This window comes from Blastococcus sp. KM273129, assembly GCF_021698995.1.
GTDB lineage: Bacteria > Actinomycetota > Actinomycetes > Mycobacteriales > Geodermatophilaceae > Blastococcus.
In genome coordinates this window covers 1-50,807 of record NZ_SSXB01000023.1, presented here as the reverse complement: position 1 = coordinate 50,807, position 50,807 = coordinate 1, and the positions used below count along the sequence as shown (strand labels likewise).

The following is a 50,807-nucleotide window of genomic DNA, read 5'->3' as shown; positions in this document are numbered from 1 at the left end:
CTGCTGTGCGAACGGCACCACACGAAGGTGCACCACGGGTTCCGCGTCGAACGCCGACCCGACGGCCGATGGCGCACCTGGCGGCCCGACGGCACCGAGCTCCTCGTCCTGCCCCGCACCACCGCCGACCCGGCCAACTCCCGAGCCGGCTGACCGGTCACGCCCGCTCGACCTCCACACGACCGCGCTCCGCCCGGGGCCGGGGCACGCCACCAGGGGGCACCGGCTGCGAGGACGGCACCCGGCCCCGGCCGCCCCGGCCGATACGGTGTCCGGCGTGCAGCTCACCGTCGTCGACCACCCGCTGGCCCGTGCCCGTCTGTCCCGGATGCGCGACGAGCGCACGGACAACGCCATGTTCCGCGCCGCGCTCCGCGAGCTGACGCAGATGCTGGTGTACGAGGCCACCCGCGACCTCGCGATCGCCGAGGAGCCGATCACCACCCCGGTCACCACGACCACGGGGTACCGGCTGGCCGCCCCGCCGCTCATCGTCCCGGTGCTGCGCGCCGGCCTCGGCATGGCCGACACCGCGCACGGGATGCTGCCGGAGTCGCAGATGGGTTTCGTCGGGCTCGCCCGCAACGAGGAGACCTTCCAGCCCGAGGCCTACATGGCCTCGCTGCCCGAGAGCCTGGTGGACCGCGACGTCTTCGTCCTCGACCCGATGCTCGCCACCGGCGGTTCGCTGGTGCACTGCTGCGAGCTGCTGACCGCCCGCGGCACGACGTCGATCACCGTGCTCTGCGCCCTGGCCGCCCCCGACGGGCTGCGCCGGCTCGAGGAGAGCGGCCTGCCGCTGCGGGTGTTCACCGCCAGCGTCGACGAGGGGCTCAACGACAAGGCCTACATCGTCCCGGGCCTCGGCGACGCCGGCGACCGCCAGTTCGGCGCGGTCTGACCGTGCGCTTCGGGCTGCTCGGCACCGGCCACTGGGCCAGGGCGGTGCACGCCACCGCGCTGGCCGCCCACCCGACGGCCGAGCTCGCCGGGGTGTGGGGCCGGGACGCCGGGCGCGCCGACGCGCTGGCGGCGGAGTTCGAGGTGCCCGGGTACGGCGACGTCGACGCGCTGCTGGCCGACGTGGACGCCGTCGCCATCGCGCTGCCCCCGCACGTGCAGGCGCCGCTCGCCGTGCGCGCGGCCGAGGTGGGCAAGCACCTGCTCCTGGAGAAGCCGATCGCGCTGGACGTCGCCGCGGCCGACCGGGTGGTCGACGCGGTGCGGGCGGCCGGCGTCGCATCGGTCGTCTTCTTCACCTTCCGCTTCCAGACGGCGACCTCCACCTGGCTGACGCAGGCCGCGCGCACCCGTCTCGCCGGGGGAGCGGGCTCCTGGCTCTCCTCGCTCGCCGGCACCCCCTTCGCCGCCTCGCCCTGGCGCCAGGAGCACGGCGCGCTGTGGGACATCGGCCCGCACGCGCTGTCGGTGCTGGTGCCGGCACTCGGGCCGGTCGTCGCCGTGCAGGCCGGGGCCGGGCTGCTCGACACCGTCCACCTGGTGCTCACCCACGAGTCGGGGGCGGCCTCGACCGTGACGCTGTCGCACACGGTGGCGCCCATGTCGGCCGGCATCGAGTTCTACGTGCACGGCGACGCCGGCCGGCTGGTCCTGCTGCCCGACGTCGAGGCCCCGGTCGAGGCGTTCGGCGTGGCCGTCGACGAACTGACGTCGGCGGCCGTCGCCGGGGGCACCCACCCCTGCGACGTGGGCTTCGGCCGCGACGTCGTCGCCGTCCTCGCCACGGCCGCCCGGGCGCTCGACTCCGGCTGCCGGGAACCCGTCGGGGCGTGACGGCTCGCCCTCAGGGGCGGGCCACCCGGTGGCGGAGCATGACGGTCCCGTTGCCGAACCGGCGGGTCTCCAGCAGTTCCAGCCGGGTGCGGTCGTCCGCGTCCGCGAAGAGCCGCCGGCCGCTGCCGAGCAGCACGGGCGCCACGTAGAGCCGGTACTCGTCCACGAGGTCCAGCCGGCGGAAGGTCGCGGTCAGGTCCGGGCCGCCGAGCACCATGTCGCCGCCGGGGAGCTGCTGGAGCGCCCGGATCTCGTCCGGGTCGACCGCGTGGCGGACCTCGGTGGCCCACGGCACCTCGTCGCGGGTGCGGGAGAACACGATCTTCGGCATGGCCCGCCAGATGCCGGCGAACTCCTTCTCCGGGGCGGAGGCGGCCGGGTCCTCGTCGGCCGTCGGCCAGTACGCGGCCATCAGCTCCTGGGTGACCCGGCCCTCGAGGAAGGCGCTCGCCGCCGCCAGCTGGGCGTTCATCCAGCTGTGCAGCTCCTCGTCGACGAGGTGCCAGCTGATGTCGTGGTCGGGGCCCTCGAAGAACCCGTCGAGGGACACCGACAGGTGGACGACGATCTTCCGCATGCTTCCTCCGCTCGTGGCCAGGCCTGGCGAGAGGGGAGACCGCGCGCGGCGACGGAACTGAGCGGTGCCGGGCGCCTCGATGTCAGAGGCCGAGCGCCGCCGACATCTCCGCGCGCAGCTGGTCCAGCTCGTCGGCACCCCGGCCGCGGGCGGCGATCAGCCCGGCGTCGTCGTGCACCGGGACCACCGTCTCCAGGTAGGCCTTGAGCTTGGGCTCGGTGCCGCTGGGCCGGACGATCACCCGGACGCCGTCGCCCAGCAGCCGCACGGCGTCCACCGGCGGCTCCCCGAGCGCGAGGTCGGCGAACTCCACCGGCCGGCCCAGCAGGGTGGCGGGCGGCGCCGAGCGCAGCCTGGCCATCGCCCCGGAGATGACCGACAGGTCCTCCACCCGCACCGAGAGCTGGCCGGTGGCGAACAGCCCGTGCTCCCGGGCCAGCTCGTCGAGCCGGTCCAGCAGCGTGCGGCCGGCGGCCTTGAGCTCCGCCGCGAGCAGCGCGACGGCGGCTGCCGCCGAGATGCCGTCCTTGTCCCGCACCACCGAGGGCGCCACCGAGTAGCCCAGCGCCTCCTCGTAGCCGTACACCAGGGGGGCCGCCTCCGAGCCGGCCCGCATGATCCACTTGAAGCCGGTCGGCGTCTCCTCCGACGGCACCCCGTGCGCCTCGGCGACGACGTGCATCAGCGAGCCGCTGACCAGCGACGAGGCGTACGTGCCCCGCACGCCGCGGCGCAGCAGCCAGTCGGCCAGCAGCGCCCCCACCTCGTCGCCGGTGAGCTGCCGGCCACCGACGACCACCGAGCAGCGGTCGGCGTCGGGGTCCTCGGCGATCGCCACGTCGGCGCGCACCCGGTCGGCCAGGGCCAGCAGCAGGTCCACCGCCCCGGGCTCCTCCGGGTTCGGGAAGGCCACGGTCGGGAAGGCAGGGTCGGGGGCGTCCTGCTCCGGCACGCCCACCGGCGCAGGCAGCCCCGCGGCCGCGAAGACCGCGCGCGTCGTCCCGGCGCCCACGCCGTGCATCGCGGTGTAGGCGACGGTCAGCGCCGAGCGGACGTCGGCGGGCACCCGCTCCGGGTCGACCGCCCGCACGACGGCGCCGACGTAGTCGGTCTCGACGTCGTCCCCGAGCGTCAGCCAGTCGTCGGAGCGCGGCACGTCGCGCGCGCTGCCCACCGCGGCGATCGCGGCCTCGATCTCCCGGTCGGCCGGTGGCACCAGCTGCGCGCCGTCGCCGAGGTACACCTTGTAGCCGTTGTCGTCGGGCGGGTTGTGGCTGGCGGTCACCATGATCCCGGCCGCGCACCCCAGGTGGCGGACGGCGAAGGCGAGCACCGGCGTCGGCAGCGGGCGGGGCATGACCTGCACGGCGAAGCCCGCCCCGGCCAGCACCTCGGCGGAGACGCGGGCGAACTCGTCGGACCGGCGGCGCGCGTCGAAGCCGATCACCACGCCGCCGCCCGCGTGCCCGGACGCCGTCAGCCAGGAGGCCAGCCCCGCGGCCGCACGGGTGACGACGGCCGCGTTCATGCCGGCCGGTCCCGCGCGCAGCGGGCCGCGGAGCCCCGCCGTCCCGAAGGTGAGCGGGCCGGCGAACCGGCGGGCGAGCTCGGCGGTGTCCCCGGCGTCGACCAGCGCCAGGATCTCCGCGCGGTCGCCCTCGTGCGGGTCGGCCGCGGCCCAGGCGCGGGCGGCGTCGAGCAGGTCCTGCGTCATGCCGTGACGTTCTCCGCGTCGAAGTCGGCGGTCGTGTACTCGCCCCCGACCCGGCGGTGCACCGGGTCGGCGAGGTCGGGCTCCCCGTGGGCGGCGACCAGCGCGGCGGCGTGGCCCTCGGCGTCGTCGGTGGAGCGGTAGCCCAGCGCCTCGGCGGCGGTGAGGTCCCACCAGCGGCGGGTGTTGTCCGACACCCCCCACACCACGCGGAAGCCCGGCGACGGCGCCCGCAGCGCGGCGTCGACCAGCGCGACGGTGTCGGCGGGGGAGAGCCAGGTGGACAGCTGGCGGGTGGTGGTCGGCTCGGCGAAGGCGCTGCCGATGCGCAGGCAGACGACGTCCAGGCCGTAGCGGTCGGCGTACAGCGAGCCGAGCGCCTCCATCGCGACCTTCGAGACGCCGTAGTAGGTGTCGGGGCGCGGCGGCGCGTCCTCCTCGCGGAGCAGACCGTCGGCCGGGCGCTCGGTGTACCCCGAGGCGTGGTTGCTGCTGGCCAGCACCACGCGCCCGACGCCGGCCCGCCGGGCGGCCTCCAGCGCGCAGTAGGTGCCCTCGATGTTGGCGTGCGAGATCGCCGCCCAGGTCGACTCCCCGGAGATGCCGGCGAGGTGGACGACGGCGGACGTGCCGCGGGTGGCGTCGGTCATCGCGGCCAGGTCCGTGACGTCGGCGACGAGGTGCTCCTCGCCGGGTCGGGGCTCGGGCACCGCCACGACGTCGAGGCTGCGCACCGCCCAGCCGCGCTCGGGCAGCCCTCCGCGCAGGACCGTGCCGATCCGCCCGGCTGCGCCGGTGACCAGGACGGGCCCGGTCACGGGAGGCGCTCGATCAGCTGCACCAGCAGGGCCCCCAGCCGCCCGGCGGCCGCCTTGCCCGCCGCCAGCACCTCCTCGTGGTCCAGCGCCTCCCCGGTGATCCCGGCCGCGGCGTTGGTGACCATCGACAGGCCGAAGACCTCCGCGCCGGCGGCCCGCGCGGCGATCGCCTCCAGCGCGGTGGACATGCCGACCAGGTCGGCGCCGAGCGTCCGCAGCATGCGGATCTCCGCCGGCGTCTCGAAGTGCGGGCCGGGGAGCTGGGCGTACACCCCCTCGGCCAGCGACGGGTCGAGCTCCCGGGCGATCGCGCGCAACCGCGAGGAGTAGAGGTCGGTGAGGTCGACGAAGTTCGCGCCCACGAGCGGCGAGCGCGCGGTGAGGTTCAGGTGGTCGGAGATCACCACGGCCTGGCCCACCCGGTGCTCGGGGGCCAGCCCGCCGGCGGCGTTGGTCAGCACGACGGTCCGCACGCCCGCGGCGACCGCCGTGCGGATGCCGTGGACCACGGGCTCCACGCCGCGCCCCTCGTAGTAGTGGGTCCGGCCGAGGAACAGCAGCACCTTGCGCTCGCCCACCCGCACCGAGCGGATCTCGCCGCCGTGCCCGAGGACGGTGGGGGCGGCGAAGCCGGGCAGGTCGCCGATCGCCACCGATCCCGCGGTCTCGCCGAACGCGTCGGCCGCGGGCGCCCAGCCCGAGCCCATGACGACGGCGACGTCGTGCGGACCGCCGAGCGCGGTGGTCAGGGCGTCGGCGGCCTGCGCGGCCAGGGCGGTGGGGTCGGTCCCGGGGAGCTCGCTCACGCAGGGACGCTAACGCAGCCGCCGGGAACGGGCGCCCGCCCGGCGGCCGGAGCGCGTCGGGCGGGGGACGACGCCGCCCGGTGGGGGAGCGCGGTCGTCCCTAGACTGCCGGAGTGGAGATCCCCTTCCGTAGCTCCGGTCGCGCCAGCCTCGGCGTGGAGTGGGAGCTCCAGCTCGTCGACCGGGAGACCCGCGAGCTCGCCCCCGGCGCCGTGGAGATCCTCGAGGCGCTGCGCCCGGACGGGGCCGAGGAGCACCCGAAGGCCAAGCACGAGCTGCTGCAGTCGACGGTGGAGATCATCACCGGCGTCTGCACCACGGTCCGCGAGGCCAAGGCCGACCTCGCGGGCACCCTCGCCGAGGTCGTCGCCCAGGCCGACCGGCGGGGGCTCGGGCTGCTGTGCGCGGGCACGCACCCGTTCACCGACTGGCAGACGCAGGAGATCTCGCCCAAGGAGCGCTACCGGGAGCTCGTCGAGCGCATGCAGTGGCTGGCCCGCCGGCTGCAGATCTTCGGGGTGCACGTGCACGTCGGCGTCCGGGCGCCGGAGAAGGTCATCCCGATCGTCAACGCGCTGTGCCAGTACGTGCCGCACTTCCTGGCGCTGTCGTCGTCCTCCCCGTTCTGGGTGGGCTGCGACACCGGGCTGGCCTCGGCGCGCACCAAGATCTTCGAGGGGATGCCGACCGCCGGGCTGCCCTTCCAGCTCGACGACTGGGACGAGTTCGAGGAGTACATGGAGACGCTCATCTCCACCAGGAGCATCGAGAGCGTCCGCGAGGTCTGGTGGGACATCCGCCCGCACCCCGACTTCGGCACCGTCGAGCTGCGCATCTGCGACGGGCTGCCCACGCTCGACGAGGTGGGTGCCGTCGCCGCCCTGGCGCAGTGCCTGGTGGAGCAGTTCGACACCCAGCTCGACCGCGGCTACACCCTGCCCCGCCCCGAGGAGTGGGTCGTGCGGGAGAACAAGTGGCGGGCGACCCGCTACGGCCTCGACGCCGAGATCATCGTCGACGAGCACTACGTCGTCCGGCCGGTGCGCGACGCGATCACCGAGCTGGTCGAGGAGCTGATGCCCACGGCCAAGCGGCTGCACTGCGAGGCAGAGCTCTCCGACGTGCTGCGCATCCTCGAGGTCGGGGCCTCCTACCAGCGGCAGCGGGCGGTGGCCCTGGCGCACGACGGCGGCCTGGCGCCGGTCGTGGACGGCCTGCTGGCCGAGCTGCGGGACGGCCTGCCCACCTCCGGCCCCGCGGGCCGGCCCGACGGCCCGGTGCCCGGCCCGGCCGAGTGCGCGGGCGGTCACGCGGCATGACCCCGGTCGTCGAGAAGCTGGGTGCGGCGGTCGACGAGTGGGTCGCCGCCAACGGGCCCGCCCTGTCGGCCACGCGGCGGCACCTGCACGCGCACCCCGAGCTCGGCTACGCGGAGTTCGAGACGACGTCCTTCCTCGAGGAACGGCTGCGCCACCACGGGCTGACCCCGCGCCGGCTGCCCACCGGCACCGGCCTCACCGTCGACGTCGGGGCGGGTGGGGGGCCGGTGGTCGTCCTGCGGGCCGACATCGACGCGCTGCCCCTGAAGGACCTCAAGGACGTGCCGTACGCCTCCACCCGCGAGGGTCTGGCCCACGCCTGCGGCCACGACGTGCACACGACGGTGGTGCTCGGCGTCGCCGTCGCGCTCGCCACGCTCGACGGGCTGCCCGGCACCGTCCGCTGCGTGTTCCAGCCCGCCGAGGAGACGGTGCCGGGCGGGGCCACCGAGGTGGTCGCCTCCGGCGTGCTCGACGGGGCCTCGCGTGCCTTCGCCCTGCACTGCGACCCGTCGATCCCGGCCGGGAGCATCGGGCTGCGCACCGGCGCCATCACCGCGGCCTGCGACCGGATGGACGTCACGCTCACCGGGCCGGGTGGGCACACCGCCCGGCCGCAGCTCACCGTCGACCTCGTCGACGCGCTCGGCCGGCTCATCACCGACGTGCCGGGGCTGCTCTCCCGCCAGGTCGACCCGCGGACGGGGATGTCCCTCGTCTGGGGGGCGGTCAACGCCGGCGTCGCGGCCAACGCGATCCCGCAGCGCGGCACGCTGCGGGGCACCGTCCGGGTGCTGGACCGGGACGCGTGGAAGGGGGCCGAGGAGCTGATGCGCTCGCTGGTGGGGCGGGTCGCCGCCGCCACCGGCGCGGAGGTCGACGTCGACTACATCCGCGGGGTACCGCCGGTGGTCAACGACCCCCGCGCCGTGGCGTTGCTGCGATCGGCCGCGCTGGCCACCGTGGGCGCGGAGAACCTGGTGCTCTCGCCGCAGAGCATGGGCGGGGAGGACTTCGGCTGGTTCGCCGACGTCATGCCGATCGCGCTGGCCCGGCTCGGCACCCACGGCGGGGGCGCCCCCCTCGACCTGCACCGGGGCACCTTCGACGTCGACGAGCGCGCCATCGGCGTCGGCGTGCGGCTGCTCGCCCGCACCGCGCTGCTCGCCCTGGAGGCCGACGCCGAGCCGTCCCCGGGCAGCTCAGGGGCACCCCCTCGCACGCGGAGACCGGCCCCCGGAGACACTTCTGCCCGACGAGCCGTCGACGAGAGGCGGGAACCGCAGGATGAGCACGACCGACGAGACGACCGGCCAGGGGCCGGCGGCGGCTGACGCCGAGGTGCCCGCCGAGCACGCGGTCCCGGAGGACCTGGCGCTGGCGGCCGAGTTCGACGCGGTGACCCGCGACCAGTGGCGCGAGCTGGTCGCGGGTGTGCTGCGCAAGGCCGGGCGCGAGGACCTGCCCGACCCGGTCGAGGACGCGCTGCGCCGGCCGGTCGCGCCGGGCGTGACGGTGGCCCCCCTCTACACGGCCGAGGACGCCGGCGACCTCCCCGCGGGCGTCGGCGTGCCCGGCCTGCCGCCGTTCGTGCGCGGCGCCCGACCCGCCGGCGGGCCGGCCGGCTCGGCCGAGGTGACCGCCTCCGGGGGCGCCGAGGGCGGCGCGTCCGGCGGGTGGGACATCCGCCAGCGGCACGCGCACCCCGACGTCGCCACCACCAGGGAGGCGATCGCCGCCGACCTGGAGAACGGCGTCACCTCGCTGTGGCTGGTCCTCGGCGAGGGGGCGATCCCCGTCGACGCGCTGGGCGAGGTGCTCGCCGACGTCTACCTGGACCTGGCGCCGGTGACCGTGCAGGGCGGGCAGGCGGGCGCGGAGGCGTTCCTCGACCTGGTCGAGGGCCGCACCGACCTGGCGTCCGGCGGCTCGCTCGGCCTCGACCCGCTCGGCGTCGAGGCCGCCTCGGGGGAGAAGCAGGCCCTCTCCGGCCTCGCCGGGATCGCCCGCCGCGCGGCGGCGCTCAGCACCGGCCCCCACCCGACCCTGCGGACCGTCGTCGTCGACGGCACGGTCTTCCACGACGCCGGCGCCTCGGTGGTCGAGGAGCTCGGCTGCTCGCTGGCCGCTGGCGTGGCCTACCTGCGCGCGCTGACCGACGGCGGGCTGACCGTCGACGAGGCGGCCGCCCAGCTGGAGTTCCGCTACGCCGCCTCGGCCGACCAGTTCACGACCATCGCCGCGCTGCGCGCCGCCCGCCGGCTGTGGGACCGCGTCGGCGAGGTCAGCGGCGCCTCGCCCGGGGCCCGGGCGCAGCGGCAGCACGCCGTCACCTCGTCGGTGATGACGACCAGGCGCGACCCGTGGGTCAACATGCTGCGCACCACGGTGGCCTGCTTCGCCGCCGGCGTGGGCGGCGCCGACGCGGTGACCGTGCAGCCGTTCGACGCCGCCCTCGGCCTGCCCGACCCCTTCTCCCGCCGCATCGCGCGCAACACCCAGAACCTCCTCGTGGAGGAGGGGCACCTCGGCCGGGTGCTCGACCCGGCCGGCGGCTCCTGGTACGTGGAGTCGCTGACCGACGAGCTGGCGCGGGCGGCGTGGGAGTGGTTCACCGAGATCGAGCGGGCTGGCGGGCTGTCGGCGGCGCTGGCCTCGGGCCTGGTGCGCGACCGGATCGCGCAGGCGTGGGACGCGCGGGCGCAGCGGCTGGCCACCCGCGCCGACGCGATCACCGGCGTCAGCGAGTTCCCCAACCTGACCGAGAGGCTGCCCGCACGGCAACCGGCCGCCGACGTGCTGCCGGCCACCGGCGGGCTGCCGCGGGTCCGGGCGGCGCAGGAGTTCGAGGCGCTGCGCGACGCGGCCGACGCCGCCGAGCAGTCGACGGGGACCCGCCCGTCGGTGTACCTCGCGACGCTCGGCCCGATCGCCCGGCACACCGCCCGGGCGACGTTCGCGGCCAACCTGTTCCAGGCCGGTGGCCTGGCCACCCCGTCCGGGGACGGCGCCGGCGGGCTGGCCGACGCGGGCACGACCGTGGCCTGCATCTGCGGCACCGACAAGGACTACGCCGAGCACGCCGCCGGGCTGGCGGCGGAACTGAGGGCGGCCGGCGCCACGCAGGTGTGGCTGGCCGGCAAGCCCGACCTCGCCGTCGACGGGGTCGACGGGTACGTCTTCGCCGGGTGCGACGCCCTCGCGGCGCTCCGCACGGTGCACGAGCAGCTGGGAGGAACGGCATGAGCGCGATCCCCGACTTCGGCGACGTCGAGCTGGGCGCGCCCTCCGCGGGCGCCTCGGCCGGTGAGTGGGCCAAGGCGTTCGAGGAGGCGACCGGTCGCAGCGTCGAGGAGGCCGCCTGGGAGACCCCGGAGGGCATCTCCGTCCCGCCGCTGTACACGCCGGCCGACCTCGACGGGCTGGACTTCCTGGAGACCATGCCCGGGCTGCCGCCGTTCCTGCGCGGCCCCTACCCGACGATGTACACCACCCAGCCGTGGACGATCCGCCAGTACGCGGGCTTCTCCACCGCCGCGGAGTCCAACGCCTTCTACCGGCGCAACCTCGCCGCGGGGCAGAAGGGGCTGTCGATCGCCTTCGACCTGCCCACCCACCGCGGCTACGACTCCGACCACCCGCGGGTACCGGGCGACGTGGGCATGGCCGGGGTCGCGATCGACTCGATCCTGGACATGCGGCAGCTGTTCGACGGCATCCCGCTGGACCGGATGAGCGTCTCGATGACGATGAACGGCGCCGTGCTGCCGGTGCTCGCGCTCTACATCGTGGCGGCCGAGGAGCTGGGGGTGGAGCCGGGGCAGCTGACCGGCACCATCCAGAACGACATCCTCAAAGAGTTCATGGTGCGGAACACCTACATCTACCCGCCCAAGCCCTCGATGCAGATCATCAGCGACATCTTCGCGTTCACCTCGCAGCGGATGCCGAAGTTCAACTCGATCTCGATCTCGGGCTACCACATCCAGGAGGCCGGGGCGACGGCCGACCTGGAGCTGGCCTACACCCTCGCCGACGGCGTCGAGTACCTGAAGGCGGGGCAGGCCGCCGGCATGGACGTCGACGCATTCGCGCCCCGGCTGTCGTTCTTCTGGGCCATCGGCATGAACTTCTTCATGGAGGTCGCGAAGCTGCGGGCGGGGCGGCTGCTGTGGGCCAAGCTGGTGCGCGAGGCCGGGGCGCAGAACCCCAAGTCGCTGTCGCTGCGCACCCACTCCCAGACGTCGGGCTGGTCGCTCACCGCGCAGGACGTCTACAACAACGTCGTCCGCACCTGCCTGGAGGCGATGGCCGCCACCCAGGGGCACACCCAGTCGCTGCACACCAACGCCCTCGACGAGGCGCTCGCGCTGCCGACGGACTTCTCCGCCCGCATCGCGCGCAACACCCAGCTGCTGCTGCAGCAGGAGTCGGGCACCACCCGCGTCGTCGACCCCTGGGGCGGCTCGGCCTACGTCGAGAGGCTCACCTACGACCTGGCCCGCCGCGCGTGGGCGCACATCCAGGAGGTCGCCGAGCACGGCGGCATGGCGCAGGCCATCGACGACGGCATCCCGAAGCTGCGCATCGAGGAGGCGGCGGCCCGCACCCAGGCCCGCATCGACTCCGGGCGCCAGCCGGTCATCGGCGTCAACAAGTACCGGGTCGACGCCGACGAGGCCATCGAGGTGCTCAAGGTCGACAACGCCGACGTCCTGGCCCAGCAGAAGGCCAAGCTCGAGCAGCTGCGCGCCGACCGCGACGACCGGGCCGTGACCGAGGCGCTGGGCCGGCTCACCGACGCCGCCCGGGCCGCCGCCGAGGGGCGCCGCGGCAACGACCTCGACGCCAACCTGCTCAAGCTCGCCGTCGACGCCGCGCGGGCCAAGGCCACCGTCGGGGAGATCTCCGACGCGCTCGAGGCGGTCTACGGCCGGCACGCCGGGCAGGTGCGCACCATCTCCGGCGTCTACCGCGACGAAGTCAATTCTGGAGGGCATGGAATGCCCGGTCCGATGGAGGAGACGCGCCGGCTGGCCGAGGAGTTCGCCGAGGCCGAGGGCCGCCGGCCGCGCATCCTCGTGGCCAAGATGGGTCAGGACGGGCACGACCGCGGCCAGAAGGTCATCGCCACCGCGTTCGCCGACCTCGGCTTCGACGTCGACGTGGGCCCGCTCTTCCAGACCCCCGACGAGGTCGCGCGGCAGGCGGTCGAGGCCGACGTGCACGTCGTCGGCGTCTCCTCGCTCGCCGCCGGCCACCTCACGCTGGTGCCGGCGCTGCGGGACGCGCTGGCCGCGCTCGGGGCCGACGACGTGCTGATCGTGGTCGGCGGCGTCATCCCGCCCGACGACGTGCCGACGCTGAAGGAGATGGGGGCCGCTGCCGTCTTCCCGCCCGGCACGGTCATCGCCGAGGCGGCGCAGGAGCTGCTGCGGACCCTGTCGCAGCGCCTCGGCCACTGATGGGTCGGCCGATCGACGTCCCGGCGCTGGTCGAGGGGGTGCTGGCCGGGGACCGCCGGGTGGTGGCGCGCGCCATCACGCTGGTGGAGTCACGCCGGGCCGACCACCGCGAGAAGGCGCAGGAGCTGCTGGTCGAGCTGCTGCCGCACGCCGGGGGAGCGCGCCGCGTGGGGATCAGCGGCGTGCCCGGCGTGGGCAAGTCGACGTTCATCGACCAGCTCGGGGTCGACCTCACGGCGGCCGGCTCGAAGGTCGCGGTGCTCGCCGTGGACCCGTCGTCGGCCCGCTCGGGGGGCTCGATCCTCGGGGACAAGACCCGGATGGCGCGGCTGGCGGTCGACCCGCAGGCGTTCATCCGGCCCTCGCCGACCTCGGGCACGCTCGGCGGGGTGGCGCAGGCGACCCGCGAGTCGATGGTCGTCGTCGAGGCGGCGGGCTACGACGTCGTGCTGGTGGAGACCGTCGGCGTCGGCCAGTCGGAGATCACCGTCGCGGAGATGGTCGACTCGTTCCTCTTCCTCACCATCGCGCGCACCGGGGACCAGCTGCAGGGGATCAAGCGCGGCATCCTCGAGATCGCCGACGTGATCGCGGTCAACAAGGCCGACGGGCCGGCCGCCGCCGACGCCCGCAAGGCCGCCCGGGAGCTGTCCCAGGCGATCCGGCTGCTGCGCGGGCGCGGGAACGGGTGGGACGTGCCGGTGCTCACCTGCGCCGGGCTGACCGGCGAGGGCCTGGACGAGGTGTGGGCCAAGCTCGTCGAGCACCAGGAGCGGGCGAAGGTCTCGGGGGAGTTCGACGAGCGGCGGCGCGCCCAGCAGGTGCGCTGGACCTGGCAGCTGGTGCGCGACGGCCTGGAGCACCAGCTCCGGGCGCACCCGGGCGTGCGCGCGGCCGTCCCCGACCTGGAGAAGGCGGTGCTCGCCGGCGAGCTCACCCCGGCGCTGGCCGCCCGGCAGATCCTGGACACCTTCCGCGCCTGACCCGCACCTTCCCCCGCGGTGACGGCGCGACGACCGCTCGAAGCGGCGCAGGACCGGTCACGGCGCCATGATCACCGGGGCAGGAGAACTCAGAAGGCGCTGCGGCAGTCCCGGGAGCGCAGCTCGCGCACGTAGTCGTCGGGTGCACCGGCAGCTTCCGCGGCGTCGGCCATGGCCCCCAGGTGCCGGGCGGAGGGCAGCCCGCCCTCGAAGGCGTCCAGCACGTAGACGTAGGCCACGACGTCACCGCCCAGGGTGTGCACCCGCAGGTGCACCCGGCGGTAGAGCCCGGAGTCGGCGCCCTCCCACGCGTCCAGGGCCCGCTCGTCGGCCTCGGTGAGGTCGTAGAGCGCGACGAACACGCCGGGCGAGTCGTCGTCCGCGGGGACCAGGGTCGCCAGGGCGCCCTCCCAGCCCAGTTCCTCGCCGCCGAACGTCAGCCGCCAGCCGCGGATCCAGCCGGTACCGGTGTGCGGGGACGACGGACACCGGCGCAGCATCTGTGCCGGGTCCATGTTCGACCCGTACGCGGCGTAGAGGCCCATCCCGGCGAGCCTAACCGGGCGGCCGGGACCGGGCGGTGGCGCCGATCCGCACCGCGGCGGGGACAATGGCGGGGACGGACCGCTCGGCAACGGAAGATGGAGCCATGACCCGCATCGTCATCATCGGTGGTGGCCCGGCCGGATACGAGGCCGCCCTGGTCGCCGCGCAGCTCGGTGCGCAGGTCACCGTCATCGAGCGCGACGGCATCGGTGGCGCCAGCGTGCTCACCGACTGCGTCCCCTCCAAGGCCCTGATCGCCGCGGCGGGCGCGATGACGTCGGTGCGCGACTCCGCCGTCCTCGGCGTGCACGGCGCCGAGCTCGCGACCGTGAGCCTCGACCTCCCGGCGGCCAACCAGCGGGTCAAGAACCTGTCGATGGCGCAGTCGGCCGACATCCACGCCCGCCTGACCGCCGAGGGCGTGCGGATCGTCGCCGGGCGCGGCCGGCTCGCGGACGAGGAGCCCGGCCTGGCCGCGCACGCGGTCGAGGTCCTCGACGACGACGGCACGGTCACCGAGGAGATCGCGGGCGACGTCGTCCTCATCGCCACCGGCGCCGACCCGCGGGTGCTGCCCGGCGCCGAGCCCGACGGCGAGCGCATCCTCGACTGGCGCGACGTCTACGACCTGCAGGAGCCCCCGGAGCACCTGGTGGTCGTCGGCTCGGGCGTCACGGGCGCGGAGTTCGCCTCCGGCTACCTGGAGGCCGGGGTGCCGGTCACCCTCGTCTCCTCCCGCGACCGGGTCCTGCCGGGTGAGGACTCCGACGCCGCCGAGGTCCTCGAGCAGGTCTTCCAGTCCCGCGGTGGCCGCCTGGAGCGCGGCCGGGCCGCAGCGGTGACGCGCACCGAGAAAGGCATCGCCGTCGAGCTCACCGACGGGCGCTGCGTCGAGGGGTCGCACGCCCTCATGACCGTCGGCACCGTGCCCAACACCACCGGGCTGGGGCTGGAGCGGGCCGGCGTGCAGGTGACCGAGTCCGGGCACGTCGTCGTCGACCGCGTCTCCCGCACCTCGGTGCCGGGCATCTACGCCGCCGGCGACGTCACCGGCGTCTTCCAGCTGGCCTCGGTGGCCGCCATGCAGGGCCGGATCGCCATGTGGCACGCCCTCGGCGAGGCGGTCGCGCCGATCAAGCTCAAGACGGTGGCCGCGAACGTCTTCACCCACCCCGAGATCGCCACCGTCGGCGTGCAGGAGAAGTCGCTCGCCGAGAACGCCGACGTCGAAGCGGTGCGGCTGCCGCTGGCGACCAACGCCCGCGCCAAGATGAGCGACCTGCACGACGGGTTCGTGAAGCTCTTCGCGCGGCGGTCCACCGGCGTCATCGTCGGCGGCGTCGTCGTCTCCCCGGGGGCCTCGGAGCTCGTGCTGCCGATCGCGCTCGCCGTCACCAAGGGGCTGACGGTGGACGACCTGGCGCAGACGTTCGCCATCTACCCGTCGCTGTCGGGGTCGATCACCGAGGCGGGGCGCCGGCTGATGGGGGCCGACGACCTGGCCTGACGACAGCCGGGGGAGCATCGCAGCGAGGGACGAGCGAGGAGCGGACCGAGGCGCGGAGCCCGGCCCGACGCCCCGGCGCAGCCCGCCCCCGGGGCGCCGGGGGTCCGTGCGGCTGGTGTGACGGGAGTTCGGCTCAACATCGCCGATCCGGTGCCGATGCGGCCCCGGCCCGCCGAGTCAGGGGTCGATGTCTCCTGACCACGACCCCCGTCGTCCCCGCGGCCGCCGTCGTCCCGCCCGCCCGCTCGGGCTGGCCGGCGCGGTCCTGGCCGCCGCGCTCGGCGTCGTCGCGGTGCCCGCGGTGGCCGCCGCGGACAGCGGGACCGCCACGGTCCGGGGCGAGCTCGTGCACGTCTGGGCGGAGGGCGCCGAGGGGCACCACGCCGAGGGGGCCGACGACGCCACCCGGCTGAGCTGGGTCGCCACGGCCGAGGGCGCGGTGCGCGTCCCGGCCGAGCAGGTGGCCGACGTCCCGGCCGGTGCCACGGTCGAGCTGACCGTCGGGCATCCGGTGGAGGACGAGGCCAGCGCCGACGGTCACGACCCGGCCCGCACGGTGCTGGAGAGCGACGTCATCGCCCCGCCGCCGGTGACCGGGACCGAGCCCCAGCCCGTGCCGCGGGGCGGCCTGACCAACGAGGTCACCGTCGTCCTGGTCGCGCCGGCGGGGACGGACCCGGACGGCACGCAGCTGGGCGACGTCGTCTCGACGGTCGACGGCCCGGTCGCCCGGTTCTGGTCCGAGCAGACCGGCGGGGCCATCGCCCTCGGCGTCACCGGCCGGCACGGCTGGGTGCGCACGACCGCCGGCTGCGGGGACCCGCAGGCGCTCTGGGACGAGGTCGCGGCGTCGGTCGGGTTCGCCGCCGGCCCCGGCAGGCACCTGGTGCTCCGGCTGAGCGGCCAGGCCGCCGGGCTGCCGGCCTGCTCCTACGCGCTGGCCCAGGTGGGCACCTCGCCGGCGTCGGGCGGGCGGCTCTACGTCCGCGACGGCGGCGCCTCGGTGCTCGCCCACGAGCTCGGGCACAACTTCGGCCTCGGCCACTCCTCGGGGGAGCAGTGCGACGGCGCGGTGGAGGGTGGCACCTGCCGCACCGCCGGCTACCGCGACTACTACGACGTGATGGGCGCCTCCTGGGCCCAGCTCGGCTCGCTCAACGCCGTCCAGGCCGCCGCGCTCGGGGTCCTGCCCGGGGACGCCCAGCGGACCGTCTCGGTGGGGGAGGGCGCCACCAGCGTTCGCCTGGCGCCGCTGGCCGGCGGTACCGGGCTGCGGGCGCTCCGGCTGGTGGACGCCGAGGGCGTCGCCTACTGGCTCGAGTTCCGCGCCCCGACCGGCCGCGACGCGTGGCTCGGCATCCGGGACAACGTCTACCGTCTCGACGCCGGGGTGCTGCTGCGCCGGACGGGCCAGTTCCCCGACACCTCGCTGCTGCTGGACGGCACGCCCGGCCCGGCCGACCGCTGGGAGGCCGACCTCCAGTTCGCGCTGCCGTCCGGGATCGCGGTCCCGCTGTCCGGGGGCGACTTCACCGTCGCCGTGCGGGACGTCGACGCGGGCGGGGCGGTCGTCGACGTGGTCCCGGCGCCACGGCCCGCCACGGCGGCCGCCGCGGCGCCGGATCAGCCCGGCCAGGGCAGCGGCTCCCGGCTCGGTGCCGTGGCCGGGGCCCCGGTCGGCGACGCCGGGCCGGCCGCGGCGGCCGAGCCGGAGGTGGCGGCGCAGCCGCCGGTGCCGTGGGCGCCGGCGGTCACGATCGCGGTGCCGCAGCGCGGCGTCCCGCTCGAGCCGGTCGCGGACAGCTCGAGCTCCTTCGGCGGCCTGCTGCTGCCGGGCGCCGCGGCGGCGCTCACCGGTGCGGCCCTGCTGCTGGTCCAGGCGCTGCGCCGGCATCGCCTGCGCGGGTGATGCGCCCCACATCCGGATCCAGTTCCGCCGTGGCCCCGCCGATGTGCTGGGAGTAGTCCCCCCGGCCCAGGAGCTCCGCGTGCGCGACAGCCACCGATCCCGACACCTGCGCGCGTCCGTCCTGGTCGCCGCCGGTGCCGCTTTCCTCACCGTGTTCGCCGCCCCGGCGACCCAGGCGCAGGACGACACGGTCACCCCCGGCGAGACGGTCGTCGGCGAACTCGTCCAGGCGTACGCCGATCCGGCCGTGGCCCCCGAGAGCGGGCACGTCCACGAGGACGGCGAGCACCAGGACGGCGGGCACGGGGCCGGGCTGCTCAGCTGGGTCCGCACGGACGACGGTGACGCCGTCCGGGTGTCGACCGCGGAGCTCCCGCCGGTCGAGGTCGGCTCCACGGTCGAGGTGACCGTGGGGGACGAGGTCGTCGACGAGGCGTCCGAGCAGGGCATGGAGCCGGCGCGCGAGGTGCTGGCCACCGAGGTGCTGGCCGCGCCGGAGGAACCGGTCGCGGCGTCCACCACCAGCACGACCACGGTGAACCACCCCGTGACCGTGGTGATGCTGCAGCCGGCCGGCGCCACCCGGGACGGGACCACGCTGGCGCAGGTCGAGAACGCCGTCAACGGGTCGGTCGCCGACTTCTGGGCGGAGCAGACCGGCGGCGCCGTCCGCCTCGGCACGGTCGCCGGCTTCGACTGGACGACCCAGTCCACGACGTCGTGCACCGACCCCTTCGCGCTCTGGAACGAGGCGGCGGCCCGGGCGGGGTGGACCTCCGGCCCCGGCAAGCACCTCCTGGTGTACGTCCCCGCCGGCTCGCCCGGCTGCTCCCACGGCCTCGGCACCATCGGCAACGGACTGGGCTCGGGGGGCCTGGCCTACGTGCAGGCACCCGGGCTCGCGGTCATCGCCCACGAGTTCGGCCACAACTTCGGCCTCGGCCACTCCTCCCGCCGCCAGTGCGACGGCGTCGTGGTCGGTGGCCCCTGCCAGATCACCGGCTACGACGACATGTACGACGTGATGGGGATCGACTGGGGGCCGGTCGGGTCCCTCAACGCGCCGCAGGCCGCCCTGCTGGGCGTGCTCCCGACGGGCACCCCGAGCTTCTCGGCGGGCGCCGCGACCACCCGGTTCACCCTCTCGCCGGTGGGCAGCCGCACGGGCACGCGGGCGGTCCGGCTCGTCGACGCCGACGGGGTCGTGTACTGGCTGGAGTACCGGACGCCCACGGGGCGCGACAGCTGGCTCGGGACGTCGACCAACTGGCCCGGCCTGCAGAGCGGGGTCCAGCTGCGCGAGTCCACCGACGCGCTCGGTGACACGTCCTGGCTCCTGGACGGCACCCCGTCCGGGCAGGCCGACTGGTACTCGGACGCGGGCGTCGTCATCCCGCAGGGCACCCCGGTCACCTTCGGCCGCGCGCCCTTCGCCGTGACGGTCCTGGAGGCGACGAGCTCCTCCGCCGTCGTCGAGGTGGTCGCCGGTGACCCCGTCGAGCTGGCCTACCAGCGGCTCGGCGGGGCCGCGGTGCTGGGCGCCGCGACGACCGGCAAGCTGTGCGGGCTCCGTGACGGCGGCTGCTTCACCCACTACGAGCGGGGATCGATCTACTGGTCGCCGGCCACCGGGGCGCGCGGCGTCATGCACTCGCCGCGGGACCGGTGGGCCTCGCTGGGCTGGGAGAACGGGCTGGGCTACCCGGTGACCGACACGGTCTGCGGGCTGCGGGGCGGCGGCTGCTTCCAGCACTTCCAGCGCGGCTCCCTGTACGCGACCGGCGCCCAGGCGCGGGCGTACCTCACCCAGGGGCGCACGCGGGACCGGTGGGCCGCGTCGGGCTGGGAGAACGGCCTGCTCGGTTACCCGGTCTCCGACACGGTCTGCGGGCTCCGCGACGGCGGCTGCTTCCAGCACTTCCAGGGCGGGTCGGTGTACTCGTCCGCCGGCACGGGGACGCGGTTGATCGGCACGGCGGTCCGGCAGCGCTGGGCGGCGACGGGCTGGGAGAACGGCCGGCTCGGCTACCCGGTGGGCGACCAGGTCTGCGGGCTGCCCGACTCCGGCTGCTTCGTGCACTTCCAGGGCGGGTCGGTCTACACCTCGGCGTCGACCGGGGCGCACGACCTGGTCGGTCCGGTCCGCGACCGCTGGGCCGCCTCCGGGTGGGAACGGGGGCCGCTCGGCTACCCGGCCGGCGACACCGTCTGCGGCATCCGGGGCGGTGGCTGCTTCCAGCACTTCCAGCGCGGCTCGGTGTACTGGTCGCCGGCGACGGGGGCGCGGCTGGTCGACCCGGCCACGCGCGGCGTCTGGGCCGCCTCGGGCTGGGAGAACGGCGCCCTGGGCTACCCGGTGACCGACCAGGTCTGCGGGCTGCCCGACTCCGGCTGCTTCGTGCACTTCCAGGGCGGGTCCGTGTACACCTCGGCGAGCAGCGGGAGCCACGCCGTCGGGGGCTGGGTGCGCGACGCGTGGGCGTCGCTCGGCTGGGAGCGCGGCCTGGGGTACCCGGTGGAGGGGCGGCGCTTCTTCACCGACGGCGAGTCCCAGCGGTTCCAGAGCGGGACGCTGCGGCTGGACTACCGGACCGGTCAGGTGCGAAGGATCTGAGCACGAGGGCCCGCCGGCGCAGGTGCGCCGGCGGGCCCTTCCGCACCCGGGGCGATCAGCCCTCGGCGTCGGCGATGGTGCAGAGCACCGCGCCGCTGGTGACCGAGGCGCCGACCTCGGCGGTCAGGCCGGAGACCGTGCCGGCCTTGTGCGCGGTGATGGGCTGCTCCATCTTCATCGCCTCCAGCACGACGACGAGGTCGCCGGCCTCGACGGTGGCGCCGTCCTCGACCGCGACCTTGACGATCGTGCCCTGCATGGGCGAGGTGAGGGAGTCGCCGGACGCGGCCGAGCCGCCGTGGCCCGATCCCCGCTTGCGGGGCTTGGCCGCGGCACCGGGCGCCGCGGCGGCCCCTCCGGCGGCGAGCCCGGCGGGCAGCGACACCTCGAGCCGGCGGCCACCGACCTCGACGACGACGGTCTGCCGGGGCGTCTCCTCGTCGTGGCCGGCGGGTGCGGCGCTGTAGGGCGGGACCTGGTTGTCCCACTCGGTCTCGATCCAGCGGGTGTGCACCGTGAAGGGCTCGCTGGTGAAGGCCTCGTCGCGGACGACGGCGCGGTGGAACGGGATGACCGTGGGCATGCCCTCGACGACGAGCTCGTCCAGGGCTCGGCGGGCGCGCTGCAGGGCCTCCTGGCGGGTGGCACCGGTGACGATCAGCTTGGCGAGCATCGAGTCGAACGCGCCCGCGACCTCGCCGCCGGTCTCCACGCCGGAGTCCCAGCGCACGCCCGGGCCCTGCGGGATCTCCAGGCGCTCCACCGGGCCGGGGGCCGGCATGAAGTTGCGGCCGGCGTCCTCGGCGTTGATGCGGAACTCGATGCTGTGGCCGCGGGGGTCCGGGTCCTCGGTGATCTCCAGCGGGAGGCCCTCGGCGATGCGGAACTGCTGGCGGACCAGGTCCAGCCCGCTGGTCTCCTCCGAGACGGGGTGCTCGACCTGCAGCCGGGTGTTCACCTCGAGGAAGGAGATCGAGCCGTCGGTGCCGACGAGGTACTCCACCGTGCCGGCGCCGTGGTAGCCGGCCTCCCGGCAGATCGCCTTCGCCGACTCGTGGATGCGGGCCCGCTGCTCGTCGGTGAGGAACGGCGCCGGGGCCTCCTCGACCAGCTTCTGGTTGCGCCGCTGCAGCGAGCAGTCGCGGGTGCCGACGACGACGACGTTGCCGTGGGTGTCGGCGAGCACCTGGGCCTCGACGTGGCGGGGCTTGTCCAGGAACCGCTCGACGAAGCACTCGCCGCGCCCGAAGGCGGCGACGGCCTCGCGGACCGCGGAGTCGAACAGCTCGGGGATCTCCTCCATGGTGCGGGCGACCTTGAGGCCGCGGCCGCCACCGCCGAACGCCGCCTTGATGGCCACCGGCAGGCCGTGCTCCTCGGCGAAGGCCACGACCTCGTCGGCGCCGCCGACCGGGTCCTTGGTGCCGGGCACCAGGGGCGCGCCGGCCTTGGTGGCGATGTGCCGGGCGGCGACCTTGTCCCCGAGGTCGATGATCGCCTGGGGGGAGGGGCCGATCCAGGTCAGCCCGGCGTCGAGGACGGCCTGGGCGAAGTCGGCGTTCTCCGAGAGGAAGCCGTAGCCGGGGTGGATGGCGTCCGCGCCGGACTGCTTCGCCGCATCCAGGATCTTGTCGATCACGAGGTAGGAGTCGCCGGGCGTGGTGCCGCCCAGGGCGAAGGCCTCGTCGGCCACGCGGACGTGCAGCGCGTCGCGGTCGGGCTCGGCGTACACGGCCACGCTGGTCAGGCCGGCGTCCTTGCAGGCGCGGGCGACGCGGACCGCGATCTCGCCGCGGTTGGCGATCAGGACCTTCTGCACGGGGCTCTCCCTCTCGTTCGGACGGCTCGGACTGTAGCCAGGCGGGCGGGGCGTCGCCGACCGCGGGGTGGCCCGCGCCCGGGCATGGCGACATGTCGACATGCCGATCGGATTACGCCTCCCGCCGGAACGGGTCCGACGTCTTTACGGTTGGTGACCGACTGGCAACTCACCGCACGCAGAGCGCGGCACACGGAACGTCTGGAGCTCGCACCCATGATCGTCCACCTGCACATCGGGACCCCCAAGTCCGGGACGACCTACCTGCAGCGCCTCATGGCCAGGAACCGGGACCGGCTGGCCGCCGACGGGGTGCTGTGGGCCGGTCGGGTGTGGGCCGACCAGGTGCACGCCGTCCGCGACGTGCTGGACGTGCACCCGGGCGGTCAGCGGTCCGACGAGGCGGCGGGCGCCTGGGACCGCTTCGTGGCCGAGGTCGACGCCTGGGAGGGGCGGGCGGCCGTCCTCTCGATGGAGTGGCTGGTGCACGCCACCCCGGCGCAGGTGGGGTACATCGCCGGTTCGCTGCGGCACCACGAGGTGCGGGTCGTGGCCACCGCCCGTGACATCGCCCGGGCGGTGCCGTCGCAGTGGCAGGAGCAGATGCAGAACTGGGCCACCTGGACCTGGGAGGAGTACCTCGACGCGGTCACCAGCGACGAGCCGTTCGAGCGGGAGGCCGGCCGCCAGTTCCACACCGACCACGACCTGGGCCGGATCATGCGCACCTGGGCCGAGGCCGTCCCCGCCGACCGGATGCGCCTGGTGACCATCCCCGGGCGCGGTGCGGACGACGCCCTGCTGTGGCGGCGGTTCGCCGAGGCCATCGAGGTGGACCCCGAGGGCTACGACACCCGTGTGCCGGAGCTCAACGAGTCGCTCGGGGCCGCGTCGGCGGAGCTCATGCGCCGGATCAACGTGACCACCCGGGAGCAGGGGCTCCAGTGGCGACTGGGCGACCCGCTGCTCAAGTGGGGCCTGGCCAAGGGGGTGCTCAGCGGGCGTCGCGGGCAGGAGGCCCGGCTGGTGCTGCCGGCGGAGCACCACGAGTGGGCGGTGCTGGAGTCCAAGCGGCACATCCGCCAGGTCGAGGAGCTGGGCATCCCCGTGATCGGGTCGCTCGAGGAGCTGGTGCCGCAGCCCGCCGTCCTCGCGGAGCCGGTGGTCACCGCGCCGGAGGAGCTGCTCGACGCGGCGGTCGACGGCGTGGCAGGGCTGGTGGTGGCCCTCGCGGCGCAGGGTGAGGCGGACCGGCTCGCCGCCGCGGAGGCGCAGCGGCGCGCCGCGGACGAGACCGAGCGCCTCGCCGCGGAGGTCGAGCGGCTCGCCGCGGAGGCGCGGGCGGCCGAGGCGGCGCGCACCTCGGCGCGGGCGAAGCGCGTGCTCGCGCGCGCGATCCGACGCGGCGCCCGCCCGGTAGTCCGCGTGGCCCGCCAGGGGGCGGCCCGCCTGGCGGGCGCCGCTCACGGTCCCTCGGGGGTGTGGGCCCGACCCGAGGTCAACGCAGGCTGAGCACGGCACATGCGTGACAGATCCGGCCGACTCGGCGGATGCGACCGCCCGAGATGCGGCCAGGGCGTCCGGCCAGGAAAGGCTGCGAAACCCGTCCTGAGCTGCCCACTCGTGGACAGCGGCCGATGCGTTCCCCGCGGGAACGCGGTCGAGGTGCGCAGCCGCCCAGACGTCCAGCGGGAACGCCTGCGCCGACGGGATGTGTCCCTGAGCGGCCCACTAAGGGACACGTTCGATGGATTAGGGCTTCACTACGGACCGCGACCGACGCACGCAGACCATCCTCATACCGTGCGGGTCAGGACACGGTGTCCGTCTCGGAGTCGTAATGCGACACGCATTCCGGACAAACCTCAGACGGACCTGGCACCTCGACTAGGTCGCGCTCGCTGGTACCACGACCGCACCAGTCGCAGGTGGAGAGGTGGAGCTCATCGCCGTAAGTCAACCGGTTGCTAGCCACCCCTTGAGTATTCACGCGCGGCGGGGCAGGTGAACTCCAGGGCTGAACGTGTCGGGTTCCGGACGTGCGCCCTGGCCACCATCACCGGTCGGTCGGCGGGTGAGATTCGTCTGGCTCGGCTGACGCCGGGGAGGTCAGCCGGCCCCCCAGGGTGTCCCATAGGCCGCCTTCAGGGCGAGTCCGCGACTGACCGCTAGCCCCTCGATGCCCTCGCCCTCACCAGCCGGGCTCAGCGGCGCCAGAGGTCGGTGATGGTCAGCCCGCGCCTGCCCAGCTGCGTGCGGAGGACCGTCAGCGAGAGCCCCACCACCGCGGCCGGGTCGCCCTCGACGCGGCGGACGAACGGTGCGCCGAGGCCGTCGAGCGTGAACGCGCCCGCCACCGCCAGCGGCTCCCCGGTGGCCAGGTAGGCCTCCACCTCCGGCGGCGTCGGGTCGGCGAAGTAGACGACCGTGGACGCCACGGCGACGTCGCGGCTGACCACGGCGCCGTCCCGGACGTCGAACAGCGCCTGACCGGTGTGCAGGATGCCCGAGCGCCCGGCCATCCGCCGCCACCGGTCGCGCGCCTCGGCGGCGTCCGCGGGCTTGCCCTGGGGCTTGCCGCCGAACTCCAGGAGGGAGTCCGCGCCGATGACGAGCGCGTCGGTCTCCCGCTTGGCGACCGCCGCGGCCTTCGCGGCGGCCAGGAGCGCGACGTGCTCGGCCACGCGCGGGGCCGAGTAGGCCGACTCGTCGACGTCGCTGACCACGACCTCCGGCGACAGTCCGGCCTGGCGCAGCAGGGACAGCCGCGCCGGCGACGCCGAGGCCAGCACCAGCCGGCGTTCCGCGGTCACGCGAACCTCCCCGCGGCCCGCCAGCCACCGGGACCGGCGCGCAGCGCGCCCCGGTGGGCGTCGCCGTAGGAGGCCCAGGCGCCGACCGGGGTGGGCCGGCGGCGCGGGCGGCGCTGCGACAGCGCGGCGACGACGACGGTGAGCGCCGCCAGCTCCTCCGCCGTCGGCTCGCCCTTGACCACCCGCAGCAGCGGGGTCCCCTCGGTCACAGCGGGATGTTCCCGTGCTTCTTGGGCGGCAGGGTCTGCCGCTTGTTGGCCAGCACCCGCAGCGCCTTGGTGACCTGGACCCGGGTGTGCGAGGGCGGGATCACCGCGTCGACGTACCCGCGGTCGGCGGCGATGTAGGGGTTGGCGAGGGTGTCCTCGTACTCGGCGATCAGCTCGGCGCGCTTGGCGTCGGGGTCCTCGGCCGCGGCCAGCTCCTTGCGGTAGAGGATGCCGACGGCGCCCTGCGCCCCGACGACGGCGATCTGCGCCGTCGGCCAGGCCAGGTTGACGTCGGCGCCCAGGTGCTTGGAGCCCATGACGTCGTAGGCGCCGCCGTAGGCCTTGCGGGTGATCACCGTGACCTTCGGGACGGTGGCCTCGGCGTAGGCGTAGATCAGCTTCGCGCCGCGGCGGATGATGCCCTCCCACTCCTGCGACGTGCCGGGCAGGAAGCCGGGGACGTCGACGAAGGTGAGCACCGGGATGTTGAACGCGTCGCAGGTGCGCACGAAGCGGGCGGCCTTCTCGCTGGCGTCGATGTCCAGCGTGCCGGCGAACTGGGTGGGCTGGTTGGCCACGACGCCGACCGGCCGGCCCTCGACCCGGCCGAAGCCGATGAGGATGTTGGGTGCGAAGAGCGGCTGCACCTCGAGGAACTCGCCGTCGTCGAGCACGTGCTCGATGACGGTGTGCATGTCGTAGGGGGTGTTCGCCGAGTCCGGGATGAACGCGTCGAGCTCGCGGTCCTCGTCGGTCAGCGCGTCGGGGAGGACGGTCTCGACCGGGGCCATCTCGACCGCCGGCAGCGGGTCGAGGTTGTTGCTCGGCAGGTAGGACAGCAGCGCCTTGACGTAGTCGAGCGCGTCGTTCTCGTCCTCGGCCAGGTAGTGCGCGACGCCGGACTTGGTGTTGTGCGTCCGCGCGCCGCCCAGCTCCTCGAGCGAGACGTCCTCACCCGTCACGGTCTTCACGACGTCGGGGCCGGTGATGAACATCTGGCTGGTCTTGTCGACCATGACGATGAAGTCGGTGAGCGCGGGGGAGTAGACGTGCCCACCGGCGGCCGGGCCCATCACCAGCGAGATCTGCGGGATGACGCCGGAGGCGTGCACGTTGCGCTGGAAGATCTCGCCGTACAGGCCGAGGGAGACCACGCCCTCCTGGATGCGCGCGCCGCCGCCCTCGTTGATGCCGATGACCGGGCAGCCGTTCTTGATGGCGAAGTCCTGCACCTTGACGATCTTCTCGCCGTAGACCTCGCCGAGGCTGCCGCCGAAGACGGTCACGTCCTGGGAGAAGATCGCCACCGGCCGGCCGTCGACGGTGCCGTACCCGGTGACGACGCCGTCGCCGAACGGGCGCTTCTCCGCCATGCCGAAGTTGGTCGAGCGGTGGCGGGCGAACTCGTCGAACTCGGTGAACGAGCCCGGGTCCAGCAGCGCCTCGATCCGCTCGCGGGCGGTCATCTTGCCCGCGGCGTGCTGCTTCTCCACCGCGCGCTCGGAACCCGCGTGGACGGCCTCCTGCACCCGGCGCTCGAAGTCGGCGAGCTTGCCCGCGGTCGTGTGGATGTCGACGTCGTCGGGGACGTGCTCCCCGGCGTTCTGCAGTTCGGCGGCACTCACGCGTCCTCGTTCTCCTCGCTGGCGCTCGGCGGCCGCCGTGGCGGCGCTGCTGTGCTCGGGGCGTGGCGCGGAGACCGGCCACGGGTTCCGTAGCGTAGGGGAGCGGCTCGCCGCCTTCCCTCCGGAGTCCCCACCGCCGAGCGCGAGCGCCCTGTCCGCCGCCGTCCCTGGCTACCGTCTCCCCGTGCCCGACACACCCTCCTCGCGCTGGTCCGATCTCGAGCGACCCGCCCTCGACGCCGCCGCCCTGCAGGCCGCCCTCACGCGCGACACCGCCCTGTGGCGCTCGATCGAGGTGGTGCAGGAGATCGGCTCCACGAACGCCGCGCTGGCCACCGCCGCCGCGGACGGCGCCCCCGAGGGCACCGTGCTGGTGGCCGAGCACCAGGTCACCGGGCGCGGTCGCCTGGACCGGGTGTGGACGTCGCCGCCCCGCGCCGGCCTCACCGTCTCCTTCCTCCTGCGCCCCGACGTGCCCGCCGCCCGCCGTGGCTGGCTGCCGCTGCTCACCGGCGTGGCGCTGGCCGAATCGGTGCGGGACGTCACCGGCGTGCTGGCGACGGTGAAGTGGCCCAACGACCTGCTGGCGCGGGACGGGCGCAAGCTCGCCGGCATCCTCGCCGAGTCGGTCGGCGGGGCCGGTGAGGCGCCGGGCGTCGTCGTCGGCGTCGGCCTCAACGTCTCGACGACGGAGGCAGAGCTCCCGGCGACCGGTACGTCCCTGTCGGCCGTGACCGGCGGGACCGTGGACCGCGGTCCGGTGCTGCTGGCCTTCCTGCGGGCGGTCGAGCGGCGCTACGCGGCGTGGCGCGAGGCGCTGGGCGACCCGGTCGTCTCCGGGCTCGCCCGGGACTACCTCACCTGGTCATCGACCGTCGGCAGCACCGTCGAGGTGTCGATGCCCGACGGGTCGGCGCTCGTGGGCACCGCGCGGGCGATCGACTGGGACGGCCGGCTGGTGCTCGACACCGCCGAGGGGCAGGTGGAGCTCGCCAGCGGCGACGTCCGGCACGTCCGGCGCGCCTGACGGGCCGAGGCGGACGCGCCGGGGGCGTCGCGCACCCCGCCCGCGACCGGATCGGCGGCATCCTGGTGGGGTGCCGTACCCCGACAAGCTGCTCGCCGACGACGAAGAGGTCGTGCGCCACCTGCACCCCCACTGGCTGACCCTCGTCCGCCCGGTGCTCCTCTTCCTGCTCGTCGTCGGGGGCGCCTCCTTCGGAGCCGCCCTGGTGCCCCCGGGCCGGCAGCAGGGGGTCTACCGGCTGGCGATTGTGGGCCTCGCCGTCGTGCTCCTGCTCGTCCTCGTCGTCGTGCCGCTGCTGCGCTGGCGGACGACGCACTACGTGGTCACCACCCACCGGCTGCTCTTCCGCGAGGGCATCCTCGCCCGCCGCGGGCGGGACCTGGGGCTGTCCCGGATCACCGACGTCTCCTACAGCCAGAGCCTCTGGGAGCGGATCGTCAACTCGGGCACGCTCACCATCGAGACCGCCGGCGACAGCGGCCCGACGGTGCTCCACCGGATCCCCGACAGCGACGGCGTGCAGCACCTGCTCAACGTGATGATCGAGGAGGACGCCGAGCGCCGGGCGCAGCAGGGCGCCGGGTGGCACGGGGACCACGGCGACTTCTGACGGGACTCCTGTGACGGGTGTGCCGTGGCTTGGCACCACCTGCCCACAACTCCGATTGCAGACTGTGATCGTTCGAGTTCAGTCCATCGACCTCACCGGTCTAGCGTCGGTGCGGGCCCGGAGACCGGTCCCGCCCGAACGAACTGGGGGATGTCTGTGTCGACGCGCGCGCACGTGGCCGAGGGTCGCTCGGGGACCGGCGCGCCGAGGCGGGACATCAGGGCCCTCACCGGGCTGCGGGCGGTCGCCGCCACGTGGGTCGTGCTCTACCACGTCGCCTGGCTCTCGTCGGCGTACCTGGACCAGCTCCCGGCGCTGCACTCCCTGCTGCGCGCTGGGTGGACCGGCGTCGAGCTGTTCTTCGTCCTCAGCGGTTTCGTCATCGCGCACAGCTACCTGGACGAGATGGGCGCGCGCTGGCGGACCGGTGAGTCCCTCCGCTTCCTCTTCAACCGGCTGGCCCGGGTCTGGCCGTCCTACGCCGTCGTCACCGTGGTCGCCTTCGCCTGGCTGTTCGCGATCGGGCAGGCCGGCTGGGCCGTCGACGTGGTCGCGCGCCACCCCGAGGCGACGGTCGGGGAGCTCGCCCGCCAGCTGACCATGACCCAGATGTGGGGCGAGGGCGTCCTCACCGGGCAGAGCTTCAACCCGCCGGGCTGGTCGATCAGCGCCGAGTGGTTCGCCTACCTCCTCTTCCCGGTGCTGGCCCTCCTCCTGCGACCCTTGCGACGGCTCCCGGCGGTGGTCCTGCTGGGGCTCGGCTGCGCCGCGATGGTGCCGCTGTTCCTCAACGCCTACCTCCACGGCACTCCGGACGTCGCCACCAGCTGGGTGCTGCGGATCGGCTGCTGCTTCGTCGCCGGCATCCTCGCCTGCCTGGCCTTCCACGCCACCCGTCCCTCCGTGCGGTCCGAGCAGTGGGGCCTGGTCCTGTCGGTGGTCTGCGTCGTCGGTGTGGTGACCGGCAGCATCTGGGCCCACTGGCGGGCGGGTGTCGCGGGCGGCGGCGACTACGCCGGTATCGTGACGATCCTCTACCCGGTGCTCATCGTGGGGCTGGCGCTCAGCGAGCGCGGGCCGTCACGGTGGCTCTCGTCCGGTCCGCTGGTGTACGGCGGCCGGATCTCCTACTGCCTCTACCTGGTGCACTTCGTGGTCATGGACGTGGCGATCACCGTGGCCTGGCAGGACGTGTCGCGGCGCGGCCAGGTGACGCCGGCGGTGGCCCTCGCCATCCCGGTCATCGTGCTCGTCTCGATGGCGCTGGCCGCGGTCCTGCACCAGGCGGTGGAGGAGCCCGCCCGGCGCCGGATGCTGGCCCTCTGGACCCGGGTCGCCGCCCCGGCCGAGGGGCGCCGCCCGGCCGCTCGCGAACGGATCCCGGCCGGCGGCGGGGTGGGGGGCGGCGACGCGCCCGAGCACGTCGAGCCGGTGACGGCACGGCTGGCCGGCCACGTGGCGACCGCGATGCACGGCGACCGGCGGTCGGCCGGGGCGGAGCTGCCGCCGCGGCGCGCGCTGCCGCCGCTGCCGGCCCAGGAGACGCCGGCGCGGACGCGCACCCGTCCCGAGGTCGCCGGGCGCGTGCGCTGACGCGGGCAGACCTCCCGGGGCCGACCGTGACGGATCCGTCACGGCGCGCCTGGGCGGAACTGTCGGACCCCCTCTCTAGCTTCTGCGCCCATGCGGCTCCTGCACACCTCTGACTGGCACATCGGCCGCACCCTGCACGGCACCGATCTGCTCGCCGAGCAGGAGGAGGTGCTGGGCGGGCTGGCCTCGGTCGTCGCGAGCGAGCGGGTCGACGTCGTCGTCGTGGCCGGTGACGTCTACGACCGCGCCGTTCCCTCCGCCGACGCCACCGCGGTGCTGGACCGGGTCGTCGGCCGGCTGCTGGCCACCGGCGCCCGGGTGGTGCTCACCCCCGGCAACCACGACTCCGCCCGGCGGCTGGGCACGTTCTCCGGGTTGCTGAGCGCGGCGGGCCTGCACGTGCGCGCGGCCACCGCCCGGCTCGACGAGCCGGTCCTGCTGGCCGACGAGCACGGGGAGGTCGCCGTCTACGGCATCCCCTACCTGGAGCCCGAGGTGGCGCGGCACGAACTCGGGGTCCCCGGTGCCCGCGGGCACGAGGCGGTGCTTCGCGAGGCGATGGACCGCGTGCGCGCCGATCTGTTCCTCCGGCCGGGCGCGCGCTCGGTGGTGCTCGCGCACGCCTTCGTCGGGGGCGGGGTGGCCAGCGACAGCGAGCGGGACATCTGCGTCGGCGGTGTGGACCTGGTGCCCGGCGCGGTGTTCGACGGCGTCGACTACGTGGCGCTCGGGCACCTGCACCGCCCGCAGACCCTCACCCCGCGCATGCGCTACAGCGGCTCGCCGCTGGCCTACTCCTTCGGCGAGGCCGGGCAGCAGAAACAGGCCTGGCTCGTCGACCTCGACGCCGCCGGGCTGGCCGGCGTGCGCCCGGTCGCGCTGCCCACCCCGCGGCCGCTGAGCGTGCTCGCCGGCACGCTGGAGGAGCTGCTCGCCGACCCGGCCCACGAGGCAGCGGAGCAGCACTTCGTCTCCGCCCGGCTCACCGACCCGGCACGGCCGGCCGACCCCATGCGCCGGCTGCAGACCCGCTTCCCGCACTGCGTGCACCTGGACTGGACGGGGGCCGGGGCCTCGACCGGGGGCGGCAGCTACCAGGAGCGGATGCGGGGGCGCAGCGCGCTGGAGATCGCCGGGGAGTTCGTCAGCGCGGTGCGCGGTGTCCCGGCGAGCGCCGCCGAGCGGGAGCTGCTGGCGCGGGCGCTGGGCGCCGCCGACCGCGAGGAGGCGGCCCGATGAGGCTGCACCGGCTGTCCCTGACGGCGTTCGGCCCCTTCGCGGGCACGGTGGAGGTCGACCTCGACGAGGTGGGCCGCGACGGGCTGTTCCTGCTGTGGGGGCCCACCGGTGCCGGCAAGACCACGCTGCTGGACGGCGTCGTCTTCGCCCTCTACGGGCGGGTCCCCGGTGCCCGCGGCGAGGAGAAGCGGCTGCGCAGCGACCACGCCGACGCCGCCACCCGCACCGAGGTCAGCTGCGAGCTGACCCTCGGGGAGGAGCGGCTCCGGGTCGTGCGGCGGCCCGAGCAGCAGCGGCCGAAGAAGCGCGGCGAGGGCTGGGCGACCGAGCAGGCCAAGCTGGTGGTCTCCCGGCTCACCGACGGCGGGTGGGAGCCGGTCAGCACGCGCATCGACGAGGGCTCGGAGCACCTGCGCGCCCGGCTCGGGCTGGACGTGCACCAGTTCTGCCAGGTGGTGCTGCTCCCGCAGGGCGACTTCGCGCGCTTCCTGCGGGCGGAGCCGGAGCACCGCACCGAGCTGCTCCGCACCCTCTTCGACGTCGACCGCTTCGCCCGTGCCGAGGAGTGGCTCGCCGAGGAACGGACGGCGGTCCGCGCGCGCACCGAGGAGGCCCGCCACCAGCTCGGTGCCCTGCTGGACCGCGTCGCCCAGGCCGCCGACGTCGACGTGCCCGAGGAGCTCGCCCCCGAGCTGGTGGGCGCGGGTGCCGGCGGGGGCGTGCTCCGCTGGGTCGCCGACGTCCGCGCGACCGCGGAGGCGCGGCTCGCGTCGGCCACCGCGCGCGCGGACGCGGCCGCCGCCGAGGTGGCCGCCGCGGACACCGAGCTGGCCGGGGCCCGCGCGCTCGCCGCGCGGCACACCCGGCGGGACCAGGCGGCAGCGGAGCTCGCCGACCTCGAGCGGCGCGAGCCGGGGCTCACGCGCCTGCGGGCCGAGCGCGACGCCGCTCGACGGGCCGAGCCGCTGCGCGACGTGCTGGACGCCGCGGGTGCGGCCGGCCGCGCGGCCGAGCGGGCCGCCGCGGTGCTGGCCGGCGCCGTCGCGGCGTGGCAGCCGGTCGCCGGCGGCCGCCCGGCCGACGGCCTGGTGGCGCGCGAGCTGCGGGACGGGGCCGCCGAGGCGCGTGCGCTGCTCCCCGAGGTGGACCGCGCCCGTGCCCTGGAGCGGTCCGTCGCAGCGCTCGCCCGGCAGGTCGGCGAGCTGACCGGGCGGTGCCGGGCGGGGGAGCAGGACCTCGCCGCCCTCCCGGAGCAGGTCGCCGGGCAGGAGCAGGAGGTGGCCCGGGCGCGGGCGGCCACCGCGGAGCTGCCGGGTCTGCGCGCGTCGCTGGAGTCCGCCGAGGCGGCGCTCGTGGCCGGCCGGGCGGCGGCGGAGCTGGACGGGACGCTCCACGGGCTGCGCGAGGACACCGCGTCCGCGCGCGACGCCCGCGCGGACGCCCGGGAGCGCTGGCTGGACCTGCGCGCCCGGCGGCTGGACGGCATGGCCGCCGAGCTCGCCGCCGGGCTCACCGACGGCGCAGACTGCCCGGTCTGCGGCGCCGTCGAGCACCCGCGGCCCGCAGCACCGGGTGGCGAGCGGGTCACGGCCGCCGACGAGGACGCCGCCCGCGTGGTCGCCGACGCCGCGGAGGCAGCGCTCACCGCGGCGACCGGACGCCTGGAGGCGGCGGAGCGGGAGCTCGCCGGCCTGCGGGCGCGCGCCGGCGAGCTGCCGCCGGAGGAGCAGGCGGGCCGCGTCGCCGAGCTCACCGCAGCGGTGCGCACCGCGACCGGCCTGGCCGCGGGGCTCGCCCCGGCCGAGGCTCGCCTGCGCGAGCTGGTCGGCCGGCGGGAGGAGGTGGCCGCCCGCCTCGGTGCCGACCGGGAGGAGCTGCGCGCGCGGACCGCCGAGCGGGACGCACTGGGCGCCGGGCTCGCCGAGCTCACCGCGCGGCTGGCCGCCGCCCGCGGGGAGGACGCCGACCTCGCCGCCCGCGTCGCCCGGCTGTCGGCGGCCGCCGACGCCTGCGAGGCGGTGGTCGCCGCCGAGGTGGATGAGCTGCGCACCCGCGCCGAGGCGGAGGCGGCCCGCCGGGCGGCGGAGGAGCGGGCCGTGACCGCCGGGTTCGACGACGCCCGCGCCGCGGAGTCCGCACTGCCCGGCCCCGGCCGCCTGGCCGAGCTGGACGGCCGGCTCGACGGGCACGACCAGCGGGTGGCCGTCCTGCGCGCCCAGCTGACCGACCCGGAGCTCGCCGACCTGCCCGCGCGGCCCGACCTGGCGGCGCTCGAGGCCCGCTGCGCCGGGGGCACCCGCCGGCGGGAGGAGGCGGTGGCCGAGCTGGAGCAGGCGCGCCGCTGCACGGGCTCGCTGGAGGAGCTGGTGGGGCGGGTCAGCGCGGCCGAGCTCACGCTGGCCGAGCTGCGGGCCTGGAGCGACCAGGTGACCGCGCTGGCCGACCTGGCGCACGGCCGGGGGGCCAACGCACGCCGGATGCGGCTGCAGTCGTTCGTGCTGGCCGCCCGCCTCGAGCAGGTCGCCGAGGTGGCCAGCCGGCGGCTGCTGGACATGTCGGGCGGGCGCTACACCTTCCTGCACAGCGACGCCCAGGGCCGGCACGGTGCCCGCGGTGGCCTGGGGCTGGACGTGTTCGACGAGTACACCGGGGCCCGGCGGCCCACCAAGACCCTGTCGGGCGGGGAGAGCTTCATGGCCTCCCTGGCGCTGGCCCTGGGGCTCGCCGACGTGGTCACCGCGGAGACCGGAGGGGTCCGCATCGACACCCTCTTCGTGGACGAGGGGTTCGGCACGCTGGACGCGCAGGCGCTGGACGCGGTGATGACGGTGCTCGACGAGCTCCGTCGCGGCGGGCGCACGGTGGGCGTCATCAGCCACCTCGAGGAGCTGCGGACCCGCATCCCGACGCGGCTCGAGGTCGTCGCCGGCCGCAACGGCTCGCGCCTGGCCGGGTGAGCGGCGGGGCTCAGCCCTCCTCGAGCGCCTTCTGCACCACGGTCGCGTTGAGCGAGGCGAGCTCCGGGCGGGACCGCATCAGCTCGACGAGTTCCCGCCACGACGGGGCCCGGTCCCCGATCGCGGCGACCACCGCGTCGAGGAGGGCGGCGTCCTCGGGGGTGTCCAGGGTCAACCGGAGATCGGCGGCCGCCGGACGCACCACCAGCCCGCTGAGCCGGAACAGCTCCGGGTGGCTCCACACGTAGGAGGTGACGTGCGCCCGGTGGTAGCCCTCCGCCTCCCGCCCGGCCCGCAGCAGCGCCCCCGCCGTGACCAGCTCCGCGTCGAGCCCCCGGGGCAGGGTGCGCTCCAGCGTCGTCGCCACGTAGTCGCAGGACGCCGGCGCCGCCCGCCACAGCGCGACCACGGCGCGCAGCAGGTCGGGGTCCAGCAGCGGGCAGTCCGAGGTCAGCCGCAGTACCGCGTCCGCCGGGTGCTGCTCGAGGGCCAGCAGGTAGCGGGCCAGCACGTCGTCGGCGTCGCCACGGACCACCTCGGCGCCCTCGGCGCGCGCGGCGCCGGCGACCGCGTCGTCCTCCGGCAGCGTGCTCGTCGCGACCACCACGCGGTCGAGGCAGCCGCTCTCCCGCGCGGCCCGCAGGACCCAGGAGAGGACCGGTCGCCCGCCGAGCGGGCGCAGCACCTTGCCGGGCAGCCGGGTGGAGCCCATCCGGGCCTGGACGACGGCAGCCACGCGCATGCCGGTCATCCTGCCCGACCCGGGAGAGGGGCCCCGGCTGTGACACCATCGCGAGGGCTCGACCGAACACGAGGGAGCAGTACGTGACCCACCTGACCGGCCCCACCTCGCTGGACGGCGCATCCGTCCTCGTCACGGGGGGCACCGGCTCCTTCGGCAAGGCGTTCGTCCAGCGCGCGCTGGAGCTCGGCGCGACCCGGATCGTCGTCTTCAGCCGGGACGAGCTCAAGCAGTCGGACATGCGCGCCCAGTTCGGCGACGACGAGCGGCTGCGCTGGTTCATCGGCGACATCCGCGACCGCGAGCGGCTGCGCCGGGCCATGCACGGCGTCGACTTCGTCGTCCACGCCGCCGCGCTCAAGCAGGTGGACACCGCCGAGTACAACCCCGTCGAGTACATCCGCACCAACGTCAACGGCTCGGAGAACGTGGTCGAGGCCGCCATCGACGCGGGCGTCCGCAAGGTGGTGGCGCTCTCCACCGACAAGGCGTCGAGCCCGATCAACCTCTACGGCGCGACCAAGCTCTGCGCCGACCGGCTGTTCATCTCGGCCAACCACTACGCCGCCCACCAGGAGACCCGCTTCAGCGTGGTCCGCTACGGCAACGTCATGGGCAGCCGCGGGAGCGTCATCCCGCTGTTCCGTCGGCTGGCGGAGGAGGGCAAGCCGCTGCCGATCACCGACCGCCGCATGACGCGGTTCTGGATCACCCTGCCGCAGGCGGTGGACTTCGTCGTCTCCTCGCTGGACCTCATGGACGGCGGCGAGCTGTACGTCCCGCGCATCCCCAGCACCCGCCTGCTCGACCTGGTCGAGGCGATCGCGCCCGGGGCCGAGACCGTCGAGGTCGGCATCCGCCCGGGCGAGAAGCTGCACGAGGAGATGATCGCCGCCGACGACTCGCGGCGGACCCTGCTCATCGGCGACCGGTACGTCATCACCCCCTACCTGGCCGGCTGGGGCTACCAGCCGCCGGCGGGGGAGCAGATGGCCGACGGCTTCGCCTACCGCTCCGACACCAACGACCTGCTCCTCGACGTGCCCGGGCTCCGCGAGCTCATCGCCGGGCTGGACTGACCGGATGCTGCCCTACGCCCGCCAGTCGGTGGACGAGTCCGACGTCGCCGCGGTCGCCGCGGCGGTCAGCGGCGAGTACCTGACGACGGGACCGGCGGTCGCCCGTTTCGAGGCCGACCTCGCCGGCTGGACCGGCGGCCACCCGGCGGTGGCGGTCACCTCGGGGACCGCGGCGCTGCACACCGCCTACGCGGCCGCCGGCATCGGGGCCGGCCAGGAGGTCGTCGTCCCGCCGCTGACCTTCGTCGCGACCGCGGCCACCGCCGCGCTCCTGGGTGCCCGGGTCGTCTTCGCCGACGTGGACGAGCGCACCGGCTGCCTCGACCCGGCCGCGGCGGCGGCCGCCGTCACCGACCGGACCGCCGTCGTCACGGCCGTCGACTACGCGGGCCTGCCGGCGGACATGGACGCGCTCCGCGCGGTCGCCGACGACGCCGGCGCGCTGCTGATGGAGGACGCGGCCCACTCGATCGGCACCGTCTGGCGCGGCCGCCCCGTGGGCTCGCTGGCCGACCTCACCACGCTGAGCTTCTTCGCGACCAAGAACCTCACGACGGCCGAGGGCGGCGCGGTGGTGAGCACCTCCCCGGAGCTGGTCGCCCGCGCCGCGGCCTTCCGCAACCACGGGCTCGTGCGCGACCCGCGGGAGCAGCGCTGGCCCGACGAGGGCCCGTGGCACCAGGAGGTGCACGCCCTCGGCCTGAACTACCGGTTGCCCGACGTCCTCTGCGCCCTGGGTTCCAGCCAGCTGGCGCGGCTGGCCGGCTTCGTCGCCCGCCGAGCCGAGATCAGCGCGCGGTACGACGCCGCGCTCGCCGACGTCCCGGAGGTGCGCACGCCGCACCGGCCGGACGACGCGACCGTCGCCTGGCACCTGTACCCGGCGCGGGTCCCGGCCGAGGCCCGGAGGGCGCTGTTCGAGCACCTGCGGGCCGCGGGCATCGGCGTGCAGGTCAACTACGTCCCCGCCCACTGGCACCCCGCCTTCGCCGACCTCGGTTACCGCCGCGGGGAGTGCCCGGTCGCGGAGCAGTGGTACCGGGAGGAGATCTCGCTGCCGCTCTTCGTCGGGTTGGCCGACGACGACGTCGACCGGGTCTGCGAGCTGGTCCGGCGGTTCTTCGGCGCCTGAGCGCCGGCTCCGCTCAGCTGCCCGCGGCCCCGAGGACGTCCCAGCCCAGCGGGGTCCCGGCGGGCACCGCCCGGGCGAACGGCCGCCCGACGACGTCGTCCCACCGCGCCGGGGCCAGCCCGCCGCCGGGCCGCAGGGCGCGGACCGTGCCGGGACCGACGACGTCACCGGCGGCGACGTCCGCCACGACCCACAGGGAGCGGCGCATCCGGGCGGTCTCCTCCTCTCCGGGGCGCACGCCGAACCGGGGTGCCGGGGCGACCGCCGCCCGCGCCGCGGTGCACTCGCGCACCAGGTCGCCGAGCTCGGTGGGCACCAGGGAGAACGCGGAGTCCACCCCGCCGCCGTCGCGGTCCAGCATCACGTGCTTCTCGACCGCGACCGCGCCGAGGGCGACAGCGGCCACCGGGACGCCGATGCCCGGCGTGTGGTCGGAGAGCCCCACGGGCACCCCGAACGCCTCCCGCAGCACCGCGATGTTCGCCAGGTGGCTGGCCGCCGGGTCGGCCGGGTAGGCGGCGGTGCAGCTCAGCAGCACGAGGTCACCGGAGCCGGCGTCGCGGGCGGCCGACAGGGCAGCCTCGATCTCGGCCAGCGTCGCCATGCCGGTCGAGAGGACGACCGGCTTGCCGGTCGAGGCGACCAGCCGGATCAGCGGCAGGTCCACCAGCTCGGCCGAGGCGATCTTGTAGACGGCGCAGTCCAGGCTCTCCAGCAGCTCGACGGCGCCGGCGTCGAAGGGGCTGGAGAAGGGGACGAGGCCGCGCTCGCGGGCGTGGGCGAACAGCTGCGCGTGCCACTCGTAGGGCGTGCCGGCCTCGCGGTACAGGTCGAACAGCCGCCGGCCGCCCCACAGCCCGTGCTCACCGCTGATGCGGAACGGCTCGCCGTCGGAGTCCAGCGTCATCGACTCGGCGCGGTAGGTCTGGAACTTCACGCTCTGGGCGCCGGTCGCCGCGATGGCGTCGATCGTGTCCAGGGCACGCTGCAGGCTGCCGTCGTGGTTGGCCGACAGCTCGGCGATCACCCACGGGGCGCCGCCGCCGGTGAGCAGGCGGTCGAGGGCGCTCACGACCGGCCCTGGGGGGCCGTCCGCTGCTCGAGCCGGCGGAGCCGCTCCTCGTAGGCGGAGACCAGCGACAGCCGGGCCCGCACCCGGGCGTGCTCCTCCCGGACCACGTCGAGCAGGAGGCGCGCCTCCGGGAGGTCGGCCAGCTCTCCGGTGAGCACGGTCGGCCGGGCCACCTGCTCCAGCCGGGTCTCGAAGGCGGCGGCCTGCGGCGCGAGGCGGGCCAGCTCGTTGGCCGACCAGGAGGACTCGCGCTCCACCGCGTCGAGGCGGTGCTGCACCTCGCCGAGCCGCTTCTCCACGTCGGCCCCGCGGTCGGCCAGCTCGTGGGTGCGGTGCCCGAGGTCGTCGAGGTGGCGCCGCATCTCGGCGACCTCGCCGCGCAGCCCCTCGATCATCTCCTCGACCCGCCAGGCGACGGACCGGTTGATGCGGTGGGTCAGCTTCGTGCGGAGCCTCACGGGATCTCCTCCATCTCGGTGGCGCCCCGCCGGTCGGCCGGGCGCGGGGGCGTCAGGACCAGAGGGTCGTGCGGCCGGCCGCCGCCCAGCGGCGGAACAGCTCGGCCTCGAGGGCGATGCGGTGCTCGGGCCCCACGATGCAGTCGTCACCGGAGGCGTGCGCCCACCGGGTCTGCTCGGGGTCGTCGACGAAGCTGTAGCCGGCCAGCTCCAGCCGGGCCTCCGGGAAGGTCGTGCGGGCCCACCAGGCGGCCATGGTGCCGGTGGTGGACCACAGGCCCTCCGTGCGCGAGTCCAGCCCGAGGTCCTCGGAGAGCGGCAGCGTGAGGTCGTCGTTGTTGACGTGCAGGTGACCGAGGTCGGCGGGCCACCACGACGGCACCAGGTCCGGCTCCCAGTGCAGCCGCCCGGGCTCGACCATGAGGTGCATCCGGTCCTGGTAGCCGGCGAAGAACCACGGCGTCGCCCGCAGCGCGCGGTTGAAGAAGACGACGTCCGCGCGCATGCCGTAGGTCTGCTCCGCGGGGGAGTCGTCGAGGCGGAACCCGTTCACCCGCACGACGAGGTCGCAGCCGTCGATGGCCGCGGCGCGCTCCGGGTCGGGGTCCAGGGGCTTGTTGCCGACGACGGCGACGGACCGCACGGCAGGGTCCCGCGCGTACGCGACGGCGAGGGACCGGATGCGGTCCCGGCGCTCCTGGGCCTGGTCTGACACGCAGCGACGGTAACCCGGCCGGGCGGCCGGAGCGGTCGAGCGACCGGATCGGCGGTCGCCTGCGTCGCCGCAGTCACAGGCGCCCCGTGGTCACCTCCGCCGACGGGCGCCCCGGCCGGTCCGCCACCCCGGCGGGGAACACCCACCGCCGGTAGACGACGAAGCGGACGACGGTGCCGACGGCGATCGCCACGACGTTGGCCGCCTGGAGCACGACGGCCGACTCCTGGCCCAGCGGGTAGCGCACGAGGGCCACGATGCCCAGGCTCAGCAGCAGGGTGGCGACGTTGACCAGCGCGAACAGCGAGTACTCGCGCGGCAGCCCGGTACGGGCGCGGCGGCTGAACGACCAGAACCGGTGGCCGAGGAACGCCAGCGACGTCGACACCACCCCCGCGACCAGCTTCGCGGTCACCGCGCCCGCGTCGAGGTGGGCGTAGAGCAGCTGGAACAGGCCGAGGTCGACCAGGAAGCAGGCGGCCCCGACGACCCCGAAGGCGCCCAGCTCGCGCGCCAGGCGGCGTTCCCCCCGGCGCAGCAGACCGCGCAACCGGTGGATTGGTCCCACGCGAGCCACTGTACGGAGCTACCCGCCCGGTGCCGCGTCTCCGGTCGCGGCGGCCGGGATAGCCTCCGATCCGTGCCTACCGCCCTGGACCCGCGAACCGGTCTGCCCGTGGTCGCCGTGGTGGGGGGTGGGCAGCTGGCCCGCATGATGCAGCAGGCCGCGATCGCCCTGGGGCAGTCGCTGCGGGTGCTGTCCGCGGGGCCGGAGGAGTCCGCAGCCCTCGTCAGCGCCGACGTCCGGATCGGCGACCACCGCGACCTGGGTGACCTGCGAGCCCTGGCCGAGGGCGCCACGGTCGTCACCTTCGACCACGAGCACGTGCCCACCGAGCACCTGCGCACCCTCGTCGCGGAGGGCACCCGGGTGGCACCCGGCCCGGAGGCGCTGGTCCACGCGCAGGACAAGCTGGTGCTGCGCCGCGCGCTCAGGGAGGCGGGGGAGCCGCAGCCGGCCTGGGTGGAGGCGCACACCGTCCACGACGTCACCGCCTTCGCCGACGAGGTCGGCTGGCCGGTCGTGCTCAAGACCCCGCGCGGCGGCTACGACGGCAAGGGTGTCTTCGTGGTGCACGGGCCGGATGCGGTCGCCGAGCTGCTCGAGCGGCACGGCACCCTCCTGGCGGAGGAGCGCGTGCGCATGGTGCGCGAGCTGTCGGCGCAGGTGGCCCGGTCGCCGTTCGGCCAGGTCGCGGTGTGGCCGGTGGTCGAGACCGTGCAGCGCGACGGGGTCTGCGCCGAGGTGTACGCCCCCGCCCCGGGTCTCTCCGACGAGCTGGCGACCGCGGCGCAGGAGCTGGCGGTGCGCATCGCCGACCGCCTCGGCGTCGTGGGCATGCTCGCCGTGGAGCTGTTCCAGACCGCCGACGGGGTGCTGGTCAACGAGCTGGCCATGCGCCCGCACAACTCCGGGCACTGGACCATCGAGGGCGCGCGCACCGGCCAGTTCGAGCAGCACCTGCGCGCCGTCCTGGACTACCCGCTGGGTTCCACGGAGATGGTCGCCCCGGCGGTCGTGATGGCCAACGTGCTCGGCGGCGCCGCTGCGCGGGAGGACTGGTCCGGGCCGGCGCTCGACGAGCGGATCCACCACCTCATGGCGCACTGGCCCGACGTGAAGCTGCACTGGTACGGCAAGACCCAGCGCCCGGGCCGCAAGCTCGGCCACGTCACCGCGCTCGGCGCCGACCTCGCCGAGGCGCGGGCGCGGGCGGTCGCCGCGGCCCGCTACCTGGCCGACGGCGTCGTCGACCCGGCCTTCGCCTTCCCGCACGACCCCGAGCACTGAGGAGCAGGGCATGAGCGACCCGGTCGTCGGCATCGTCATGGGCAGCGACTCGGACTGGCCGGTGATGCAGCCGGCCGCCGAGGCCCTGGCGGAGTTCGGCGTCGCCTGGGAGGCGCACGTGCTGTCGGCGCACCGCACCCCACGCCGGATGCTCGACTACGCCGAGGCCGCCGCCGGCCGCGGGCTGCGGGTGATCGTCGCCGGCGCCGGTGGGGCGGCCCACCTGCCGGGCATGGTCGCCGCGGCCACGCCGCTGCCGGTGATCGGCGTGCCCCGCCCCCTGGACCGGCTCGACGGCCTGGACAGCCTGCTCTCCATCGTGCAGATGCCCGCCGGCGTGCCGGTGGCGACGGTGGGGATCGGCGGTGGCCGGAACGCCGGTCTCCTGGCCGTGCGCATCCTCGCCGCGGGGGACGCGGAGCTGCGGGGCCGGGTCGAGCGGTTCCAGGCCGAGCTCGCCGAGAGCGTCGTCGCGCGGGACCTCACCCTGCAGGAGCGCCTCGCGACCGGCGGGTAGTCGGACGTCCTACGATCGGAGACGTGGGTACGAACAGCGGGCTGTACGCGTTGACCGAGGAGCACGAGGCCATCCGGGAGGCGGTGCGCGACATCGCCGAGCGGGAGATCGCCCCGTACGCCGCCGAGGTGGACGCCGAGTCCCGCTACCCGATCGAGGCGCAGAAGGCGCTCACCGCCGCGGGCTTCCACGCGACCCACATCCCCGAGGAGTACGGGGGCGAGGGCGCGGACGCGATCGCGACCTGCATCGTCATCGAGGAGGTCGCCCGGGTCGACGTCAGCGCCTCGCTGATCCCCGCGGTGAACAAGCTGGGCTCGATGCCGGTGATCCTCTCCGCCGACGAGGCCCTCAAGCAGCAGGTGCTGGGGCCCATCGCCGCCGGCGAGGCGATGATCAGCTACGGCCTCTCCGAGCGCGAGGCGGGCTCCGACGCCGCCGCCATGAAGACCCGCGCCCGGCTCGAGGGCGACACCTGGGTGCTCAACGGGACCAAGGCCTGGATCACCAACTCCGGCGTCTCCGAGTGGTACACCGTCATGGCCGTGACCGACCCGGAGAAGGGACCCAACGGCATCTCCGCGTTCGCGGTGCACCGCGACGACGCGGGCTTCGCGGTGGGGCCCAAGGAGCGGAAGATGGGCATCAAGGGCTCGCCCACCTGCGAGCTCTACTTCACCGACTGCACCATCCCCGCCGACCGGATCATCGGCGCGCCGGGCACCGGCTTCAAGACCGCGCTCCGCACGCTGGACTTCACCCGGCCGACCATCGGCGCGCAGGCGGTCGGGGTCGCGCAGGGGGCGCTGGACGCCTCGGTGGCCTACGTGAAGGAGCGCAAGCAGTTCGGCAAGGCCGTCGGTGAGTTCCAGGGCGTGCAGTTCATGCTCGCCGACATGGAGATGAAGATCCAGGCGGCCCGCCACCTGGTCTACGTCGCCGCCGCCGCGGGGGAGCAGGGCCGGCCCGACGTCACCCGGGTCTCGGCCGCGGCCAAGGCGTTCGCCTCCGACACCGCGATGCAGGTGACCACCGACGCCGTCCAGCTGTTCGGCGGGGCCGGCTACACCCAGGACTTCCCGGTCGAGCGGATGATGCGCGACGCGAAGATCACCCAGATCTACGAGGGCACCAACCAGGTGCAGCGCATGGTGATCGCGCGGAGTCTCCTCAGGTAGGGCGCCGGCCCGGGCCTCCTGGTCGGTCCGGCACCGTGCCCGGGCGGGCCCGGTTCAGCGTCCGTCGGCGCCCGGGTCCCCGTCGGACGTCGTCCGCGCCGGCCGCCGGTGGGTCTCGTACATGCGCACGGTGACGGCGAGGGCGGAGCCGGCACTGACGGCCGCGGCGGCCCAGACAGCGGCGTGCAGACCCAGGAGGTCGGCCACGATCCCGCCGAGGACGGCGCCGACGGCATAGCCGAGGTCGCGCCAGACCCGGTAGACGCCCACGGCCCGTCCGCGCCAAGCGGGGTGTGCCACGTCGCCGATGACCGCGAGCAGGGTGGGGTAGACCATCGCGGTGCCGGCTCCGAGCAGCGCGGTGCCGGTGGCCCACCCGGCGAAACCGTCGGATGCGGCGATGACCGCGAGGGCGACGGACTGGATGGCCATGCCGGCGGTGACGAGGTGCTTGCGCCCGATCCGGTCGGACAGGGCGCCGGTGATCAGCTGCCCGGCTCCCCACACGCCGGGGTACAGCGCGAACAGCAGGCCGATCTGCCCCACGGGCAGGTCGGCGGTGGCGAACAGCAGCGGGAACAGGCCCCAGGAGAGGCCGAAGTTGAGGTTGTTGACCAGCCCGGCCTGGCTGGCCGAGGACAGCGCGGGCTCCTTGAGGCTGGTCTGGGCCCAGATCTGGCGGTCGGTGAGGCCGGCGTGCAGGTGGTCGTGGCGGCCGTCGGCGCGGGGGACGTGCGTCCCCGCCTCGAGGTGGGCGTGGCCGCGGGTCTCCCGCACGAACGCGCCGGACAGCAGCAGGGCCAGGGCGATGTAGAAGAGCCCGAGCAGGAAGGGCGCCGGGCGCAGGCCGTACTCCCCGGCCAGGTAGCCGGCGAGCAGGGAGGTGACCGCGACCGCGCCGTAGCCGGCCGCCTCGTTGAGACCCATCGCCAACCCGCGCTGCCTGGGACCGACCAGGTCGATCTTCATGACCACGGTGGTGGACCAGGTGAGTCCCTGGTTGATGCCGAGCAGCACGTTCGCCGCCACGACCCAGCCCCAGTTCGGGGCGGCGATCAGCATCAGCGGCACGGGGACCGCGAACAGCCAGCCGACCAGCAGCACAGGTTTGCGCCCGTAGCGGTCCGACAGCGTGCCGGCGAACCAGTTGGCCGCCGCCTTCGTGATCCCGAACGCGGCCACGTAGGTGAAGACGAAGGTGTAGCCGGTCAGCCCGAACTGGCTCTCGGCGAGCAGCGGCAGAACCGTCTGCTGCTGGCCGACCATGCCACCCACCAGGGCGTTGACCGCGACGAGCAGGGCGAACTGGGCGGCGTTCTGCCGCAGGCCCAGTTCGACCCGGCCGGCGCGGCTCACGTGCGGCTCAGCGTTCGGCACGGCCGATCAGGCGGTGCGGCGCTGGTCGGCGAGGTCGGCGCGCACCCGGTCCATGTCCAGCCCGCGCACCGCGGCGACGAGCCCCTCCAGCGCCTCGGCGGGCAGGGCGCCGGGTTCCGCGAACACGAGGACGCCGTCGCGGAAGGCCATGAGGGTCGGGATCGACCGGATCCCGGCAGCGGCGGCCAGCTCCTGCTCGGCCTCGGTGTCGACCTTGCCGAAGACGATGTCCGGGTGCCGCTGCGCCGCGGCTTCGAAGACCGGTGCGAAGGCCCGGCAGGGACCGCACCAGGCGGCCCAGAAGTCGACCAGCACGATGCCGTCGCGGTCGACGGTGTCCTGGAAGGTCGAGGCGGTGAGGGCGGTCGAGCTCATGATGTGGTCCTTTCGGCGTCGGATACCCGCGGGGGTATGAACCGGCCAGGGCCGCGTCGTGTTCCCGCCGGTCAGCCGAAGAGCGAGATCAGGCTCGAGGTGGCGGTGTAGGCGGCGACGGCGAGGAGCAGGACGGCGAAGACGCGGGTGAGCGTCGTCCCGGACACCCGGCTGGCGACCCGCGCACCGCCGAGCGAGCCCGCGACGGCGGCCAGCGTGAACGGGACGATCACCGCCCAGTCGAACTGCGCTGTCCCGGCCCGGGCCAGCAGGGCGCCACCGGAGTTGATCGAGATGACGACCAGCGACGTGCCGACCGCGCGCGGCATGGACATGCCCAGGGCGAGGGTGAGCGCCGGGACGATCACGAAGCCGCCGCCGACGCCGAAGAGGCCGGTCATGAAGCCGACGAGCAGGCCGGCGCCGGCGATCCGTCCGATCCACCCGGCTGTCCGGCGTCGTGCGGGCTGTGGTGCGTCACCCTCTTCTCGCGGGAGCGTCTCGTCTCCGCTGCTGGCGAGCATGCCCACGGCGGCGACGACGATCACCGTGGCGAAGCCGAGCAGGAGGACATCGGGGTCCACCAGCCGGTTGACCGCGGTCCCGGCGAAGCCGGCCGCGATGCCGGTGATCCCGAAGGCGACGCCCACGCCCCAGCGCACCCGGCCGCTGCGGGCGTGCCCGAGCGCGGCGATGGCCGAGGTGATGCCGACGATGAACAGGCTGCTGGTGGTGGCCGCGCGCGCGTCCTGGCCGATGACGTAGACCAGGGCCGGGACGGTGAGGACGGATCCGCCACCCCCCAGGGCGCCCAGGCTGAGGCCGATGAGCAGGCCGAGCCCGAGCGTGGCGGCGACGATCACGCGACGGCGCCCGGTTTCCCGTCGTCGGTGACGACCGGGAGGCCTGCCTGCGCCCACGCCTGCATGCCGCCGGTCAGGTTGTGCACCCGCACGCCGGCAGCGGCCAGGGCGTCGGCGGCCTTGCCCGAGCGGTTACCCGAACGGCAGACGGCGACGACCGGCCGGTCCCGCGGCACCGCCTCCGGGGTGAGGAGACCGAGCGGCAGGTGCTCGGCCTGCGGGGCGTGGCCCGCTGCCCACTCCTGTGGCTCGCGGACGTCGAGGAGCACGGCCTCGCCCCGCTCGAGCAGTTCGGCGGCCTGGCCGGGATCCACATCGGGGAGACGGGTGCCGCGGGACGCCTCGGTCATCGTCGGTCCTTCCTGGGTGGGTCAGCCGAGGCTCGGCGTGAGCGTGGAGGCGGGGAGATCGCCGCTGGGCGGCTCGGTCGCTCCCGGCCGGGGGTCCAGCGTGCTGGTCAGGGCGAAGCGGTCGGCCCGGATCAGGGTGTGCCGCCACTCGACGGGGACACCGGAGCTCGTGCCCGTCCGCTCGACGGAGAACACCGCCGACGGCGGCCGCAGGCCGAGGGCGTCGTGCTCGGCCCTGCTCGGGACGACCGCCCGGACCGTCTCCTGCCCGCCCGTGACGGGGATGCCTGTGCGGGCCAGCTCCTCGTACAGGCTGGTGCGGCGGAAGTCGACGTCCAGCAGGGGCTCGCCGATCGAGGCGGGGAGCCAGACGCGGTCGAGCGCCAGGGGTCGGCCGTCGGCCAGGCGCAGCCGCTCGAGGTGCACGAGCGGTGTCGACTCCTCGAGCCCCAGCCGGGGGGCGATGACGCCGTCGGCCCGCACGGTCAGCACGCGGACCACCGACGTCTGCACCAGCCCGCAGGCCTCCACGGAGGAGAACAGCGAGTAGGCCATCCCCGTGGGCTGGGCGATGACCGGGTCGGGCGCGGCGAGCCGGGGGCGCCGGCCTCGGCCGGTGCTGATCACGCCGTCGGCGCGCAGTTGGCGCAACGCCTCGCGGACGGTGTGCCGGCTGACCGAGTACTGGACGCCGAGCGCCAGCTCGCCGGGGAACCCCCCGGTGAACTCGCCGGCGTCCGACCGGTCGCGGAGATCGGCGGCGAGCTGGCGCCACAGCGGGGTGCTCGCGTCGCGGTCCAGCCGTGCCGCCGGCAGGGACGGCGGGGCCTTCGGCATCACGACTCCAGCTGCGCTCACGGGTGGCGGTCGCGCCTCTTGGCGACTCGTGTACGGACAACTGTAACCGAGTTGTCCGGACAAGCTGTCTCGACGTGGATGCGTCAGCAGGAAGTCCTGGCGCCCGCCGCTGCCCCACCCACGCCGTCGGCAACCAGTCGGCCTACGACGGCGCAGGCCCTGCGCGGACCGCTCATCGCGCCGGCCGTGGTCAGCGCGCTGGGCTTCCCGGCCGAACAGTGGTCAGCTGACCGACGACGTTCTGCTCGGTCGCGCCCGCGCCCGCGACCGGTTCACCGCGACCATGCGGTCGCAGGAGGCGCTCGACGCGGTCACCGCGGACCCTCGCCCGCGGCATCGGCGACGGGCCGGCTCAGAAGGGGACGGCCGCCCGGTGCGTGTCAGCGATGGCGGAGGCCAGGCGCCGCCACCGCGAACGCCGGGCCGGGGCAGGGCTGCTCGCGAGCGGCGTGGCGGGCGTGCACGCCTCGGCCGGCAGGGCGGGCTGCAGGGGCGCGGGAGCGGGCGTGGTGATCTCGGTCAACGAGGGTCCTTCGGGCAGACGTGTGCGGGCGGGCGCGAGGCCGCTGAATCGTGCTCAGCGGGAGGGCGTGCCGCCCGGACACAGCCGGTCGTCGACCACGAGCGGGGTCACCGCGAGGAGGCACACGCAGAACGCGGGCCGGCTCGGTGCAAATCCCCAGTACACAGATCGAGAATAGGCAGAGAGCGGCGGCGAGGACAACGCCGCAGGTGCACACCGACCGGCGGTCCGAGGGGAATGGCCACATGGAGTACCGGCGCACCCCCGACCTCGCGCAGCAGGCGCTGGAGGCGGCCCGCGGCGTCGGGGTGCTGCTGCCGTGCGACGTCGCGGTCAGCCAGGCCGGTGACGGCTCCACGGTGCAGGTCCTCGACCCGCAGACCATGGTCTGGGTGACCGGCCGGCCCGAACTGCAGCCCATGGCCGGCGAGGCCGGGCGGCGTCTGGACGCGGCGCTGGCAGCACTCCGGAGCTGATTCCGCCGCCGACGGTTCGTACCCTACGGGGTAGGGAAGGACGCCGAGCATGTTCGATGTGCAGACGATCGAGACCCCCAGCCTGGGCGACCGCAGCTACCTCGTCGACGACGGTGAGGTCGCCGTGGTGATCGATCCCCAGCGCGACATCGACCGGGTGCTGGACCTCGTCGCCCAGCGTCGCGTGCGGGTCAGCCACGTCCTGGAGTCGCACGTCCACAACGACTACGTCACCGGCGGCCCGGAGCTCGCCCGGCGGGTCGGTGCGGTCTACGTCCTGCCGGCCGGCAGCGGGGCGGAGCTCGACCACGTGGCGGTGTCCGACGGCGACGTGCTCGACGCCGGCCGGATGCGGTTGACGGTGCTGCACACACCCGGGCACACCCACCACCACGTCAGCTATGCCCTGGGCGACGGCAACCGCGAGGTCCAGGCGGTGTTCACCGGCGGGTCCATGCTCTACGGCGCCACCGGCCGCACCGACCTGGTGGGCCCCGAGGCCACCGACGAGCTCACCCACGCCCAGTACCACTCCGTGCGGCGGCTGGCCCGGGAGCTGCCGGCCGAGGCGCAGGTGTTCCCGACCCACGGCTTCGGCAGCTTCTGCTCGGCCACGCCGACCAGCGGCACGTCGTCGACCATCGGCGAGCAGCACCGGGTCAACCCGGCGCTCACGCAGGCCGAGCAGGAGTACGTCGACACCCTGCTCGCCGGGTTGGACGCCTACCCGGCCTACTACGCGCGCATGGCCCCGATCAACCGACGGGGTCCGGCACCGGTGGACCTCTCCCTCCCGGAGCGGGTCGACCCGGCAGAGCTGCGCCGGCGGCTCGAGGCAGGGGAGTGGGTGGTCGACCTGCGTGAGCGCACCGCGTTCGCGGCCGGTCACCTGACCGGTTCGATGAACGTCGAGCTCGGCACCAACTTCGTGACCTACCTCGGGTGGCTGTACCGCTGGGGGGCGCCGCTGACGCTCATCGGGGAGGGCGAGGAGCAGGTGGGCGAGGCCCGCCGCGAGCTGGTGCGGATCGGCGTCGACGAGCTGGCGGGAGCCGCGATCGGGGACGTCGGGTCGCTCGCCGACGGGCAGCCGTTGCGGTCGTACCCGGTGAGCGACTTCGCGGGCCTGGCCGAGGCGATGGAGCGCGGGCCGGTGCAGGTCCTCGACGCGCGGCGCAACGACGAGCGGGCGGCCGGCTTCGTCCGCGGGTCGCAGCACGTCCCGCTGCACGAGCTCGCCGACCGGCTGGACGAGGTGCCGCAGGGCGAGGTGTGGGTCTACTGCGGCTCCGGCTACCGGGCGTCGATCGCTGCCTCCGTGCTGGACCGCCCCGGCCGCTCCGTCGTCCTGGTCAACGACTCCTACGGGGCGGCCGGGGAGGTCGGACTCGAGGTGCAGCCCAAGGGCACCTAGGGCTCCGCGTCCTGGCGGCGCCCGGACGACCGCGGCCCGCACCGGTACCCCGGTGCGGGCCGCGTGGTCGGGTGCTCAGGCGAGCGAGAGGAACAGCTTCTCCAGCCGGGCCCGGTCGAGGGTGTCGCCGTCCTCGCCGGCGGTGATGCACTGCTCGAGGCCGGTGGCGATGATGGCGAACCCGGCCTTGTCCAGCGCCCGGGAGACGGCGGCCAGCTGCGTGACGACGTCCTCGCAGTCGCGGCCCGCCTCCAGCATGCGGATCACTCCTGCGAGCTGGCCTTCGGCGCGCCGGAGCCGCTTGACGACATCACCGACGACCTGGGCGTTCTCGAGCTGCATGTCCTCATCCTCTCGCGGCCGCCGGGCGATACCCGGGCGGGTACTCCTGCGTGGAGCGCCGACCGGTGCGTGGGCATTCCCGGACCCCGAACGGCGGCACGGGGTCAGGCCCCGGCGGGGCGAGGGCCGACGATCCCGGCGTTGCGAAGGGGGCAGCGGGGCACGAACGCCGTGCAGGTCCCCATCGCTGCGGCCACGCCGAGCACGGCGACCAGTGCCGGGAGTCGCGCGCCGTCCGGCGCCTCCTGGACGAGCACGAAGGCGCCCATGCCCAGGACGAACCACCCGAACGCCCGGCGCAGCGCATCGGCCGGGACGCGGTCCACCACCCGGGCCCCGAGCAGGCTCCCGACGACGGCGGCGACGGTGACCGCGCCCACGAGGGCCCAGTCGATCGACACGGTGGCCAGGTAGCCGCTCAGCCCGGCGAAGGACTTCATGGCGATGACCAGCAGCGAGGTGCCCACGGCCACGCCCATGGGCAGCCCGCCGAGCAGCGCCAGCGCGGGGACGACGAGGAAGCCGCCGCCCGCGCCGGCCAGGCCGGTGACCAGTCCCACGACGACGCCGTCGAGCAGTACCCGGCCCACGGGCAGCTCGGCGTGCGCCTTGGCCGGGTCGACGTCCTGGCGGCCGCGCAGCATGGCCACCGCGGTGGCGACCATCATCACGGCGAAGGCGATCATCAGCAGTTGCCCCGGGAGGTGGCCGCCGACGAACCCGCCGGCCAGCGCGCCGGCCATGCCGGCAGCCCCGAAGAGCAGGCCGGTGCGCCAGCGGACGCGCCCGGCGCGGGCGTGGCCGACCACGCTCACCGCCGCGGTGACGCCGACGACCACGAGCGAGGCGGCGATCGCCCCCTTGGCGTCCATGCCGGCCACGTAGACCAGCAGCGGCACCATCAGGATCGAGCCGCCCCCGCCGAGCAGCCCGAGGGTGACGCCGACGACGACAGCCAGTGCGACGGTGAGCGCGATCAGCATCGGGTCACCGCTTCCGGGTGAGCTGGTCCAGCGCCGAGCCGGTGGCGCGGGCGCCCCGCTTGTTCCACGGCATCTTCGCCAGTGCCATCCCCATGGCGCAGGTGTCGGAGACGGCGGCGAAGACCAGCCCGCCGCCCACGAAGCCGGACAGCCACTTGGCCCTGGGGGCGACCGTGCTGCCCAGGATCCCGGCGAGGACGAGGGACCCGGCGGCCAGGCGGACCTGGCGCTCGAGCTCCCAGCTCTGCCGGCCCCGGTTCACCGCGCCACCGGTCCTCTCCCAGTCCACGATGCCGCCGGAGAGGACGGTGGGCGAGGTGAGGCCGGCCGCCTGGAGAGCCTCCTGCGCCTGTCCCGCCCGGGCCCCGGAGCGGCAGACGAGGACGACGTCGTGGTGGTCGTCCAGGACCGTGCAGAGCTGGTCGAGCGAGCCCCTCAGCTCGTCGAGGGGGACGTTGACCGCGCCGGGGATGTGGCCGGCCTCGAACTCCGCCGGGGTCCGGACGTCGATCAGCGTGGGGTCCGGGTGGGAGCTGCTGCCGAGGCGCTCGGCGAGGGTG

Annotated in this window: 45 protein-coding genes and 1 pseudogene; 24 read left to right on the top strand and 22 right to left on the bottom strand. The window is 75.1% G+C overall.

Annotated features, from left to right (window positions below; genetic code table 11):
• The 3 genes and pseudogenes from E9565_RS09300 to E9565_RS09290 form a co-directional block, all read left to right on the top strand.
• Positions 1 to 153 (top strand): annotated as a pseudogene (locus tag E9565_RS09300) (endonuclease); the annotation flags it as partial.
• 124 nt (positions 154 to 277) lie between these two features.
• On the top strand, positions 278 to 901 hold the full coding sequence (upp, locus tag E9565_RS09295; RefSeq protein ID WP_236826614.1) for a uracil phosphoribosyltransferase: 624 nt from the start codon (positions 278 to 280) through the stop codon (positions 899 to 901).
• A gap of 2 nt (positions 902 to 903) precedes the next feature.
• Entirely contained in the window at positions 904 to 1,794 is an 891-nt protein-coding gene (locus tag E9565_RS09290; protein ID WP_236834754.1) for a Gfo/Idh/MocA family protein, read from the top strand.
• A 10-nt stretch (positions 1,795 to 1,804) separates the two neighbouring features.
• Here E9565_RS09290 and E9565_RS09285 read toward each other — a convergent pair whose 3' ends face one another.
• The 4 genes from E9565_RS09285 to E9565_RS09270 all read right to left on the bottom strand — a co-directional run bounded on the left by E9565_RS09285 (position 1,805) and on the right by E9565_RS09270 (position 5,706).
• Positions 1,805 to 2,371, bottom strand: coding sequence for a dihydrofolate reductase family protein (locus E9565_RS09285; RefSeq protein WP_236834752.1), 567 nt, complete (start codon positions 2,369 to 2,371; stop codon positions 1,805 to 1,807).
• 82 nt (positions 2,372 to 2,453) lie between these two features.
• A complete protein-coding gene (locus E9565_RS09280; protein WP_236826617.1) occupies positions 2,454 to 4,085 on the bottom strand; it encodes a phospho-sugar mutase in 1,632 nt (543 codons plus the stop codon).
• Complete coding sequence (locus E9565_RS09275; protein WP_236834750.1) at positions 4,082 to 4,900, bottom strand: NAD(P)-dependent oxidoreductase; 819 nt, start codon at positions 4,898 to 4,900, stop codon at positions 4,082 to 4,084. The genes E9565_RS09280 and E9565_RS09275 overlap by 4 nt, the downstream gene beginning before the upstream one ends.
• The gene (locus E9565_RS09270) at positions 4,897 to 5,706 is read right to left on the bottom strand and encodes a purine-nucleoside phosphorylase (protein ID WP_236826619.1); all 810 of its coding nucleotides are present in this window, start codon (positions 5,704 to 5,706) and stop codon (positions 4,897 to 4,899) included. The genes E9565_RS09275 and E9565_RS09270 overlap by 4 nt, the downstream gene beginning before the upstream one ends.
• Before the next feature lie 113 nt (positions 5,707 to 5,819).
• On the opposite strand from E9565_RS09270, the gene E9565_RS09265 reads away from it, so the two are divergent.
• Genes E9565_RS09265 through meaB form a run of 5 tightly spaced genes read left to right on the top strand, consistent with a single transcriptional unit; the run spans position 5,820 to position 13,473 of the window.
• The gene (locus tag E9565_RS09265; RefSeq protein ID WP_236834748.1) at positions 5,820 to 7,025 is read left to right on the top strand and encodes a glutamate--cysteine ligase; all 1,206 of its coding nucleotides are present in this window, start codon (positions 5,820 to 5,822) and stop codon (positions 7,023 to 7,025) included.
• Positions 7,022 to 8,359: an amidohydrolase gene (locus tag E9565_RS09260; RefSeq protein WP_236826621.1), complete on the top strand. Its 1,338-nt coding sequence runs from the start codon at positions 7,022 to 7,024 to the stop codon at positions 8,357 to 8,359. The genes E9565_RS09265 and E9565_RS09260 overlap by 4 nt, the downstream gene beginning before the upstream one ends.
• Positions 8,313 to 10,271 carry a methylmalonyl-CoA mutase family protein gene (locus E9565_RS09255; protein ID WP_236834746.1) on the top strand — a complete coding sequence of 653 codons (1,959 nt, stop codon included), beginning with the start codon at positions 8,313 to 8,315 and terminating at the stop codon, positions 10,269 to 10,271. Before E9565_RS09260 ends, E9565_RS09255 begins: the two co-directional genes overlap by 47 nt.
• Entirely contained in the window at positions 10,268 to 12,490 is a 2,223-nt protein-coding gene (gene scpA, locus E9565_RS09250; RefSeq protein ID WP_236834744.1) for a methylmalonyl-CoA mutase, read from the top strand. Before E9565_RS09255 ends, scpA begins: the two co-directional genes overlap by 4 nt.
• Positions 12,490 to 13,473, top strand: a complete 984-nt coding sequence (meaB, locus tag E9565_RS09245; protein ID WP_236834742.1) for a methylmalonyl Co-A mutase-associated GTPase MeaB — start codon at positions 12,490 to 12,492, stop codon at positions 13,471 to 13,473. Before scpA ends, meaB begins: the two co-directional genes overlap by 1 nt.
• Before the next feature lie 89 nt (positions 13,474 to 13,562).
• On the opposite strand, the gene E9565_RS09240 is transcribed toward meaB, so the two are convergent.
• Complete coding sequence (locus E9565_RS09240) at positions 13,563 to 14,018, bottom strand: gamma-glutamylcyclotransferase family protein (protein ID WP_236826625.1); 456 nt, start codon at positions 14,016 to 14,018, stop codon at positions 13,563 to 13,565.
• A 104-nt stretch (positions 14,019 to 14,122) separates the two neighbouring features.
• Here E9565_RS09240 and E9565_RS09235 point away from each other — a divergent pair, with 104 nt between their 5' ends.
• The 3 genes from E9565_RS09235 (at position 14,123) to E9565_RS23170 (ending at position 20,049) form a co-directional block, all read left to right on the top strand.
• Complete coding sequence (locus E9565_RS09235) at positions 14,123 to 15,526, top strand: NAD(P)H-quinone dehydrogenase (protein WP_236826626.1); 1,404 nt, start codon at positions 14,123 to 14,125, stop codon at positions 15,524 to 15,526.
• A 187-nt stretch (positions 15,527 to 15,713) separates the two neighbouring features.
• Positions 15,714 to 17,435, top strand: coding sequence for a reprolysin-like metallopeptidase (locus E9565_RS09230; RefSeq protein ID WP_236834740.1), 1,722 nt, complete (start codon positions 15,714 to 15,716; stop codon positions 17,433 to 17,435).
• A 79-nt stretch (positions 17,436 to 17,514) separates the two neighbouring features.
• Positions 17,515 to 20,049: a hypothetical protein gene (locus E9565_RS23170; RefSeq protein ID WP_236834738.1), complete on the top strand. Its 2,535-nt coding sequence runs from the start codon at positions 17,515 to 17,517 to the stop codon at positions 20,047 to 20,049.
• A 55-nt stretch (positions 20,050 to 20,104) separates the two neighbouring features.
• On the opposite strand, the gene E9565_RS09220 is transcribed toward E9565_RS23170, so the two are convergent.
• Positions 20,105 to 21,868: an acetyl/propionyl/methylcrotonyl-CoA carboxylase subunit alpha gene (locus tag E9565_RS09220; protein ID WP_236834736.1), complete on the bottom strand. Its 1,764-nt coding sequence runs from the start codon at positions 21,866 to 21,868 to the stop codon at positions 20,105 to 20,107.
• A 216-nt stretch (positions 21,869 to 22,084) separates the two neighbouring features.
• On the opposite strand from E9565_RS09220, the gene E9565_RS09215 reads away from it, so the two are divergent.
• The gene (locus E9565_RS09215) at positions 22,085 to 23,380 is read left to right on the top strand and encodes a hypothetical protein (RefSeq protein ID WP_236834734.1); all 1,296 of its coding nucleotides are present in this window, start codon (positions 22,085 to 22,087) and stop codon (positions 23,378 to 23,380) included.
• 692 nt (positions 23,381 to 24,072) lie between these two features.
• Here E9565_RS09215 and E9565_RS09210 read toward each other — a convergent pair.
• Genes E9565_RS09210 through E9565_RS09200 form a run of 3 tightly spaced genes read right to left on the bottom strand, consistent with a single transcriptional unit; the run spans position 24,073 to position 26,515 of the window.
• Positions 24,073 to 24,681 (bottom strand): nucleoside triphosphate pyrophosphatase, encoded by a 609-nt coding sequence (locus E9565_RS09210; RefSeq protein ID WP_236826632.1) that lies wholly within the window; start codon positions 24,679 to 24,681, stop codon positions 24,073 to 24,075.
• Positions 24,678 to 24,890 carry an acyl-CoA carboxylase subunit epsilon gene (locus tag E9565_RS09205; RefSeq protein WP_236826633.1) on the bottom strand — a complete coding sequence of 71 codons (213 nt, stop codon included), beginning with the start codon at positions 24,888 to 24,890 and terminating at the stop codon, positions 24,678 to 24,680. The genes E9565_RS09210 and E9565_RS09205 overlap by 4 nt, the downstream gene beginning before the upstream one ends.
• A complete protein-coding gene (locus E9565_RS09200; protein ID WP_236826634.1) occupies positions 24,887 to 26,515 on the bottom strand; it encodes an acyl-CoA carboxylase subunit beta in 1,629 nt (542 codons plus the stop codon). Before E9565_RS09200 ends, E9565_RS09205 begins: the two co-directional genes overlap by 4 nt.
• A gap of 184 nt (positions 26,516 to 26,699) precedes the next feature.
• Here E9565_RS09200 and E9565_RS09195 point away from each other — a divergent pair, with 184 nt between their 5' ends.
• The 5 genes from E9565_RS09195 to E9565_RS09175 all read left to right on the top strand — a co-directional run bounded on the left by E9565_RS09195 (position 26,700) and on the right by E9565_RS09175 (position 33,941).
• Positions 26,700 to 27,542, top strand: coding sequence for a biotin--[acetyl-CoA-carboxylase] ligase (locus E9565_RS09195; protein WP_236834732.1), 843 nt, complete (start codon positions 26,700 to 26,702; stop codon positions 27,540 to 27,542).
• A gap of 70 nt (positions 27,543 to 27,612) precedes the next feature.
• Complete coding sequence (locus E9565_RS09190; protein WP_236826636.1) at positions 27,613 to 28,152, top strand: PH domain-containing protein; 540 nt, start codon at positions 27,613 to 27,615, stop codon at positions 28,150 to 28,152.
• 150 nt (positions 28,153 to 28,302) lie between these two features.
• On the top strand, positions 28,303 to 29,745 hold the full coding sequence (locus E9565_RS09185; RefSeq protein WP_236834730.1) for an acyltransferase: 1,443 nt from the start codon (positions 28,303 to 28,305) through the stop codon (positions 29,743 to 29,745).
• A gap of 90 nt (positions 29,746 to 29,835) precedes the next feature.
• Positions 29,836 to 30,984 (top strand): exonuclease SbcCD subunit D, encoded by a 1,149-nt coding sequence (locus tag E9565_RS09180; RefSeq protein ID WP_236834728.1) that lies wholly within the window; start codon positions 29,836 to 29,838, stop codon positions 30,982 to 30,984.
• Positions 30,981 to 33,941, top strand: coding sequence for an AAA family ATPase (locus E9565_RS09175; RefSeq protein WP_236834725.1), 2,961 nt, complete (start codon positions 30,981 to 30,983; stop codon positions 33,939 to 33,941). Before E9565_RS09180 ends, E9565_RS09175 begins: the two co-directional genes overlap by 4 nt.
• A 10-nt stretch (positions 33,942 to 33,951) precedes the next feature.
• On the opposite strand, the gene E9565_RS09170 is transcribed toward E9565_RS09175, so the two are convergent.
• Positions 33,952 to 34,683 carry a cytidylyltransferase domain-containing protein gene (locus tag E9565_RS09170; protein WP_236826639.1) on the bottom strand — a complete coding sequence of 244 codons (732 nt, stop codon included), beginning with the start codon at positions 34,681 to 34,683 and terminating at the stop codon, positions 33,952 to 33,954.
• 83 nt (positions 34,684 to 34,766) lie between these two features.
• Here E9565_RS09170 and pseB point away from each other — a divergent pair, with 83 nt between their 5' ends.
• Both pseB and E9565_RS09160 read left to right on the top strand, forming a co-directional pair.
• Positions 34,767 to 35,762: a UDP-N-acetylglucosamine 4,6-dehydratase (inverting) gene (gene pseB / locus E9565_RS09165; RefSeq protein WP_236826640.1), complete on the top strand. Its 996-nt coding sequence runs from the start codon at positions 34,767 to 34,769 to the stop codon at positions 35,760 to 35,762.
• Between the two features lie 4 nt (positions 35,763 to 35,766).
• Complete coding sequence (locus E9565_RS09160) at positions 35,767 to 36,894, top strand: DegT/DnrJ/EryC1/StrS aminotransferase family protein (protein ID WP_236834724.1); 1,128 nt, start codon at positions 35,767 to 35,769, stop codon at positions 36,892 to 36,894.
• Positions 36,895 to 36,907: 13 nt separating this feature from the next.
• Here E9565_RS09160 and pseI read toward each other — a convergent pair whose 3' ends face one another.
• The 4 genes from pseI to E9565_RS09140 form a co-directional block, all read right to left on the bottom strand.
• Positions 36,908 to 37,966 carry a pseudaminic acid synthase gene (pseI, locus tag E9565_RS09155; RefSeq protein WP_236834722.1) on the bottom strand — a complete coding sequence of 353 codons (1,059 nt, stop codon included), beginning with the start codon at positions 37,964 to 37,966 and terminating at the stop codon, positions 36,908 to 36,910.
• The gene (locus tag E9565_RS09150) at positions 37,963 to 38,424 is read right to left on the bottom strand and encodes a hypothetical protein (RefSeq protein WP_236834720.1); all 462 of its coding nucleotides are present in this window, start codon (positions 38,422 to 38,424) and stop codon (positions 37,963 to 37,965) included. The genes pseI and E9565_RS09150 overlap by 4 nt, the downstream gene beginning before the upstream one ends.
• A gap of 52 nt (positions 38,425 to 38,476) precedes the next feature.
• The gene (locus E9565_RS09145) at positions 38,477 to 39,139 is read right to left on the bottom strand and encodes a hypothetical protein (RefSeq protein ID WP_236826644.1); all 663 of its coding nucleotides are present in this window, start codon (positions 39,137 to 39,139) and stop codon (positions 38,477 to 38,479) included.
• Between the two features lie 73 nt (positions 39,140 to 39,212).
• The gene (locus tag E9565_RS09140; RefSeq protein ID WP_236834718.1) at positions 39,213 to 39,707 is read right to left on the bottom strand and encodes a GtrA family protein; all 495 of its coding nucleotides are present in this window, start codon (positions 39,705 to 39,707) and stop codon (positions 39,213 to 39,215) included.
• A 72-nt stretch (positions 39,708 to 39,779) separates the two neighbouring features.
• Between E9565_RS09140 and E9565_RS09135 the strand changes: the two genes are divergently transcribed.
• Genes E9565_RS09135 through E9565_RS09125 form a run of 3 tightly spaced genes read left to right on the top strand, consistent with a single transcriptional unit; the run spans position 39,780 to position 42,686 of the window.
• Positions 39,780 to 40,991, top strand: a complete 1,212-nt coding sequence (locus E9565_RS09135; protein ID WP_236834716.1) for a 5-(carboxyamino)imidazole ribonucleotide synthase — start codon at positions 39,780 to 39,782, stop codon at positions 40,989 to 40,991.
• A 10-nt stretch (positions 40,992 to 41,001) separates the two neighbouring features.
• On the top strand, positions 41,002 to 41,508 hold the full coding sequence (gene purE, locus E9565_RS09130; protein ID WP_236826647.1) for a 5-(carboxyamino)imidazole ribonucleotide mutase: 507 nt from the start codon (positions 41,002 to 41,004) through the stop codon (positions 41,506 to 41,508).
• 23 nt (positions 41,509 to 41,531) lie between these two features.
• Positions 41,532 to 42,686, top strand: coding sequence for an acyl-CoA dehydrogenase family protein (locus E9565_RS09125; protein ID WP_236826648.1), 1,155 nt, complete (start codon positions 41,532 to 41,534; stop codon positions 42,684 to 42,686).
• A 54-nt stretch (positions 42,687 to 42,740) separates the two neighbouring features.
• On the opposite strand, the gene E9565_RS09120 is transcribed toward E9565_RS09125, so the two are convergent.
• The 5 genes from E9565_RS09120 to E9565_RS09100 form a co-directional block, all read right to left on the bottom strand.
• The gene (locus E9565_RS09120) at positions 42,741 to 44,063 is read right to left on the bottom strand and encodes an MFS transporter (RefSeq protein ID WP_236834714.1); all 1,323 of its coding nucleotides are present in this window, start codon (positions 44,061 to 44,063) and stop codon (positions 42,741 to 42,743) included.
• A gap of 6 nt (positions 44,064 to 44,069) precedes the next feature.
• Positions 44,070 to 44,438: a thioredoxin gene (trxA, locus tag E9565_RS09115; RefSeq protein ID WP_236826650.1), complete on the bottom strand. Its 369-nt coding sequence runs from the start codon at positions 44,436 to 44,438 to the stop codon at positions 44,070 to 44,072.
• A gap of 71 nt (positions 44,439 to 44,509) precedes the next feature.
• Positions 44,510 to 45,301, bottom strand: coding sequence for a sulfite exporter TauE/SafE family protein (locus tag E9565_RS09110; RefSeq protein WP_236834712.1), 792 nt, complete (start codon positions 45,299 to 45,301; stop codon positions 44,510 to 44,512).
• The gene (locus E9565_RS09105; RefSeq protein WP_236834710.1) at positions 45,298 to 45,651 is read right to left on the bottom strand and encodes a rhodanese-like domain-containing protein; all 354 of its coding nucleotides are present in this window, start codon (positions 45,649 to 45,651) and stop codon (positions 45,298 to 45,300) included. Before E9565_RS09105 ends, E9565_RS09110 begins: the two co-directional genes overlap by 4 nt.
• Before the next feature lie 21 nt (positions 45,652 to 45,672).
• Positions 45,673 to 46,488 (bottom strand): GntR family transcriptional regulator, encoded by an 816-nt coding sequence (locus tag E9565_RS09100; protein WP_236834708.1) that lies wholly within the window; start codon positions 46,486 to 46,488, stop codon positions 45,673 to 45,675.
• Between the two features lie 789 nt (positions 46,489 to 47,277).
• Here E9565_RS09100 and E9565_RS09095 point away from each other — a divergent pair.
• On the top strand, positions 47,278 to 47,508 hold the full coding sequence (locus tag E9565_RS09095) for a DUF302 domain-containing protein (RefSeq protein ID WP_236834706.1): 231 nt from the start codon (positions 47,278 to 47,280) through the stop codon (positions 47,506 to 47,508).
• A 49-nt stretch (positions 47,509 to 47,557) separates the two neighbouring features.
• The gene (locus E9565_RS09090; RefSeq protein WP_236834704.1) at positions 47,558 to 48,922 is read left to right on the top strand and encodes a rhodanese-like domain-containing protein; all 1,365 of its coding nucleotides are present in this window, start codon (positions 47,558 to 47,560) and stop codon (positions 48,920 to 48,922) included.
• 75 nt (positions 48,923 to 48,997) lie between these two features.
• On the opposite strand, the gene E9565_RS09085 is transcribed toward E9565_RS09090, so the two are convergent.
• From E9565_RS09085 to E9565_RS09075, 3 genes are all read right to left on the bottom strand, one after another.
• The gene (locus E9565_RS09085; protein ID WP_236828835.1) at positions 48,998 to 49,264 is read right to left on the bottom strand and encodes a metal-sensitive transcriptional regulator; all 267 of its coding nucleotides are present in this window, start codon (positions 49,262 to 49,264) and stop codon (positions 48,998 to 49,000) included.
• Positions 49,265 to 49,368: 104 nt separating this feature from the next.
• On the bottom strand, positions 49,369 to 50,247 hold the full coding sequence (locus E9565_RS09080) for a sulfite exporter TauE/SafE family protein (RefSeq protein WP_236834702.1): 879 nt from the start codon (positions 50,245 to 50,247) through the stop codon (positions 49,369 to 49,371).
• Positions 50,248 to 50,251: 4 nt separating this feature from the next.
• Positions 50,252 to 50,807, bottom strand: a 556-nt coding sequence (locus E9565_RS09075) for a rhodanese-like domain-containing protein (protein ID WP_236834700.1), incomplete at its 5' end; no start/stop codon positions are given.

Coding starts and splice junctions, on each gene's coding strand:
- E9565_RS09285 (WP_236834752.1), bottom strand. CDS start 2,371: ATGCGGAAGATCGTCGTCCACCTGTCGGTGTCCCTCGACGGGTTCTTC.
- purE (WP_236826647.1), top strand. CDS start 41,002: ATGAGCGACCCGGTCGTCGGCATCGTCATGGGCAGCGACTCGGACTGG.
- E9565_RS09105 (WP_236834710.1), bottom strand. CDS start 45,651: ATGACCGAGGCGTCCCGCGGCACCCGTCTCCCCGATGTGGATCCCGGC.
- meaB (WP_236834742.1), top strand. CDS start 12,490: ATGGGTCGGCCGATCGACGTCCCGGCGCTGGTCGAGGGGGTGCTGGCC.
- E9565_RS09240 (WP_236826625.1), bottom strand. CDS start 14,018: ATGGGCCTCTACGCCGCGTACGGGTCGAACATGGACCCGGCACAGATG.
- E9565_RS09255 (WP_236834746.1), top strand. CDS start 8,313: ATGAGCACGACCGACGAGACGACCGGCCAGGGGCCGGCGGCGGCTGAC.
- E9565_RS09170 (WP_236826639.1), bottom strand. CDS start 34,683: ATGCGCGTGGCTGCCGTCGTCCAGGCCCGGATGGGCTCCACCCGGCTG.
- E9565_RS09175 (WP_236834725.1), top strand. CDS start 30,981: ATGAGGCTGCACCGGCTGTCCCTGACGGCGTTCGGCCCCTTCGCGGGC.
- E9565_RS09180 (WP_236834728.1), top strand. CDS start 29,836: ATGCGGCTCCTGCACACCTCTGACTGGCACATCGGCCGCACCCTGCAC.
- E9565_RS09160 (WP_236834724.1), top strand. CDS start 35,767: ATGCTGCCCTACGCCCGCCAGTCGGTGGACGAGTCCGACGTCGCCGCG.
- E9565_RS09185 (WP_236834730.1), top strand. CDS start 28,303: ATGTCTGTGTCGACGCGCGCGCACGTGGCCGAGGGTCGCTCGGGGACC.
- scpA (WP_236834744.1), top strand. CDS start 10,268: ATGAGCGCGATCCCCGACTTCGGCGACGTCGAGCTGGGCGCGCCCTCC.
- E9565_RS09080 (WP_236834702.1), bottom strand. CDS start 50,247: ATGCTGATCGCGCTCACCGTCGCACTGGCTGTCGTCGTCGGCGTCACC.
- E9565_RS09100 (WP_236834708.1), bottom strand. CDS start 46,488: ATGCCGAAGGCCCCGCCGTCCCTGCCGGCGGCACGGCTGGACCGCGAC.
- E9565_RS09260 (WP_236826621.1), top strand. CDS start 7,022: ATGACCCCGGTCGTCGAGAAGCTGGGTGCGGCGGTCGACGAGTGGGTC.
- E9565_RS09215 (WP_236834734.1), top strand. CDS start 22,085: ATGATCGTCCACCTGCACATCGGGACCCCCAAGTCCGGGACGACCTAC.
- E9565_RS09230 (WP_236834740.1), top strand. CDS start 15,714: ATGTCTCCTGACCACGACCCCCGTCGTCCCCGCGGCCGCCGTCGTCCC.
- E9565_RS09085 (WP_236828835.1), bottom strand. CDS start 49,264: ATGCAGCTCGAGAACGCCCAGGTCGTCGGTGATGTCGTCAAGCGGCTC.
- E9565_RS09090 (WP_236834704.1), top strand. CDS start 47,558: ATGTTCGATGTGCAGACGATCGAGACCCCCAGCCTGGGCGACCGCAGC.
- E9565_RS09235 (WP_236826626.1), top strand. CDS start 14,123: ATGACCCGCATCGTCATCATCGGTGGTGGCCCGGCCGGATACGAGGCC.
- E9565_RS09280 (WP_236826617.1), bottom strand. CDS start 4,085: ATGACGCAGGACCTGCTCGACGCCGCCCGCGCCTGGGCCGCGGCCGAC.
- E9565_RS09095 (WP_236834706.1), top strand. CDS start 47,278: ATGGAGTACCGGCGCACCCCCGACCTCGCGCAGCAGGCGCTGGAGGCG.
- trxA (WP_236826650.1), bottom strand. CDS start 44,438: ATGAGCTCGACCGCCCTCACCGCCTCGACCTTCCAGGACACCGTCGAC.